This is a genomic window from Nocardia cyriacigeorgica, from assembly GCF_010858045.1.
Taxonomy (GTDB): domain Bacteria; phylum Actinomycetota; class Actinomycetes; order Mycobacteriales; family Mycobacteriaceae; genus Nocardia; species Nocardia cyriacigeorgica_E.
This window is the reverse complement of record NZ_JAAGVC010000037.1, coordinates 1-51,600: the sequence shown is the minus strand read 5'-3', so window position 1 is coordinate 51,600 and position 51,600 is coordinate 1. Positions and strand designations below refer to the sequence as shown.

Genomic DNA, 51,600 nt, shown 5'->3' with positions numbered 1-51,600 from the left:
ACACTATTCGAGCCGGGTCACGCGGGGCCCGGCTCGAATAGTGTCGATCCCGGTGGTCGTCGACGATCCATGACGGCCAGGTGCTGCCCATCGAGAGGACATCCCATGACCGATCTGGTGCTGGTCGAACGGCGTGATGCGATCACCGTGCTGACCGTCAACCGTCCGGAAGCCCGCAATGCCATCGATCTGGCCACGGCGCAGGCCATCGAGGCGGCCGTGGACGCGTTCGAAGCCGATGTGCAGGCCCGGGTGCTGGTCCTCACCGGTGCGGGCGGCACATTCAGCGCCGGAATGGATCTGGTCGCCGCCTCGCGCGGCGAGATGCCGATGACGCCGCATCGCGGGCCGCTCGGGATCGCGGCGAAACCGCCCGCCAAGCCGATGATCTCGGCCGTGGAGGGCTATGCCCTGGCCGGCGGGTTCGAGCTGGCCCTGTCCGGCGACATGATCGTCGCCGCCCGCGACGCGCAGTTCGGGATCCCCGAGGTCAAGCGCGGGCTGGTCGCGGCCGGCGGTGGCGTACTGCGCCTGACGCAGCGACTACCGCGCAGCACCGCGGCCGAATTGGCCTTGACGGGCGGGCGGATCGGCGCCGAGCGGCTGTATCAGCTCGGCCTGGTCAATCGGGTCACCGAGCCGGGTGGTGCGCTCGAGACCGCCCTCGAACTCGCCGCCGAGATCGCCGCGGCGGCGCCGCTGGCGGTCGCGGCGAGCAAGCGGATCATCGACGAATCGCCGGACTGGAGCAGCGCCGAGGCCTTTGCCAAACAGGGCGAGGTCGCCTTGCCCGCACTGTTCTCCAAGGATGCCGCCGAGGGGGCGCTGGCCTTCGCGCAGAAGCGCGAGCCGCAGTGGCAGGGACGCTGACCATCTGGCCGCCGCGGCCGTCGCCTCGCAGGGGGAGGCGACGGCCGCGTGCTAACCGAGCCGATCGAGCAGTACTCGGGCGCAGCCGGCCGGGTCGTCGTAGAAGGGCGTATGCCCGCTGCCGCGCAGGGTGATGTGCTCGGCTTCCGGCAGCACGGCCCTGGCCCGGCGCGCCTGTGTGGCGTAGGTGAGCAGGATGTCGCGGTTGCCCCACGCGATGGTGACCGGGAGGCCGGCCAGGGCGCCGGGGTCGGGTAGGCGGAAGTCGGCGAAGGAGGCGAGGGCGTCGTCGAAGCCGGGGGCGTCCATGGCGCCGAGGGCGGTGGCGACGGCGGTCTCGGTATCCAGTGCCCACGGCTTGCCGATGACCAAGCTCAGGAAGGCGGTCCGCCCGGCCGCGGTGCCGAGTACCTTCCGCAGTGCGGGGCGCAAACGGTTGCCGATGGCCTTCGACTTACCCAGCGACTGCTGGCACCAGATCCGGCCGGGGGTATCCCAGAAACCGATCGGCGAATAGGCCGTCACCGAGCGGGCCAGCCCGCGCGCGCCGAGGGTGAGCGAGATGCCGCCGCCCATCGAATTTCCCGCCAGGTGCGGACGCTCGATGCCCTCGGCGGCGAGGAAATCGGCAAGGGCGTCGGCGAGCGTGCCGACGGTGGTGTGCGGCAACGGCGCCGATTCGCCGAAACCCGGCAGATCCACCGCGATCACCTCGAAGGATTCGGCCAGCGCCGGAATGATCGGCTCCCACACCTGCCTGCGGCTGCCGACGCCGTGCACAAGCACCAGCGGTTCGCCGGTGCCGAATCGGTCATGGCGCAGGGTGCTCATCGTGGGACTCCGATCGCTCGTGAGCCGTCAGATTAACAGCAGGCAGGCGACGTCAGTTGCCGTTCCTGCGGGTGGGCAGGCGGCCCGGCGAGCGGTACGATAAATGGTATGGCAACGCGTAAGGTCACCCTGTCGCTGGACGAATCCGCCTGGTCGTTCGCCGAGCAGGCCGCCGCCCGCGCGGGAATGTCACCGTCGGCCTGGATCTCCAAGGCCGCGCGCCGCGAAGCCGTGCGCACCGGCGTCGGGCCCATTCCCGAGCCCGCCGAGATAGCAGCTCAGGCGGCCAGAGACGCGGCCGAGATGGCCGCCGCGGAGGAGGCGATGCGTGCGCAGGGGTGAACTCTGGCTGTATCACCCGCACGGATCGGCACCGCACCGCACCGTCGTGCTCATCAGCAGCGACGGCATCAACGAATCCCCGCGCCCCTGGCTGATCGCCGCCGAACTGCTCGAGCAGGATCCGCAGGACATCCTCGCCGTCCCGCTCGGCTCGCTCGGCTGGGTGCACGCGGGCAATATCGGCCGGATCTATCGCGGCTGGCTGGCCGAACGGGTGGACGAGGCCGACGCCGAGACGATGGATCGCCTCGATACCGCGCTGCGCGCCGCGATGGATCTCTGAGTACCTGTGGAATACCCCGAAAACGCCGTTTCGGGTTGCGGACTCCGTATCGCTACGACTACACACGGGCGTGGATCCGCGCCGTTACGCGATGCGGACCGCCGGCCCGGCGCCCTCGCCGGCCCGGCTGCTACACCCCTGAGAGAGGAATTCGGTGCGGATCAAGCTGATTGCCACGGCGCTCATCGCCCTGCCGCTGCTGGCTGCGTGCGGCAGCAGCGATGCCGAGGCGGCCACCGTCACGGAGGCGGACCTGTCCAAATCCATGCAGGACAAGGGCATGCAGGACAAGGCGCTCGCCGATTGCGTGGCGAAGGTCTTTGTCGCCGAGGGCATCTCCCAAGACGGATTGCGCACGCTGCTGTCCGGCGAGCACGACCCACAGTCGCCGGACGCGGAGAACTTCGGCATGAGCAAGGAAGACGCCGACAAGACCCGCTCGGCGCAGGCCAAGATCGTCACCGAATGCGTGAAGCTGCCGAGCTGACCCGATGAGCGGCGCGCGGATCAGATCGCGATGACGATCTCGATCCGCGCCCGCGACCCGGCCACCAGATCCTCGGCGACGCGGACCGGCTTCTTCACCGGCAACACATACGTGCCCCTGGACTTGTCGGGGAACAGCGACGTCGACCATCGGCTGCCACCGATCGTGACCCGGACCCGCACCGAGCCGAACCCGCCCGAGCGGTGCCCGTAGATCTCCTCGATCTCATCGGCGATGTCCTCGGGCAGATCGACGAAATGCCACGCGCCCTGCCCGTGGTGCTCCCACACCCGCGCCGTAAACGTGTACCGCTCGCCAGTCACGACGCGACCATAGCCCGGGGCACCGACAGGTGTGCGTTTCGATCGCGCTGCGCGTAACCGGTGATCTCGGCGGCGCGTTGGGTGATCGTTGGCCGATGACATCCGCGACATCTGTTTCCGACGCTGAGCTGGACGCGACCTTCGCGCCGATTTTCGACCGGATCGCCGCGGGCGCGGTCGAGCGGGAGATCGACCGGCGGTTGCCGCACGAGGAAATCGGCTGGCTGAAAGCGGCAGGTTTCGGCGCGCTGCGGGCCCCGGTGGAGGCCGGTGGCTTCGGCGTGACCGTCCGCCAGCTGTTCCGGCTGCTCATCGATCTCGCCGCCGCCGAATCCAATCTGCCGCAGGCGCTGCGGGTGCATTTCTCCTTCGTCGAGGATCAGTTGCTCGCCGAACCCGGCCCGACCCGCGACGCCTGGTTGCGCGCGGTCGGGGCGGGCACGCTGGTCGGCAATGCCATCACCGAGCCGGGTGTGGGCGCCGTCGACCGCTACCGGACCACGCTCACCCCTCGGGGTGACCATTGGCTGCTCAACGGCGTCAAGTACTACAGCACCGGCTCGCTCTACGCCGATCACATCCTGGTGGCCGCCGACCGCGACGGCGAGCGGGTGGGGGTGCTGGTCGACGCCGACGCCGACGGGGTCCGGCAGCACGACGACTGGGACGGCTTCGGGCAACGACTCACTGCCAGCGGCACCACCGAATTCACCGACGTCGTGGTGACCGAAGAACGCATCCTCGGCCCCGGCTACGGTGCGCCCGGCCCCACCTACGCGACCTCGTATCTGCAACTGGTCCAGCTCGCCGTGCTCGCAGGCATCGCCGCGCGCGCCGAACGCGATGCCAGGGCCTGGGTCGTCGAACGCACCCGCACCTACACCCATGCCGCCGCCGATCTGCCGCGCGCCGATCCGCTGGTGCAGCAGGTGATCGGGCGGCTGTCGGCGGCCGCGTTCGGGGCTCGGGCCAGTGTGCTGGCGGTGGCCGATGTGCTCGACGTGGTGCTCGCCAGCGGAGCGACCGACGAGAAATCGCTGGCGGCAGCCGAACTGGCGGCTGCGCAGGCGCAGCTCGGCGTGATCGATACCGTGCTCGCGGCGACCACCCAGCTGTTCGAGGTGGGTGGGGCGTCGGTGGTCTCGGAGCGGCTGCGGCTGGACCGGCATTGGCGTAATGCCCGCACCATCTCGGTGCACAATCCGGCGATTTTCAAGGCACGGGCCATCGGCGATCACCTGCTCAACGGCACCGACCTGCCGTTCGCGTGGAGCGCGGGTGCGCGCGGCGAGGCGGTGGCCCGATGAGCAGGCGGATCCGTTTCAATGCCTTCGATATGAACTGCGTCGCCCATCAGTCGCCCGGGCTGTGGCGCCATCCCGACGATCAATCGCACCGCTACAAGGACCTGTCCTACTGGACCGAGCTGGCGAAACTGTTGGAGCGCGGGCGGTTCGACGGCATCTTCATCGCCGACGTGCTCGGCACCTACGACGTCTACGGCGGCGACGACACCGCCGCGCTGCGCCAGGCCGCGCAGATCCCGCTGGCCGATCCGCTGCTGCTGGTGTCGGCGATGGCCGCGGTCACCGAGCATCTCGGCTTCGGCATCACCACCGGCACCGGATTCGAGCATCCGTATCCATTCGCGCGCAGGCTGTCCACTCTCGATCACCTCACCAAGGGGCGGCTCGGCTGGAATGTGGTGACCGGCTATCTGCCTTCGGCGGCCCGGAATTTCGGCGCCGACGATCAGCTCGATCACGATGAGCGCTACAACCAGGCCGACGAATACCTCGAGGTGCTCTACAAGCTGTGGGAGGGTTCCTGGGAGGACGACGCCGTGGTCCGCGACCGCGAACGCGGCATCTATGTCGACCCGGCCAAGGTGCACCACATCGGGCACCGTGGCAAGCATTTCACCGTGCCGGGTGTGCATCTGTCGGAGCCGTCGCCGCAGCGCACCCCCGTCATCTATCAGGCGGGCGCATCACCACGCGGGGTGCGGTTCGCGGCCGAGAACGCCGAGGCGATCTTCATCGCGGGACCGTCGAAACGGGTGCTCGCGCAGACGGTCTCGCGGGTGCGCGACGCACTCGAGGCTGCGGGCCGGGATCGGTACGCCGCCCGCATCTACGCCCTCGCCACCATCATCACCGATGCGACCGACGCCGCCGCCCAACGCAAACACGAGGAGTACCTGTCCTACGCCAGCGTGGAGGGCGGGCTGGTGTTCATGTCCGGCTGGATGGGTATCGACCTGTCCGAATACGACCTCGACGACCCGATCGGCGAAGTCGAGAGCAACGCGATCCAGTCCGCGGTGGCGGCCTTCCAGGAATTCGACGATGACGGACGTGAATGGACGGTCCGCGATATCGGCCGGTGGGCGGGTATCGGCGGTATGGGCCCGGTCTTCGTCGGTTCCGGCGAAACCGTCGCCGACCGCTTGCAGGAATGGGTCGACGACACCGATCTGGACGGCTTCAACCTCGCCTACGCGATCACTCCCGGCAGCTTCGAAGACATTGTCCGGCACGTGGTTCCGGTGCTGACCGAGCGCGGTGTCTATGCCACCGAATATCAACCGGGCACGCTGCGCAATGCGCTCTTCGGCGCCGGTGATCGGCTTCCTGAGGAACATCGTGGAGCGCGCTACCGGCTGGGTGGTCCTGGATCGACGGCCCTGCCGGACGAGGCCGTCCGTCGAGTCGCGGCAGCTCCGTCGGTGTAGATCGGACGGACCGGAGAGCGGTTGATCCGGACCACCGGGCAGTCGAACCGGGGTGCCGGCCGAATCGGCACGCGCGGCCTGCGGCCCGGCGCCAGACCCTGCGCCGCCCCGTTCAGAACGAGCCGAGAAATATCCCGGCCACCGCCTCCAGCCCGAGGCGGTCGATGGTGTCGAAGCGAGCGGGTACCGGGCTGTCCAGATCGAGGACCCCGACCAGCTCACCCTCCCGCACCAGCGGGATCACGATTTCCGAGCGGGTGTCGGCGTCGCAGGCGATATGGCCGGGGAAGGCGTGCACGTCGGGGACGAGCTGGGTGACGCGGGTGGTGGCGGCGGTGCCACAGACCCCGCGGCCGAGGGCGATCCGCACGCAGGCGGGCTTGCCCTGGAACGGCCCCACCACCAGCTCGTGCCCGTCGAAGAAATAGAAGCCCGCCCAATTGAGATCGGCCAGGGTGTGGAACAACAGCGCGGACAGGTTCGCGGCATTGGCGATCCGGTCGGATTCGCCGGCGACCAGTGCCCGCGCCTGTTCGGCGAGCCCGCGGTACTGCTCGGTGCGGTCCCCGCTCAGTTCGGTGACGGTGAACGACATGCCGCCATGGTATGCGTCATCGTCATACGGTCTCCCTATTGATTCTGCGTGATCGCAATACTGCCGGAAGAGATTGGCCACCAGCACCATTCACCCATGACAACGCAGCATTCCGCTTCCCGCTCCACCCGTTCGGCCGCGGTGATCGGCGCCGGCCAGACCGGCGTCACTGCGGCCCTCGGCCTGCTCGACGCAGGCTTCGACGTCACCCTCTACAGCGATCGCGATCAGCGTGCGCTCCGCGACGATGTGCCCGCCACCGGTACCGCCCTCGAATTCGGTGAGACCCAGCAGGCCGAGGCCGCGCTCGGACTGGACAGCTACACCGGGCGCGCGCCGAGGCACACCGGGCTCAGCGCGCGCATCGTCGGGCCGGACAAGGCCGAGCTCATCGCCTTCGACGGACAGTTCGACGGCTATGTGGGCGTCGCGGTCGACACCAGGCTCAAAGCCGACGAGCGGCTCAGCACCTTCCGTGAGCGCGGCGGCGCCTTCCTCGTCGAACCGGTCACACCCGAAACGCTGGACACCATCGCGGCCGCCAATGACCTGACCCTCGTCGCGACCGGCAAGGCCGGACTGTCCGAGCTGTTCGCCATCGATCCGCAGCGCACCGTCTACGACAAGCCACAACGTTCCCTGCTGACCGTCACCGTCACCGGGCTCGGCCATGATCAGGGCGTGTTCGCCCACCGCGGCCCGGCCGGCGGAGCGCACAGCGGCTTCTCCATCATCGCCGACCAGGGCGAAGGCTGGTGGGGCCCGTATCTGCACAAGGACGCGGGCCCGAGCTGGGCGTTCCTCGGCTGGGCCCGCCCGGGCAGCGAATGGGAATCGCGTTTCGCCGCAGCCGATTCCGCCGAGTCCGCGCTGCGCATCGTCAAGGACCTCTACCGCGATTTCGCCGAATGGGATCTGCCGGAAGTGCTCGCCACCGAGGTGATCGCCGAGGACCCGCATTCCTGGCTGAAGGGCGCGGTGCGGCCGGTGGTCCGGGCCGGAGTCGGGCATACGGCCAACGGGCATGTGGTCGCCGCGCTCGGTGACACCGCGGTCGCCTACGACCCGATCGCCGGGCAGGGCGCCCAGAGCGGCTTGATCCAGGCCCAGCGGCTGATCGCGGCGGCCGCCGTGCACGACGGCCCGTTCGACGCGGCGTGGCTGCAAGCGCAGTACGACAGCTTCCTCGCCGCCCGCAGCGACGCCGCGAACAAGGTGACCAGGCTGTTCCTCAGCGACCCCGCGCTCGGGGAGATCGCCGAACCGTTCTTCGCGGCCGCGGCCGTCGAACCGCGGTTCGCGTCGGCGCTGGTGGGTCTGCTGCACCGGCCGCAGCCCTTGCTCGCCATCGATTCGGCTGCCGACGCCGCCGCCTACATCACGCAGGTCACCGGGGTCGACGCCGCCGAGCTGCTCGGCCGGTTCGCACCGGCGGGCCGGTTCGAGCGGTCGTCGTTCGCGCCCGCGCTGGCAGTGGGCTGACCCGGCGATCCGATCGCACAGATTCAAACCCTCGTCCGGCCACCGGCCCGGTGCTGAAGTGGATGGTGCGCCGACCGTCCGCCCGGCACCGGCCCGGCGGCCCGACGAACCCGACCTTGGAGCAACTATGACCACCGAGCAGATCGCCGACCGGATCCGGTTCGCCTATTGGGTGCCCAATGTGAGTGGTGGCCTGGTGACCAGCGATATCGAGCAGCGCACCAGCTGGGATTTCGAGTACAACAAGAAACTGGCGCAGACCGCGGAGAACAATGGTTTCGAGTACGCGCTCTCGCAGGTGCGCTATACCGCCTCCTACGGCGCGGAATTCCAGCACGAGTCCACCTCGTTCAGCTTGGCCCTGCTCGGCGCCACTGAGCGGCTGAAGGTGATCGCGGCGGTGCATCCCGGACTGTGGCATCCGGCGGTGCTGGCGAAGTTCGGCGCGACCGCGGATCATCTGTCCAACGGCCGATTCGCCATCAACGTGGTGTCCGGTTGGTTCGCCGGTGAATTCACCGCGCTCGGTGAACCATGGCTCGAACACGACGAAAGATACCGGCGCAGCGCAGAATTCCTCGAGGTGATCCGCAAGATCTGGACCGAGGACAATGTGAACTACGGCGGCGATTTCTACCGCATCCGTGATTTCACGCTGAAGCCGAAACCACTCAACACCCCGGAACGCCCCAATCCCGAACTGTTCCAAGGCGGTAACTCGACCGCGGCCCGCCGCAATGGTGGCCGCTACGCCGACTGGTACTTCTCCAACGGCAAGGATTTCGACGGCGTCACCGAACAACTGGACGATCTGCGCGCGGTCGCCCGCGAGCACCAGCGGGAGGTGAAGTTCGGCCTCAACGGGTTCATCATCGCCCGCGACACCGAGAAAGAAGCCCGCGATACCCTCCGCGAAATCATCGAGAAGGCGAACAAACCCGCGGTGCAGGGTTTCCGCGATGCGGTCCAGCAGGCCGGCGCCGCCACCCGCGACGGCAAGGGAATGTGGGCCGATTCCACCTTCGAGGATCTCGTGCAATACAACGACGGATTCCGCACCCAGCTGATCGGCACACCCGAGCAGGTAGCCGAACGGATCGTGGCCTACCGGGATCTCGGCGTCGACCTCATCCTCGGCGGATTCCTGCACTTCCAGGAGGAGATCGAATACTTCGGGGCCAAGGTGCTGCCGCTGGTACGGGAACTGGAGGCGGCGCGCACGCCCGTCGCGGCCGGACGATGACCGCCGTCGGCGCCGCCCGCATCACCTCGGCCGCGCATGCCCGCGCGGTGGCCATCCGGCTCGCGCACGAGTTCGCCGGCGGCGCGGCGGCGCGGGATCGGGAACGCGAGTTGCCCTATGCGCAAATAGATCAGCTGTCCTCCTCTGGACTGCTCGCCATCACCGTGCCCGCCGAGTTCGGTGGCGCGCAGTTGCCGCCGAGCGTGGTAGCCGACGTGCTGCGCGTACTCGCCGCGGCCGATCCGAATATCGCGCAGATCCCGCACAGCCACTTCGTGTACCTGAACCTGCTGCGGTTGGCCGGTTCGCCGCAGCAGCGGAGCCGGTATTTCGGTGCGGTGCTGGACGGCGCCCGGATCGCGAATGCGCAGTCCGAGCGCACGGGTTCGACGGTCGCTGATATCTCGACCACGGTCCGCCCGGCGGCTTCCGGGTATCGCATCGACGGCACGAAGTTCTACTGCACCGGGTCACTGTTCGCCGACATCCTCGCGGTGCTCACCAGGCTCGACGACCCGGAGAGCCGGACCGGCCTGCCGCCGGGGGAGTACGTCGCCTTCCTGCCGGCCGACACCGACGGAGTACGGATCATCGACGACTGGCACGGCATCGGCCAGCGCACCACCGGCAGCGGCACCGTCGAATTCGACGGGGTGCTGGTCTCCGGCGATCAGCTGGTCGCCCGGGCGGCAGCGGTCGGCGCGCCCAGTGGCTACGGCGCGTTCGCGCAGCTGCTTCACGCGGCGATCGATACCGGTATCGCCCGCGGAGCGCTCGACGCGGCAACGGAATTCGTGCGCACCAAGTCGAGGCCGTGGTTCGAGGCAGCGGTGGACCGGGCCGTGGACGATCCACTGCTGGTCCAGCGTTTCGGGGAACTGGCGGTCGCCGTGCGGTCGGCGGAGGCCACGTTGGCGGCTGCTGCGGCAACCGTCGACGCCGCCACGGCAGAGGGTCCACAGCGCACCGCCGATCTGCCGCAGGACAACCGGGCTCGACCGCAGGCGGCGGGCGCTCGGCCACGGCACGACCCGCCCGGTGCCACGACGCCGGACAGCGTTGCCGAAGCCTCGATCGCGGTCGCCACCGCGAAGGTCGTCGCCGATCGCGCGGCGAACGACGTCTCCGCCGCGCTGTTCGAGGTCTCCGGGACCCGCAGCGCCGCAGCCGAAGCCAACCTGCACCACTTCTGGCGCAATGCCCGCACGCATACCCTGCACGATCCGGTCCGGTGGAAGTACCAGCACATCGGGCGGTCGGTGCTGCACGGCACCCCGCCACCGCTGCACGGTGTGATCTGAGAAGTGAGGAGACGAAAATGGCAGTGACGGTGGTCGTCGGCAATCCGAAACCGGCCTCGCGCACCCTGGCCGCGGCGAGGCTGCTCGCCGAAACCCTGCGACCGGAATCCGAACCGGCCGTGGTGGATCTGGTGTCGTTCGGACCCGCCCTGCTGTCGTGGGGCGATCCACAGGTCGGCGCGGCGGTACGGACGGTGGCCGCCTCCGAACTGGTGGTATTCGCCAGCCCCACCTTCAAGGCCACCTACACCGGCCTGCTGAAGCTGTTTCTCGAACAATTCGACGGCGGCACCGGATTGGCCGGGGTGGTCGCCGTACCGCTGATGCTCGGCGCCGGACCGGCACACGCCCTCGCGCCGGACTTGCTGCTCAAGCCCGTGCTGGTGGAATTGGGGGCGACGGCCCTGCCCGGGCTCTATCTGTCGGATCAGACCTTCCGCGAAGACGGCGTCATCGCCGGGTACGCCGAGCGGTGGCGCCCGGCGGTCGCGGCGCTGGCCGGAACAGGAGTGGCCAACCATGGATGAACTGTTCTCCGCACCCGCCGACGGCGCCGGACTGCGCCGCGCGTTCGCGAATTTCCCCAGCGGTGTCGTCGCGGTCTGCGCGCAGCTCGACGGGGTGCCGCACGGTTTGGCGGTGGCGACCTTCGTGCCCGTCTCGCTCGATCCGCCGCTGGTGTCGTTCTGCGTGCAGAACACCTCGACCACCTGGCCGCGCCTGACCGGCGCCGATCAGCTCGGGCTCAGCCTGCTCGGTACCGAACAGCAGGATGCCGCCCGCGCACTCGGCAGCCGGTCCGCCGACCGCTTCCAGGGGCTGGAACTGCATCACGGCAGTGGTGACGCGGTGTTCATCGACGGTGCCTCGGCCTGGATCGAAGGGACCGTGCAGGCGCAGGTCCCTGCGGGTGATCACCAGGTCGTCATCCTCGGCGTCGACCGCATCGCCACCCATCCGCACCGCGAACCGCTCATCTTCCACGGCTCCCGCTTCCGGCTGTTGCGCGCCGGCTGAGCCGCGACGCGCTGTCGTCCACCGGACGCGACACGCGCGGGCGTCCGGTTTCGGTCGTGGGGGTTGCGGTGTCCCGCTGGGTAACCCATCGTGGAAGACGCTGGGTCAGGGCTTTTGTTCTACAGTCCAGTCGTACCCGAACGACGAGCGAAGGGGGCCGAAGTGGCGCGAACTGTGCGGATCGATCCGGATGCGGTGAACACCTACAAGGTGGTCGCGGATCAGGTGGCAGGTGAGCTCGCGGGTGCGGCGGCCCAATTGGAGCCTGGCACCGATATCTCTCGTATCGCCGCGGGCGTCGGGCTGCTCGGCGCCGATTTCGCGACCGAGTTCGTCGCGGCCGTCGCCGACGACCACACCGCGTTGACCACCGCCGCGACGCTGGTCACCGCCTACGGGCAGACGGTGCAGGGGCAGGCCGCCGCGGCCGCCGACCTGGACGCCACCGCCGCCACCGCACTCGGCCGGGCGGGTGAGCAGGCATGAAACCGATCTCCGATCCGCCCATGGTCACGGTGCTGGCCGAACCGCTGCGGCGCTTGCGTTCCGGGCTCGGCTCGGGCGCACCCGCGCCCGATCAGCAGGTGCTCGGCGCCTTGACCACCGCCTCGGCCACCGCCGACGCCACCGAATCCACCCAGACCCGTGGTCTGCACGCGCTGGAATCGTCGTGGTCGGGCCAGGCCGCCGACACCGCGGTTCCCGTCATCCGCACCACTCGCAGTGAGATCGGCGCGGTGGCCGACCGGGGGCCGCAGTACGCGGCGCTGCTGTCGGACGCGCACGGCACCAGCAGCCGCGCCGCCCGCGAGGTCGACGTCATCATCGACGATTTCCGGCGGGACGCCCGCGCCATCCTGGACACCGCCACCTCCGCCCCGGAAACCGACGCCGTGATCGACCGTGCCGCCCAAGCCATCCGGGAGGCACTCGGCGTGGTGAACACCGCCCAGGGCGAAATGGACGGCCATCGGCAGCGGTTGCGCGATATGGGTCCGATGACGATGACCACCCCGCAGGGTGTGCTCACCACCCCCGGCACCACCATCCCCGGAACCACCACAACCGTGCCGGGCACCGTGCCGGGCCAGCCGATGGACCCGGCGCTGGTGATGCAGTTGCAGTTGCAGCAGCAGCTCGTGGCGGCGGGTGTGCAGCTCGGCACCACCGCCATCGATGCCGGGGTGGAACTCGGCACGAAGATCATCGACCGGATCGCCGATGTGGGTCTGAAAGTGGTCGACACGGTCGGCGCCCAGGCAGGCACCGCGATCGAGCGGGCCCTCAACCCGGACAAGGCCGACGACGCCGAGACCGGCCCCGCCTCGACCGCACCCGCCGGTACTCCGGGGAGCCCGGTCCCGCCGAAGGCATTCGACTTCGGTGGCGGGCCCGCGCCGAAACCGGAGACGGCCCCGTCGGCCCCCGGCGCCGCGATGGCGGCCCCGCCCCCGGCGCCGCCGCGTTCGATTCCCGCCGAGCCCAAGCCGTCCGACGACGGCGGCGCGGGCGGTGGCCCGTTCGCCGCACCGCCGCCGCCTCCGGGTGGGCACCACGGCGGCATGGTCGTTCCGCCCGGCGCCGGCCAGGGCGGCGGCGATCAGGAACGCAAGCCGCGGCCGGGGCAGCTCGGCGTGACCGTTCCGGCGGCCCTGCCGACCATGGTCACCGCACCCGCGATCGGCGCCGACGACGACCGATGAGCGACAACCCGTTCGACCCCGGGCTGCCGATGGTGCGGGTACCGCCGCGCAAACGCGGGCGCAGGCGCAGGCCGCCACCTGCGGCCGCCGCGCCGGCGGACGGGCCCGGGCAACGGGAAGGCAGCTGGGACGACTGGCTCGAAACCCCCACCGGCCCACTGGAACCGCCCGCGGTCGCCGAGCAACCCGCCGCCGACGACCTCGAACAGTGGCAGCAGGAGCCGGAATACGACGCCCCCGAGGAGACCGTCGCCGCCTACCGCGACCACGAGCCGTCGCTGCTGCCGCCGCTGATCGATCGCAGCGGAAAGATCGGTGGCGGCCGACGTCAACCCCGGGCGAAGCGCTCGACCAGCGATGACGGCGGCAGCGGCGGCCGCGCGCTGAGCATCCTGATGGGTGTGGGGCTGGCCATCGGGATCGCAGCTGTCGCCGTCGTCATCTCGACCTCGACCGACGGCGACGACAAGCGCACCGTGACCGCCGACGTCCGCGGACAAGCACCCGACTCGGCCGAGCAGCCCAACGGCGGCAACCAGCTGCCGACCGCCACGGCCACGCCCACGTCGGCACCGCCCGAATCGCCCGCCGAATCGCCGCCCTACGCCGCCGACGGCTGCGTGCAGCAGCTCGACGGCACCGGCGGAGCCGTGGTCTCCGGAACGCCGACCGGCGGAACGGGTTCCGGTGCCGACGCGATCTTCGGCTTCGAACACGCCTACTACGTCGCCCGCGACGGCCACCGCGCCCGCAATTTCGTCACCGCCGACGCCGCGGTCTCCGATGCCGCGGGCATCGACCGCGGCATCGCCCAGGTCCCGCTCGGCACCCGCTACTGCGTCACCATCACCCCGCTCGCCGATTCGGCTCCCGAGCGCTTCCTCGTCGACCTTGTCCAGCAGTACCCCGGCGAGCCCCCCGACACCTTCCACCAGATCATCACCGTCGCCACCCTGGACGGCCACACCCGCATCACCCGCATCGAAAAGGCGCCGAGCTGAGGCGATCCGGCGCTAGATCAGCAGCGACGACGGCGCGCGCCCGACCATGTCCCGCGCGGTCCGCGCGAGGTGCGCCTGATCCGCGAACTCCGCGTGCGCGGCCGCATCGGCCACCGACCCGGCGGGCAGCACGCCGATGGCGGTGCGCAGCCGTCGCCACCGGCGCAGCCGCGCCAGCGGAACACCGACCTGCTCGTGGACCAGGCGACGTAACCTCGGCGCGGACAGTCCGACGGTCCGTGCCAGGTCGGCCAGGGTGGACGCCGCCATCAGCTGCTCGAGCGCCAGGGCCACCCGTGGATCGAGGTGGTCGCCCCGCCCCGTGCGCAGCAGGAGCTCCCGGCGCACCGCTTCGAGGTCGGGGACGCCGTCGAGGTCGTCGTGGATCGCCAGCGCAGCACGGAGCCTGCGCTTGTCCAGCGCCGACAGCGCGATCGGGCCGACACCGCGCGGCAGCAGCGGGATGTCGACGAAGACGCCGATGTAGCCGCCGGAGATGCGGCTGGAATGCGGCCACTGCGGCGGGATCAGGACCGCGGGCGGGGTGAGCCGACCGGTGCGCGCCACCTCCGCCGGACCATCGCCGAGCGGAAGCAGAAGTTTCCAGGCCGGATGTTCATGCCGGCCGACCGCCGCGGTTCCGGTATCGGCGAACACGGCCGCCGATTCGTCGCAGGCGAACACGACGCGGCGATCGTTTCGTTCAAGCCGCCACAGGCCGTCCGGCGACATGCTCACCTCATGCACGCTATCGCAGCGACTCTGCTCGGACTGTTCCTCATCGGTTGCGGCCTCGCACACCTGCTGGCCCCCGCATACTTCGCGCGCCTGGTGCCGTCCTGGTTGCCAGGGCCGAAACAGCTTGTCGCCGTGTCGGGCATCGCCGAGATCGTGATCGGCGCGATGGTCATCGTGCCCGCCTGGCGCGCCGTCGGCGGTTGGCTCGCCGCTGCCATGCTCGCGGTCTACCTGCTGCTCTGGCTCGACCGCCTGCGCACCGCGACCGGTGCCCGCCGAGCCGAAGCCGCCGGCGTCGCCGTCAACGCCATGTACCTCGTGTGGGGCGGATATGTCGCGCTGGGAGCCGGGTGAGCGCCGTGCGGCAAATCAGAGACAGTGCCGAGGCTGAGTACCCGACAGCGACTGGAGGAAGAACACGATCGGATTGATCTTGCCCACGCAGGAGGGTGGCATCTCGGCGGAGCCGGTGCTCACCGGCCGCACCGGATCGGCGGCGGCGATACCGGAACCGGCCAGCTGCGCGGGGACGAGGAGGGCGGCCGTCACGGTGACGGCGGCGACTGTCTTACGCATGGGGTCTCTCTTTCACTCAGCTGTGCCCCCGGGTGAGAAAACTATCCCGCCGCGGCCGCGACGCCCAGACGTCACTTTCCCGGGCGCCGACGTGCGGGCGGAGGAGGCGTCCAGGCGCGAACCGAAACAGCGCGCGGGTGCACCCCCGAGCGCGACGGGGATCGACCCACGCGACCCTATCGATCAAGAGCCGTGACGCCGCACGTGACGGCGTCCCCGCGGCCGAGGCGAACGCCGACAGTATTCCGCACCGGACGACGTAGTGACGGCGGTGAATGAGCCCCACGCGGGCCCACCAGAATTGACCAGCGCAGCGCCCGGTCTGATAAGCTCGCGAACGCGTAGGCCGATGTAGTTCAATGGTAGAACTTCTGCTTCCCAAGCAGACAGCGCGGGTTCGATTCCCGTCATCGGCTCAAAGAGAAGGCCCCGAGTGATCAGTCACTCGGGGCCTTTGCTTGTGCGGAGGAAGCTCGCCGAACGATGACGGCCGCAGGGGCTTGTTTATGACTGACTGGTCATTCATTATAGGGCTATGCCGAAAGTAGTCGATCGTGCCGCACGCAGGCAGGAAATCCTTGATGCCGCCGCGAAGGTGTTTGCCCGCAAGGGGTTCGCGGCCTCGCGCATAGACGACGTCGCGGCCGAGGCGGGGATCGCCAAGGGCACCATCTACCTGTATTTCGACAGCAGGGATGCACTGCTCAGCGGCGTCTTCGGTAGCTACATGGCCGAGACCGAGCAGGTACTGGCCCACCTCGGTGAGGGGCCCGCGCTGCAACGGCTCGCCCGACTCGTGCGTGGCGCGATGGAGATGCTGGACTCCCATCCCGATCACGTGCGGGTTCTGCTGGATGTGTGGGCCGCGAATCCGCCCATCGATCTGGTCGGCGTCTATCGCGACTATCGCGCCGCCATCTCAGGACTGCTGGCCGAGGCCGCCGAGCAGGGGGAACTACGGGAGGGTGTCGGCGCGCGGCACGCGGCGGTCATTGTCGCGGCGATCGAAGGATGTCTGGTGCAGGCCCTGGTCGACCCCGACTTATCGCTACGCGATCTGGTCGACCCGGTGCTCCAGATCTGCGTGGAAGGAATCCGGCGATGAATCTCATCGATCGGTTGATCGCGCCGGGCGCCACCCGGGCGGAGGTCGGTCTCGGCTTCGGTTCCGCGGTCTGCGGGGCGGCAACAGGATTCGCGCTGGCGGCAACGGCCGGGTGGTCCTGGCTCGCGGTCGCGGTGGTCACCGTCATCGCCTTCGACCTGTTCGGTGGCGCGGTGGTGAATGGGCTGACCTCGGCCAAGCGCTGGTATCACCGCCCTGGCCGGACGTGGGTCCATCACCTGGGCTTCGTCGCAGCGCATCTGCAACCGTTCATCCTGGCGGCGGTGGCACCCGGTTTCGGGTGGGCCGCAGCGGTCGTCATCTACACGGTGGCTATGGCCGGTGCCGTCATCGTGACCGGGACGCCGGAGGCACTGCGCCGCCCGATCGCCTTCGCGGCCACCGCGTTCGGGGTGGTCGTGGTGACCAGCCTGATCGCCGTCCCGCAGGAACTGCTCTGGTTCGCGCCGGTATTGCTGATCAAGCTGCTGTTGGCGCATCTGCTTCCCCTGGACGCCGGGGGTGCTGACCTGCGCGAATCGTGGAGGAGCGGCGCGGCGGCATGAGGATCGTTATCCTGCGAAAGCAGTGGCAGGCACCGCGTTCTCGATCCACTGTTCGAGCCGGATCGCCCCGCACGCACCGGAAGTAAGGAACACCCAGCACATGAGCACCACCACGCACGCATTCACCGACGACGCGCTGGGCGAGATGGACGCGGTGGCATTGGCCGCCGCGATCCGCGACGGGCAGGTGGGGCGGGCCGAGGTGATCGAGGCCGCGATCGAACGAGCGCAGCGAGTGAACCCGCAGCTCAACGCGATTCAGGCGGAATGCTTCGCGCGGGCGCGGGCCGCACAGCCGGCCTCGGGGGTGTTCTCCGGGGTACCCGCCTTCGTCAAGGACAACACCGATATCGCCGGGCTGCCCACCTGCCACGGTTCGGCCGCCTTCGATCCGCATCCGGCCGCACGTACCAGCGGGCCCGGCGCGCAGTTCCTGCATCCGGGGTTCGTGGCGCTCGGCAAGTCGACGCTGCCGGAGTTCGGGCTCACGGCGAGCACCGAATACGCCGACCGTCCGCCGACACGCAACCCGTGGAACACCGACTACTCGGCGGGCGCGTCCTCGGGCGGATCCGCGGCGCTGGTCGCGGCCGGTGTGGTGCCGATCGCGCACGCCAATGACGGCGGCGGCTCGACCCGCATCCCGGCCGCCGCCAACGGCCTGGTCGGCTTGAAACCCACCCGCAACCGGCTGCTGGACCAGCCCGGCGCCAGGCAGCTACCGGTGCACCTGGTGGCCGAGGGCGTGCTGACCCGCTCGGTGCGCGATACCGCGCATTATCTGGCGGCCGCCGAACGCTTCCACACCAACACCAAACTTCCACCCATCGGCCTGGTGGAGGGCCCGAGCGAGCGGCGGTTGCGCATCGGCGTGATCCGCCACGACGTGCGCGGCCGGGCCGTGCATGAAGAGACCGGCGCGATCCTCGACTCGGCGGCGGCCGTCTTCGCCGGTCTCGGCCATGAGCTGGTCGAAACCCGGCTCCAGGTCGACGAGCAGTTCATCGAGGATTTCAAGCTGTACTGGGCGGCGGTGGCGGCTTTGCTGTCGACCTCGTTCCGGATCGCGCAGCGCAAACATTTCGATCCGAGTTTGCGCGATCCGTTCACCAAGGGCCTGTCGGCGCTGGCCACGAGCCGGCCGCTGAGCGTCATGCGCGCGGTGCGAAGGCTCCGCACCGCACCCGCGATCTACGACGCCCACTTCACCGACGTCGACGTGCTGCTCACCCCGGTGCTCTCGCATCCGGCGCCGCTGCTCGGCGATCATTCCCCGAACCTGCCGTTCGACGAGCTGTTCGCCAAGCTCGTCGACTACGTCGGGTTCACCCCGCTCAACAATGTCGGCGGCGGGCCCGCGGTATCGCTGCCACACGGGCGCATGTCGGCGAACCTGCCCGGCTCGATCCAGCTGTCGGCCCGGCACGGCGCCGAACGTACGCTGCTCGATCTGGCCTACCAGTTCGAGGCCGCGAGCCCATTCCCGCGGATCACCGATGTGCAGAGCGCCGGCGAAAGGGTCGCCGGCTAGCCGCTCCGGGCGAGTCGGCGCCGACCGAAGCGCACGACAGGACCTCGCGGCATCAGGAGAAGCCGCGGGCCGGGTGTGGTTCTACGCCTCGGCTCGAGGTGGTACCCGGCTCGGTCCCGCGCGGAACCGACGCCTCGTCCTGGCCGAACTACTTCTGCGCCCACACCCCGAGCTCATTCCCGCTCGGATCGGTGAAGTGGAATCGCCGACCGCCCGGGAATTCGTACGGCCCGTTGACGACGGTCCCGCCCGCGGCCTCGACCGCCCGCACCGAGCCGTCCAGATCGTCGGAGTACAGCAGCACCAGCGGCCCGCCGTGACGTACCTGCTCGGCCAGCGCCAGCCCGCCGACCTCGGCGTTTTCCGCTCCGGCCGGGTTTCGGAAGCCGGCGTATGCGGGTCCGTAGTCGTTGAACTGCCACCCGAACGCCTCGGTATAGAAGCGTTTGGCCGCGGGCAGATCGGTGACGGCGATTTCGATGTAGTCGATGGCGTGATGACGGTGGCTGCCTGCGTCGGAATCGGACATGGGCCGATGATGCCGCAGGGGTCCGACAACTTCCCGGTGACCGGGCCGCGATGGCCTGCCATTACGCTCGTGCGCGTGCTGCTTTCCGATCGTGACATCCGCGCGGAGATCGCCGGTGGGCGTCTCGGGCTCGAGCCGTTCCAGGAAAACCTGATCCAGCCGTCGAGCATCGACGTGCGTCTGGACGGGATGTTCCGGGTGTTCAACAACACCCGATACACCCATATCGACCCGGCTCAGCGGCAGGACGAGCTGACCAGTCTGGTCGAGCCCGCGCCCGGTGAGCCGTTCGTGCTGCATCCGGGTGAGTTCGTGCTCGGCTCCACGCTGGAGGTGTGCACCCTGCCCGACGATCTGGCGGGCCGCCTGGAGGGTAAGTCGAGTCTGGGCCGGCTCGGCCTGCTCACCCATTCCACCGCGGGGTTCATCGATCCCGGGTTCAGCGGCCACATCACGTTGGAGCTGTCGAATGTGGCGAACCTGCCGATCACCCTGTGGCCGGGCATGAAGATCGGTCAGCTGTGCCTGTTCCGGCTGACCAGCCCCGCCGAGAACCCCTACGGCAGCGCCGCCACCGGCTCCAAATACCAGGGTCAGCGGGGTCCGACGCCGTCGAAGGCGTACTTGAACTTCCCGCTGCCGAGCCTGGACCGGTAGCTCCCGGCGCGAACGGGCCGACGACGGCACCGGCACCACCTTCCGGTATCGATCAGGACCGGCGCCCGCGCCGATCCTGTGCCCCCCGCCCGGCCCGGCGCACAGCTTCCTCGTCTATGCGCCGGGACCGAGCGCGACCGACCGCTCTAGTCGGGCCGATCCGCACCCACCGCAAGCGCGGCTGTGACGATCGTCGACAGCGGCGGCAGTCGTCGGCCTCGCTCCGGAGGCTCGACCCAGTAGCAGCCTTCTCTGGTCCAGCGACCGAGGCCGGTGGGCAGCATGACGGCACTGCCGACAGCGGGTATGCCGATGTCGAGGCGGTTGAGCACCTCCATGAGCTGCGCGCCTGGCCTGCTGTCCGGGGTGGCCAGGAAGCTCCAACGGATCTGCCTGGCCAGCATGGGAACTCGCACGCCCTGCTGTGCCAGTGCCGCACGGACCTTCTCCGCCCGCCAGGTGGGTAGGTGAATCACGCAGGCCCTCGCGGTGATCGGTAGCATCACGAACCCGCCGCGTTCGGTGACCACCAGCCCGAATTCGTGCCGGTAGAAGGCCGCCCAATCGTCGATCGTCCTCAGTTTTTCCACGTTCATCGCGTAGCCCCCTGGCCCGCTGACGCCGGGCCGGTCGGAGTCGGATTCGCCACCGATTCCAGGCTCGCGGTAATGCCCGGCGCGCCACAAGCGCCGACCCGCCGGCGTTCCACTGCCCTTGCGCTGCCAGTTATTCGAGTCGAAAAGGCATGTGGCAGCGCTCACAATTTGCTCGTAACCTGTGGGGGACGTTTCGTTCGAAGGGAAGACAACGTGGTCCGGCAGTGGTCAGGGAAGGAGACCCGGGCGCTGCGCGACGCCATGCGGATGAGTATCCGGGAGTTTGCCGCCCATTTGGGGGTGCACCAGCGCCTGGTATCCAAATGGGAAGCGGGCGGCAGCCGGGTTCATCCGCGCCCGGTGAACCAGGCCGCGCTCGATACCTCCCTGGCCAGGTCCGACGATGTGGTGCGGGCACGGTTCGCGGAGCTGATCAGTCAGCCCGCCACACCGCGATTCGACGCGCGAGCCGGCGACTCGGCGCACAGCAGTTATTCCAGCGACGCGGAACTCTTGGACCTCATAGACGCCGGCGCGGTGAGAGGCGATGCGTTAGCAGCGATTTCGGAGAGGGATCTGATAATGGCGGCTGCCCACGAGGCCAGTGAACACGCGAGCCGGGCCGAGAGCACCAATATCGGCGCGATGACATTGGAACAGCTCGACGCCGACGTCACCCGAATCGCCAACGACTACGTGCATATTCCGCCGGTCCCGATGGTGGTGGAGATGCTGCGGGTGCGGCGGCGGGTGTATCGCTTGCTGGAGGGGCAGCAGCGTCCCGCCGATACCAGTCATCTGTATCTGCTCGCGGGTAGCTTGTCCGGGTTGCTCGCCAACGCCAGTACCGATCTCGGCCATTACGATGCCGCCGCCGAACAGATCCGCGCCGCCAGGGCCTATGCCGAATTATGTGGGCACAACGGATTACGCGCGTGGACCCGGGGCATGCACGCGCTCATCGAGTACTGGTCGGAGCGTCCACGCCGAGCGGTCGAACTGGCCCAGAGCGGATTGGAATTCGCCGATTCGGCCACCGCGCGGGTGCGATTGAGCAATATCGAGGCCAGGATCTGGTCCAAGATCGGCAGTGCCGCCGATACCGAGCGCTGCCTGCGCGCGGCCACCGACGCCCGCGACGGCTCCGGTTCGGACACCCTGCACGATGGCATCGGCGGCGTCTTCGGATTCCCGGACGCGAAGGCGCAGTACTACGCGGGCGCCACCTACATCCATCTCGGCATGGCCGAGCCCGCCCTCGCGGCGACCGAGCAGGCGATCGAGCTGTACTCCACCGGCCCGGCATGGCAGCGCTCCTACGGCGCCGAGGCCCTGGCCCGGGTGGATTCGGCGGCCGCGCACCTGATCAACGGCAGCCTCGACGGCGCGAGCGAGGCCCTGCATCCGGTGCTCGGCCTCGCCGAGGACAAACGCATCGCCCAACTGGAGGAACGGCTCACCGGCGTCCGCCGCCGCCTCGCCGCGCCCACCTTCGACGGCGCCACCGAAGCCGCCGCGCTGGACGAGCGCATCGAGGAGTTCTGCGGGAGCACCGCCGCCAACGGGCTCGCGGCAGGGTCGGCGGGCTGAGCTCCGCTATTTCGGTTCGGCGGGAGCCATTCCTGAGCACAACCACCGGCCGTCGACCCGCTCCATCGTCACGGTGAACGACTGGCGCTCGTTCCGTGGCGCCGGTTCGAAGGCTTTCGTCACGGTGTAGTCGGCATGGACGCTCACCTCGGCTCGCTTACCGTTCCCGGTGAGATAGACGCACTCGTTGGCGGAGCTCGTCGACGACATCTGCATCGTGACCATCAGGTTGCTCAGGTCGGGGAAGGTGTTGTCGAAATCGCTCTTGAACGTTCCGGTCGAGCCGGCGTCGACCGACCGCTTGTACGACTCGAGATCGCGGTAGTCGTAGGTGGTCATGATGGCGGTGAAATCGCACGCCGCCTGCCGGGCCGCCGCGCGGGAATCCTGCGCTGACGGCCGCGCGGTCGTCGTCGGCCGGGCCTGCTCGACCGGGTCCGAGTCGCTGATCGTCACGCCGATCGCGACTCCGACGCCGCCGATCACCAGCGCGGCCACCAGCACGGCGACGCCGATCAACGCGATACGGCGACCGGGCCCACGGCCGGGTGGTGGTCCAGGTGGTAGCGGCGCGCCGAAGGCGGGGTTCGGCATCGGCGCCCCCGGCGGTGGCTGAGCCCCCGGCCCGAACCCACTCCGCCAGCCGTGATCCGGGCCCATCGGCCCACTCTGCCAGCCGCCCCCGCTGTTGCTGCTGTCCAACGCCCGGTCTCCTCCACCCACAGTTACGCCGGTCACCCTACGCGACGGCGAGGCGGGGACCCGGAGCGAGAATTGCCGAGGATGGCACCATGGAGCGGTGAGCACTGGTCATCATCCGCATCGCCCGCCGCGTGTTCTGGAGCAATCCACGAAGCTGCAGGACGTCGTCTACGAGATCCGTGGACCGGTACTCGCGCATGCGGCACGGCTGGAGGCCGAGGGGCATCGCATCCTCAAGCTCAACATCGGCAACCCGGCGCCGTTCGGGTTCGAGGCCCCCGATGTGATCATGCGCGACATCATCGCCGCGCTGCCCTATGCGCAGGGCTACTCCGAATCCAAGGGGATCCTGTCGGCCCGGCGCGCCATCGTCACCCGCTATGAGCTGGTGCCCGGTTTCCCCGAGCTCGACGTGGACAGCGTCTACCTGGGCAATGGTGTGTCCGAGCTGATCACCATCACCATGCAGGCGCTGCTGAACAACGGCGACGAGGTGCTCATCCCCGCCCCGGACTATCCGCTGTGGACCGCGATGACCAGCCTGGCGGGCGGCACGCCGGTGCATTACCTGTGCGACGAGTCCAACGGCTGGCAGCCCGATATCGCCGACATCGAATCGAAGATCACCGACAAGACCAAGGCGCTGCTGGTGATCAACCCGAACAATCCCACCGGCGCGGTGTACTCCACCGAGGTGTTGCAGCAGCTGGTCGACCTGGCGCGCAAACATCAGCTGTTGCTGCTCGCCGATGAGATCTACGACAAGATCCTCTACGACGACGCCAAGCACATCTCGCTGGCGACGCTGGCACCGGACCTGCTCTGCCTGACGTTCAACGGCCTGTCCAAGGCCTACCGGGTGGCGGGCTACCGGTCGGGTTGGCTGGCGATCACCGGTCCGAAGGAGCACGCGGCCGGCTTCATCGAGGGCATCGACCTACTGGCCTCGTCCCGGTTGTGCCCGAATGTGCCCGCGCAGCACGCCATCCAGGTGGCGCTCGGCGGCCACCAGAGCATCGAAGATCTGATCCTGCCCGGCGGCAGGCTGCTGGAGCAGCGCGATGTGGCCTGGGAGCGGTTGAACATGATTCCCGGCGTCTCGTGCGTGAAGCCGAAGGGCGCGCTGTACGCGTTCCCGCGGCTGGACCCGAATGTCTACGAGATCCACGACGACGCCAAGCTCATCCTCGACCTGCTGTTGCAGGAGAAGATCCTGATGGTCCAGGGCACCGGGTTCAACTGGCCCAACCACGACCACCTACGGATCGTCACCTTGCCGTGGGCCCGTGACCTGGCCGTCGCCATCGAACGCTTCGGCAACTTCCTGTCCAGCTACCGCCAGTAGCGCATTGCCGTCAACGGGACCAGCCCCTGCTTCCTGCGGTGAAAACAGACTTCATGTTCGTCTAATCGCGGTTTTTGGAGACTTACTAGCGCAAAACAAGTTGTTTTGTGTACAGTAGGCATCGGCGCTTTCGAGCGCCCGGTCGGGTTGTCTACCCCCCCTGGACAAGCCGACCTTGTGGGTCAGGCTGCCTACCCCCCTGGGCGCCACCCTGCGGCCGGCGGAGACATCCCCCTGCTCTCCGCCGGCCGGTCCGCCTCTCCGCGTTTTTTGGCCAGACTTAGACGCGGGGTTCTTTGCGTTGGCGGCCGGCGGTATTGCATAAAGGCGAGTTAGCCCGTACCCGGTGAGTTACCCGGATCTTGCGAGATCAGTTGGTGCGGTGGGGAGAAAGACCAGCTGGGCCGATTGGGGTTGGGGCGGTTGGTCGGGTCCGTGCTTGGTGGGTATCTGGATCCTGTGGGGCGGTGAAGGGTCTCTTTGGTGGGGGAATCTGGGCTCGGTGGTTGTCTCGACCGCTTCCGGTGCTCTTGAAAATCACGTCCATTAAGCTCGGCGCGTGAGCGACCACCATCACCATCACGATCACTCCGGGCCGATTGCCATCGGGGCTACCGCTGCGCGGGTCGTTGTCGGGTTACTAGCGGTCATCGGGGTGGTCGTGGTGATCGCCACCATCGCGTTGTGGCCCAGTGAGCAGCAGGTGGATATTCCGCTGCCGATGCAGAACGCCGGGGGCGGGGCGGTGCAGACCGAGGCGGGGACCGTGGTGTTGCAGGACATGGGGGCCTGCGGCAGTCCGTCGCTCGGCAAGGTGTTCGCGGACAAACCGGATCCGCCCGCCACCAACGCCTACACCTGCCAACGCAGCCTGATCGCCATCGAATCCGGGCCGCACGAGGGCAATCACACGCTGCTCGAGATCGCGCCGGGGCCGGGGCAGCCGGAATTGAAAGCGGGCGACCACATTCGCATCGTCCGGCAGACCGCGCCCGACGGAACCCCGCTCTACTCCTTCGACGACTACGCGCGCGGCCTGCCGCTGACGCTGATCGCCCTGGCCTTCGTGGTGGTGATCATCGTGGTCGCGCGCTGGCGCGGACTGCGCGCACTCCTCGGGCTCGGATTCGCCTTCGGCGTGCTGGTGATGTTCATGCTGCCCGCCCTGCTGGACGGCAAGCCGGCCATCCCGGTCGCGCTGGTCGCGGGCTCGCTGATCCTGTACGCGGTGCTCTACCTCGCGCATGGCGTGAACCTGCGGACCAGTTCGGCCCTACTCGGCACACTGACCTCGATGGTGCTCGCGGCGGTGCTATCCTGGATCGCCATCGGCGTCACCGACCTGACCGGGCTGTCGGAGGAGCAGAACACCAACGTCGCCACCTACCTCGAACACGTCAGCATCACCGGGCTGCTGCTGGCGGGCTTCATCATCGGTTCGCTCGGTGTGCTCAACGACGTCACCATCACCCAGGCCTCGGCCGCCTTCGAACTGGCGGCGCTGGACGAGGGTGCCTCACGCCGCGAGATCTTCGCCGCCGCCATGCGGGTGGGTCGCGACCACATCGCCAGCACCGTCTACACCCTGGTGCTCGCCTACGCCGGTGGTGCGCTGCCGCTGCTGCTGTTGTTCAGCGTCGCGGGCCGGGAGATCCGTGACGTACTGGTCGGCGACGCCGTGGCCATCGAGATCGCGCGATCGGCCGTCGGCGGTATCGCGCTCGCGCTGTCGGTGCCGCTGACCACCGGTATCGCGGTGCTGCTCGCGCGGCCGTTCGGATCGGGGAAACCCGCACCGAAGGTGACCAACCGCCCGCGCCACGCGAAGGCCTGAGTTCGGTCGCGGTGGTGTTCGCGCGGGCTGTTCGGATCCGGTGTCTGCATCTCGGGTGACCGACCGTCCGGCGCACGGACCTGCCCGCCCATTGGTCGGCCCATGTGCGGTGCTGCTCACGCCGACCGCGCGGACCGGAATCCGGCTCGGCAGGTGACCAACCACCGCGGCACGCGAACGACGAGCCGCTCGGCGTCGGAAGCCGGCTCAGCCCGGCGGCGGCGGAGGGAACAGCGGCGGGATCGTCGGAACGATGATCGGCGGCAGCCCGGGAACCACCACGATGGTGTTGGGGCCGACGGTGGTGGGCGCGGGCTCGTCCGGCCGCTGACGCTGCGGCGGTGGCTCGGCGATGGCTTCCTCGGCCTCGGTGGTGGTGGGCACCGCGGTCTGCGGGAGCGGCGCGCTCGCCTTTGACGGTGTGGTCGGCAGTGGTGAGGTGTTGCCCTCGCTGGTGTGGGAATCGCGTTCCAGCACCTGCGGGCCGTAGCCGAGCCCGAGACCGATGGCGGCCACCACCGCCAGCGCGCTCACCGTCAACGCGGCACCGCTGATCTCGCGGCGCCCGCGCCTGCGTTCGGCGGGCGCCGACAGCCACGACGGGGCCAGCTCGTCGTCGGCGAAGGCCGGGTCAGGGGCAGGGTGCGCAGCCGTCGTCGCGACCGGACGCGGTGCGCGCACGGCTCGGGCCAGCAGTGCGGCGCCGCGGGCAGCGACCGTCTCCGGATCTTCCGGCACCACGACCGGCAGCCCTAGCGAATGCTCCAAAACCCGCGCTACCAGCGGAATCCGGGCGCCACCGCCGACCACCAGCACGCCGTTGACGGGCATACCGGAGCGCATCACCACCTCGCGCGCCATCCGCGCGGACGATTCCACCGCGAGCGTGATCAGCGCTTCGAAATTCTCCTGCGCCAGCAACACCAGGCCCTGCTCGCTGGGCAACGCCACCGCGGTATTGCTCGACAGCTGTTCCTTGGCCTGCCTGCACAACGCGTCCAGCTGCGCCAAACCGGACGGATCGTGCGGGTGCGCGATGCGGCCGGAGGCGATCTGTTGTTCGCGGATCAGTGAGTCGATGTAGTCGCCGCTGATATCGCTGGTGCGTTCGGTGTGCCGGACCTGCCTGGTCTCGACGTCGACGATGCTCACCGACAGCCCCGAGCTGCCGAGGTCGTAGACGACGAGCATGGATGCGCCGCGGATATCGCCGCTGCGCTCGGCGAATTCGACGATCGCGTTGAGTTCGGGAACCAGCTCGTAGTTGGTGACCTGCTGTTTGGCCATGGCCGCGCGGAGCGCCCTCGCCTGCTGGTCGGTGCGGTAGGCGATGGCCGCTGCGGCGATATCGGCGGACGCCTCCAGCGTCACCCCGACGGCCTGGGCGGCGAGTTCGGCCGGGTCCTGCTCGGCTACCGGGACGGTCTGGAGGTCGAAGGACCGCGCGGCCAGATGCTCGTGCTGGTACCCGGCGTGGGGGCGGGCCAGCCGAACGGCGCAGGCCCCCACCGCAACTCCCAGTACCGAACCCATCAGCTGCTCATCTTCCCGCTCCACGACATGTGAGCCCGCATCGTTTGCACGCGGCGGCTCGTCCCCGAACCCTACCGACCGAGATCTGTGGAGTTCGCGGCAGTGCTGGCCGTTTACCTGATGGCCCCCGCCTCGACTGGCAACTCTACGGTGTGCCGAGCCCCGCGTACACCCATCCGGCCTCCCGCCAGGTGGCCGGTAGGAGACAGTTGCGGCCGTCGATGATGGACCGTGCCCGCACCACCGGATCCAGGTCGTGCGGCCGCAGCGCGGTGAATTCGGACCATTCGGTCAGCACAAGCACCACGTCCGCGCGATCGCAGGCCTCGGCCACCGAGGTGGCGTAGTTCAAGGTCGGGAACACCCGGCGCGAATTCTCCAGCGCCTTCGGGTCGTACACGGTGACAACGGCGCCGTGTAGCTGCATCATTCCGGCGACGTTGAGCGCGGGCGAATCGCGCACATCGTCGGATTCGGGTTTGAAGGCCGCGCCGAGCACCGCGACATTCGCACCCAGCAGCGATCCACCGCAGGCCTTGGTTGCCATATCCACCATCTTGGTGCGGCGGCGCATATTGATGTTGTCGACCTCGCGCAGGAAGGTCAGCGCGTGGTCGGCGCCGAGTTCACCGGCGCGCGCCATGAAGGCCCGGATGTCCTTGGGCAGACATCCGCCGCCGAATCCGAGGCCCGCGTTGAGGAAGCGACGGCCGATGCGGGCGTCGTAGCCGAGGGCATCGGCCAGCACGGTGACGTCGGCGCCGGTGGCCTCGCACACCTCCGAGACCGCGTTGATAAACGAGATCTTGGTGGCCAGAAAGGCGTTCGCCGACACCTTCACCAGCTCAGCGGTGGCCAAATCGGTCAGCAGGAACGGGATGTCGGCGGCGATGAGGTCGGCGTAGATCTCGCGCAACAGTTGTTCCACCCATGCCGATTCGGCGCGGTCGCGGTCGACACCGAGCACCAGCCGGTCCGGGCGCAGCGTGTCCTGCACCGCGAAGCCCTCGCGCAGGAACTCCGGATTCCATGCCACTTCGACATCGGTCGAGGTCAAAGCCCTGGCGCGGGCGCCGAGTTCGGCGGCGGTGCCGACCGGGACCGTCGACTTGCCGACGATCACCGACGGTCGCTCGAGCATCGGCGCGAGCGCGTCGATCACCGCGTGCACGTATTTCAGGTCGGCGGCGTATTCGCCCTTCTTCTGTGGCGTGCCGACGCCGAGGAAGTGCACATCGGCATGCGCGGCCGCCTCCTCGTAGGAGGTGGTGAAGCGCAGCCGTCCGGCGTCCAGGTTGCGGCGCAGCACCGCCTCCAGACCCGGCTCGTAGAACGGCACCACACCGTCGGAGAGCTTTGCGACCTTGCCCGGATCGACATCCACCCCGATCACGTCGTGCCCGAGTTCGGCCATACACGCGGCGTGCGTGGCCCCCAGGTACCCGGTTCCGAAGACTGTGCATCGCATGATCGATTGGTAAGCCGCGCCGGTGGCTACTCCGCCACACCGAGGCAAGAGTCCGGGCAACAATAGATGTACAGGGAGTGGAAACTTCCCTGACCTGCGGGTTCGCCCGCCGCGGTGGTCTGGATGCGCGAAGCCGCCTTGCCAGGGCGATATCCCGTCAGTCCGCCAGGGAAGTCGGTGGTTCCGATGCGTGTGCCGTGTGCAGTACGCCGACCAGCTCCGAGGAACCGCTCAGCCGGGTCTCGCCGATCCGGTCCACCGCTATCGCGGGTGTCCACGAATTGAGCACCACCGCGCCACCGAAGCCGGGCAGGTCGGTCGGGCGGATCGCCTGCGTCCGCTGCGGTATCCCGGCCGCGTGCAGCCGGCGGCGCACGATGCCCATCATGGTGCCGGTGAGCACCGCCGCCTCCGGCCAGACGACCGTTTCCCCATCCCAGAACGCCAGATTCCAGATCGAGGCCTCGGACAAGCGGCCCTGCCGGTCGACGAAGGCGGCGTCGTCGAACCCCGCCGCCCGAGCGCGGCGCAGGTAGTAGGTCTTGGCGCCCTCACCGACATGCTTGATCTCTGGCATGAACCGTTCGTGTTCGTAGATCGCGAGCGAGAGGGGGCCGCGCGGTCCGTTCGCGGGCGCCGCGGTCCGGATGAGCGTGTGCAGCGACGGTTCGGCGGAGGTGCCGGTGAATTCCCCGGTGGAGTCGAACACCGTGAGCACCAGCGACAGATCGGGCGGTGAGCCGGCGACCGCGGTCCGCAGATCGGCGAGGACCCGTTCGGGTGCGAGGTCGGCGCCGAACAGCGTCCGCGAGGCTCCGGCCAATCGGTCCAGGTGCAGGTCGAGCCCGCGCACGGCGCTGTCGCGTATCTGCATCGCGGTGAAATGCGCGAAGCCGGCGAAGGCGTGGGATACCAGTGTGTCCGGATCGGCGGGCTGCCCGTCGATCAATGCCAGTGCGGGAAATGTGCTCATGCGGCGACGGTAAGCCTTGATACCGGTGTCAAGGTCAAGCCCGAACGGGGAAAGCGCGCCCGCCCGCTCGGCGCGGCCATGCATCACCGCTGGTGGACGGCGTGGATAGGATCGGCCGATGCGACGGATCGGCGGGACTGTGCTCGTCATCTGCGCGGTGCTCGCGATCGTCACGGCGGCACTGTGGCCGGTATATGTGCGGCCGCAGACCGAGGGCCCCGCGCCTGCCGACGCGATTCTGATTCTCGGTGGCGCCCACGACGGACGTGAGGAATTGGGGTTGACCCTCGCCCGGGACGGTTACGCGCCGCGGGTGCTGGTATCCAATCCCTACGAACACAGCGCGTTGGTCAACCGGATCTGCCACGGCGGGTACAGCTTCGAGGTGGAATGCTTCGACCCCGACCCGCGCACGACTCGCGGCGAGGGCCGCTACCTGGCGCGCCGTGCGCGCGAGGAGGGCTGGACGCGCGTGATCGTGGTGACGTTCACACCGCATATCTCCCGCGCCCGCTACATTCTCGGCAAATGCTGGTCCGGGGAACTGCTTTTCGTGGATCCGGAGCCGCGGCTTTCGGTGGCGCGCTGGGCTTACGACTATCTCTATCAGTCCGCCGGTTACGTCAAGGCGGCGTTCGAGAACTGCTAGATGCGCAGTCGAACGCCGCGCTGCCCGGCGGCGGATTCCGGGCAGCGCGGGCTCTCACGGTCTGGTCAGACGCGCGTAGCGGTTCAGATGATAGGCGCTGGAACCGAATTCGTTCTCGATCGCGGTGAGCCGCTTGAAATAGTGCCCGATGGCCAGTTCCTCGGTCATGCCCATCGCGCCGTGCAATTGCACCGACTGCTGACCGATGAAACGTGCGGCCCGGGCAATGGTCACCTTCGTCGCCGAAATGGCGCGCGCCCGCTCCGACGGTGAGCCCGACAGCGCGAAGGCAGCCAAATAGGCGGCGGCCGTGGCCTGTTCGAGTTCCATGTACATATCCACCATGCGGTGCTGCAATACCTGGAACTGGCCGATCGGCTGGCCGAACTGCTGCCGCTGTTTGCTGTATTCCACCGTGTCGGCGACGACCTTGCGCATCAGCCCGACCGATTCGGCGGCCACCGCGGCGATCGCTTCCTCCAGGGTCGCCTCGATGATCGCGGTCGCTTCGCCCTCGGCGCCGAGCAAGGCCGTGGCAGGCAGGCGGAAGCCGGTGAAGGTGAGGTCGGCGGCCTGCCGGTCGTCGATCGTGCGATAGCTGTGCACCTCGAGTCCCGTGGACGGTGCCGACGCGTCGAATTCGGTCAGGAACAGCGAAACACCGTCACGATCGCGCCGGTCTCCGCCGGTGCGGGCGCTGACGATCAGATGCGTCGCCAGCGGGGCGCTGGTGACCACGATCTTGGAACCGTCGAGCACCCATTCGTCGCCGTCCCTGCGGGCGGTGAGCGAGATATCGTGCGCGGATTCCCCTGCCGACGGCTCGAGCGCCGCGAACGCGGTGCGGGCACTACCGGCGACGATGTCCCGCAGCACCGCGTCGGCCCGCTCACCGCCCGCTCGCGACAGCAATCCGCCACCGACCACGACGGTGTCGACGAACGGCTCGACCACCAGGGCATGCCCCAATTCCTCGGCGATGACCATCAATTCGGTGGGACCGCCGCCCATGCCGTCGACCCGCTCCGCCAGGGTGGCGCCGAGAATGCCCAGCTCTTCGGCGAATCCGCGCCAGATCTCGGGCTGCCAGCCGGCCACGGATTTGGCCGCGCTGCGACTTTTCTCCAGCTCGTACCGCGCGGTCAGGAACCCCGCGACGGAATCGCGCAGCAACTGCTGTTCATCGGTGAGTGAGAAGTCCATCAGAGCCCCAATGCTGCCTTGGCGAGAATGTTCCGCTGAATTTCGTTGCTGCCCGCGTAGATCGAACCCGCGCGGTCGTTGAAATAACGCAGCGGCGCGACGGCCTGCCACTGCGGTCCGCTGTGATAACCATCGGCCGGTGGCGTGAACTCGGCAATCGGGCCACCAGGTTTGGTGGCATGCGGCTGGTAGGCCCGTCCGCGCGGTCCGGCTGCCAGCAACGCCAGTTCGGTGAGCTGCTGGCTCAGTTCGGTGGCGAGGATCTTCAGCATAGACGAGGCCGGTCCGGGGTCGCGGCCCTGCGACAGCGCCGAGATCGTCCGGTATTCGAGGATTTCCAGCACATCGGCGCGGATGCGGGCATCGGCCAGTCGCGCGGCGAATCCGGCATCGTCGATCAGTGGTTCCCCGTCCGGACCGGGCTGCTCGGCCGCCGCCTCCGCCAGATCCTTGGCCATGACCTGTAGCGCGGGCGCGGCCGCGCCGCCGCGTTCGTGCACGAGCACGTACTTGGCCACCGACCAGCCCTCATCGACGCGGCCGAGCACATTGCTCTTCGGCACCCGCACATTGTCGAAGAAGACCTGATTCTGCACCTGCTCGCCCGAGGTCATCACCAGTGGCCTGACCTCGATGCCCGGCGAGGTCATATCGATCAGCAGGAAGGTGATGCCCTGCTGCTTCTTGCCGGTGCGCGAGGTGCGGACCAGGCAGAAGATCCAGTTCGCCTCGGTGGCGTGGGTGGTCCAGATCTTGCTGCCGTTGCAGATGAAGTCCTCGCCGTCCTCGACCGCGCTCATGGTCAGCGATGCGAGATCGGATCCGGCCTCGGGTTCGGAGTAGCCCTGGCAGAAGAACACCTCGCCGGTGAGGATGCCGTTGAGGAAGAACTGCTTCTGCTCGGGGGTGCCGAAGGCGATGATGCCCGGCGCCACCATCCGGATGCCCATCGGCGACAGCGGCGGCGCACCGGCCAGTGCCAGTTCCCGGTTGAAGATGTAGTGCTGGGTGAGGGTCCAGTCGCAGCCGCCGTACTCCACCGGCCAGGTGGGCGCGGCCCAGCCGCGCTCGTGCAGAATCTGCTGCCACCGCATGCTGGCCTCATGGTCGGGATAAACGCTCGTTGCCAACCGCCCCGCCGCCCGAAGCTCCGGCGTCAACTTCTCCCGCAGGAACTCCCGCACCTCGTCCCGAAAGGCCGAATCGGCCTCCGACCAGTCGAAATCCATCCATACTCCCGAGGGCTGTGCATAGTCGCCGCAGCGCCCGCGTTCCGGGCACCCATGAGAGAAGTTATCCGCAATTCTCGCATGGAGTCAAACTGAAGGCATATGCCATCAAGTTTTGCTCGGCGCGGCAACCCCAACCGTGGCCTAGATATCAGAAGTAGTTCTGACATACTGAGGGTATGGGTACATCTGCGACATGGTCGGAGTTCCTACGGGACCCGAACCGGGTGATCGAGGCGATGGAGAAGAACGGTGACGTGACACTCGTTCGCCGATCCGCGCCGCCCGTGCGACTCAGCGATGCCGCGGAGTCCGATGCCAACCAGCAGACTCTGAGCGCGCTGACCCAATTGCTGGCGATTGCTCTCGACGATGAGCTGCTCGGCAAGGTGGTCGATCGGCTGACCATCGCATTTCCGTGGATCGAATTGCTGCCCGAAGATCAGCGGCCGGCTTTTGTCGCCGACTTCCTCGACAACGCGCGCGGCGGTCTCGCCGTCGGTCGGCTGGCCCGGCTGACCACTGTCCTCGCCGCGTGGCGCGACACTGCGGAGGCATACGCTGATCCTCGGATTCACGTGGACGGCTCCGATCTTCACTACCTTGATGAGCCTGTGCCGGTGCCGAATCCCGGGGCCGACGAGTGAGCAAGGAGCGGGGCGTCCCGCGACCGCTGAAGCGAGCCGAGTACGAGATCATCTTTATCACCAGTGAGGCGCAAAAAGGCTGGATCGACTGCCTGGCCGCGGCTCGTAATGCCATGGTCGACGCATGGTATGTGCTAACCCGAGAGCCGCAACGAATCTCGGCGAGGTTGTACACGCTCAAAGGCGGATTCCGGTACGGCACACATCAGGGGCGGCCCTACGAGCGATACCAATACAAGTTCAGCGACGGCGGCAGGCTCTGGTACTTCGTCGAACACGCGCCGAAGGGCAGCAAGACCGCAGGGCGTGTCCTCTTGGAGCGTTGCATGCCCGGCCATCCGAAGGAGACCGAGTAGGGTCCGGCGATCCCTCTGGCCCTGCGGATTTCGCGGGCCGCTGACATGATTCGACCCGGGCCGCCGTGCGGGACCCGGGTCGAATCATGGTTGTTCGGATGTGGTGGTTCAGCTCTTGCGGCCAGGAGCCTTCGCGCCGGACTTGAATCCGAGACCACCCGGCTTGGCGGTGGGCAGCGGGGCATCCGATGCGCCGTTGCCGTTCGCCGGCGTCTCCGCCTCGGTGGATTCCGATGCGGCGGTGGCCGGAGCCGATTCCGCGGCAGCCGATGCGGATTCCGCCGGAGCCGAACCCGATTCGGACGAAGCCGGAGTCTGCTCGGTCGAAGCCGAGTCGGCCGGAGCCGGGCTCGCGGCCGGAGTCTTGGCGCCGGGCGCCTTCGGTCCCGGGCGCTTGAACCCGGACTTCATGGCAAGACCCTTCGCCGCCACGGTCGGCATGGATTCGGCAGGCGCCGAAGCGGATTCGGTCGCGGCCTGCGCCGGAGCCGAGTCAGCCGAGGCCGGGGCCGATTCCGTCGCAGCCTCTTCGGCCGGAGCCGATTCCGCCGGAGCGGCCGCGGGAGCCTTGGCGCCGGGCGCCTTCGGTCCGGGGCGTTTGAACCCGGACTTCATGGCAAGACCCTTGGCGGCGACCGTCGGCTTGGTCTCGGTGGGAGCCGGTGCCGTCTCGGTGCCCGCCTCCGGTGCCTCGGCAGCCGGAGCAGCGGCTTCGGCCGGAGCCGCGGCCTTCGCTCCCGGAGCCTTGGCCGCGCCCTTCATCGCGAGCCCCTTGCCGCCGGGCGCCTTGGCCGCGCCCTTCATGCCCAGACCCTTGACCGGCGGAGCGGCCGGAGTCTCGGCAGCGGCCTCGGCCGGAGCCTCGGCCTTGGCGCCGGGCGCCTTCGCCGCGCCCTTCATGGCCAGCCCCTTGCCGCCGGGTGCCTTCGCGGCGCCCTTCATGCCCAGGCCCTTGGCCGGGGCCGGAGCAGCGGCCTCCGTCTCGGCGGCCGGAGCGGCAGCCTTCGCACCGGGTGCCTTGGCCGCGCCCTTCATGCCGAGACCCTTACCGGGTGCCTTGGCCGGGCCCTTCATGGCCAGGCCACCACCGGTCGGAGCGGCCTTCGCCGCAGCCGGAGCGGCCTCGGCGACCGGCTCGGGCTCGGGCTCGGGTTCCGGCTCGGGTTCGGCCTTCGGTTCCTGGATGACGGTCAGGTTCTCGGTCAACTTGGCCGGCTCGACCCGCTCGATCGCATCCAGCATCAGCTGGGCTACGTCGACGACCTCGACACCTTCACCCTTGCCGTCTTCCTGGCGCGCGGTCACACCGTCGGTGAGCATGACGCGGCAGAACGGGCAGCCGGTGGCGATCTTGGCCGGGTTGGTGGTCAGCGCCTCGTCCACGCGGTCGATATTGATGCGCTTGCCGAGCTGCTCTTCCATCCACATGCGGGCACCACCGGCGCCACAGCACATGGACCGTTCGCCGTGGCGCGGCATCTCGACCAGATTCGAGCCCGAGGCCTCCATCAGCTCACGCGGAGCGTTGTAGACCTTGTTGTGCCGGCCCAGGTAGCAGGGGTCGTGGTAGGTGACGTTCTGCGACACCGACGCCACCGGCACCAGCTGCTTCTGCCGCACCAGCCGGTTGAGCAGCTGGGTGTGGTGCACCACCTCGTAGGTACCACCCACCTGCGGGTACTCGTTGTTGAGCGCGTTGAAGCAGTGCGCACAGGTGACGACGATCTTCTTCTTTTTCTGCTCGACACCCTCGAACACCGAGTCCAGCAGTTCGATGTTCTGCTGCGCCAGCTGCTGGAACAGGAACTCGTTACCCGCGCGGCGCGCCGAGTCACCGGTGCAGGTCTCTTCCTGACCCAGCACCATGAACTTCACGCCAGCGGTGGCCAGCAGCTCGGCCACGGCCTTGGTGGTCTTCTTGGCGCGGTCCTCGTAGGCACCGGCGCAACCGACCCAGAACAGGTATTCGTAGCCGTCGAAGCTGTCGGCGTCCTTACCGAAGACCGGGATGTCGAAGTCCAGCTCGTTGATCCAGTTGAGCCGATCCTTGGCGTTCTGACCCCACGGGTTGCCCTTGTTCTCCAGGTTCTTGAACAGACCGGCGAGCTCGGACGGAAACTCCGACTCGATCAGCACCTGGTAGCGGCGCATATCGATGATGTGGTCGACGTGCTCGATATCGACCGGGCACTGCTCGACGCACGCACCACAGGTGGTGCAGGACCACAGCACCTCGGGATCGATGATGCCGCTGACTTCCTCGCCGCCGACCAGCGGACGCTCGGCCTCCGCGCGCGCGGCCTCGGAGATCTTGGCCAGCTTGGCCTCGTCCGGCTTGCCGTCGGCGTCGACCAGGCCGACCTCGTCGCCGCCCATGTCCTTGCGGCCACCGGCCAGCAGGTACGGCGCCTTCGCGTAACCGTGGTCGCGCAGCGACATGATCAGCAGCTTCGGCGACAGCGGCTTACCGGTGTTCCAGGCCGGGCACTGCGACTGGCAGCGACCACATTCGGTGCAGGTGGTGAAGTCCAGCCAGCCCTTCCAGGAGAAGTCCTCGATCCGGCCGGCACCGAGGGTGTCGGTATCGGGGTCGACGTTCTCCATGTCCAGGGCCTTGCCGTTGGACATCATCGGCTTGGCGGTGCCGAGGGCCACGCCGCCGTCGTCTTCACGCTTGAAGTAGATGTTCGGGAAGGCCGAGAAGCGGTGCCAGGCAACACCCCACGTGATGTTGCGGCCGACCACGAACAGCCAGACCATGCCGGACATCAGCTTGATGAAAGCGAAGATCGAGATCAGCGTGACGTTGGCGGGGATCACCTTGGCCAGCTGTCCCGTGACCGGGTCGGTCCAGCTGGAATGGCCGTGCAGCGACAGCACGCCCGCCTTGACCAGCACCATGCCGATGCCCTCGCTGAGCACGACCCACTCGACGAAGTAGGCAGGGCCGAACTTCGACCCGCTGAAACGGGAGAGTCGCGCGGGCAGGCGCGGGTGATTGAGCTGGCGGATGACCATCAGCGTCACGATGCCGACGACGGTGCCGACGCCGAGAATCTCATCGCCCAGGTGGAACCACCAGGTTTCCCCGATGAACGGCCAGGACCAGGTGGGCTTGAAGGTCTGCCCGTAGGCCATGAACCAGAACTGCGCACCCGCGAGGAAGCCGATCATGACCAGCCAGTGCGCCCAGCCGACGGTGCGGAATTTGTTCATGCGCGTGTGCGCGATGAACTCCACCAGCATCTGCTTGAAGCGCGGGAAGAACGGCCGCCACCGATCGGGAGCGGACTGACCGATCATGATCGTCCGCACCATTGTTCCGGCGCCGCCAAAGAACGACACCCAACAGAGAAGGCTGAGCGCCGCTCCAAGGGTGCCCAGCGTCACGGTCAGGGCATTCATGTCGCGACCTTTCTTTAGAGGCAACACGAGCTGTCGAGGCTGTGCGCCTCGGGATGGCTCGTATCCTAACTGCCAGTAAGTTACCCGCCGGTAACTTGTGGTGTCCAGCGTAGGATCTGCGATCGGGTGGTGCCCCATCTTCCTGGGGGTTGACCGCGGATTCTGCTGTGATCAAGCTCACACAAGACAGGTCCGCCTTTATGCGACTCGAGCTGTTCAACACCGTAAAGGGCATGCACAACCCCGCATGAGATAAGGACAGGCTTACCCGTTTGCGGTCGTTCCTATACGTAATGAATCTCGCATCTGGACTTTCGTTCGACTAGGCTCACGGCGTTCTGTTCTGTGTGCCTGTGTTCACAATGCTCGGAGGGGATTTCGGAGTTGCCGGCCGAAATGATTGAGCTCGCACGTGGGCGTCATCGGTGCACGGACAACCTGATGATGGATTGGAAACTGAATGAAACTCCGCAAGACCACCGCGATTGCCGCGATGGTGACCGGCGCGATGGCCATGGGGTTCGGCACGGCTCACGCTGAACCGGCGGCCGAGGCGGCGCAGCCCATCAGCTATTCCGTCAAGCTGGTCGACAAGACCGTCGTGGCCACTGTTAAGGGAGGAACCTTCTCTCTAACCGAGAAGGAGATGGTCACCAAGGAAGGCAAGCCCATCGCTGAGCCGTCCGAGGCCGGCTCCGAGGCGGAGGCTCCAAAGGTCAAGGTTGTCGACATCAAGGACGACAAGGGCAATACGGTTGTTTCGTTCCCTCTGGAGTTCACTGCTGCCGAAACGGTGATCCCGGTGAAGTCCGAGATCAAGGAGGACGACAAGGTCCTCGAAATCACCCCGGAGAAGCCTGCGGACTTCGTTGCGGGACAGCAGCCGTTGGTTGCGAAGCCTGTGGCATCGCCTATCGAGAACCAGCGTGCCCAGAACGAGTTCGCTAGTAACTTCGGCATCGCCACTGCGATCGGCGGGTTCGTCGGAACCGCGATCGGCGCGGTCATCGGTTGCGTGATCACTATTCCGGCCGGCTGCCTCCCGGGCCTGGTCACCGGCGCTGGCGTCGGCGGAATCCTCGGAACCATTGCGGTTGGCGGCCCCGCCCTGATCGCTGCGGGTATCGAGCTCATCAACACGATGCAGGCCGAGCCTGGCACGACCAAGTGGTCCGACGAGAACATGAAGGGTCAGAAGTAACTGCCATCAGGCAGTTCAGGCTCGAGCAATTGGCCCGTCCCGAAAGGGGCGGGCTGGTTTGCGTTTCGGGCCGTTGAAGGTCGAGAAGCCGGGCGGGGGCCGCGTGCCGGATACCCCGCTCCCGGCCCATTGAGCATCCGAGAAGCCGAGGGGTAACCCCGGGTTCATCTCTAGTTGGTTCGCGTCCCTGCGGGCCGATCAGGCGGCAATGAGTCGCAGTTCCGCATGAGCGGGCGGCGCGGGGGGGCGGTGAGCACGCGGCGCGGTAGCAGGATCGCGCAGCGGCGGGGTGTGAGTTCCGGCGCCGCTGGGCATCCAGCACCCGGCTGTCGAACCCGACTGGTACGGCGAATGCCGGTATACCGCAGTGATTACCGGCGGCGAGCATTGCGTCCTTCGCTGAATCCGTCGCGGGCTCCCCGTACAACGAAAGAGGCCGGCAGCACGTACGCTGCCGGCCTCTCGACGTCTCTGCCGAGCGTAGTACCTAGTTGGTGCGGATCCGCAGGCCCGGGTTGTCCGAGAGCACCACGCTGACGGGCTGCGCGAACAACTGCGGGGTGTTGCCGGTGAGGGCGCCGATCAGGTTGGGGATCTCGCAGACCGGGAAGTCGGCCACCGAGGAGGCGCTCGAAATACCGAGGGCCAGACGGCCGGTCACGATCGGGCCGCCGCTGTCGCCGGGCAGGGCGCAGATATTGGCCGAGAAGCTCTGGGTGAGCTGGCGGTCACCGACCTGCACGGTCTGATCGACGGCATTGACCACACCGCAGCTGAAGCCGGTACGGGAACCGGACTTGCAGACCGGGGCGCCGACGACGGGCGTCGCGACACCGTCGACCAGGATCGGAGCGGCGCCGGGCACGCGAACAGCGTTGTTGGCGAAGCGATCCCGGGCCTGATCGGCGATGCGGACGATGGAGTAGTCCTGGTTGCCGAGCACGGACTTGCTGAAGGTGCCGAGCTTGCCACCGAGCTTGTCGCCGGGCAGCAGCTCGTGCACGGCGGCGGCGTTACCGCCGCCGGCGCTGGCGATGTCGGGGTTGCAGTGGCCCGCGGTGACGTTGACGGTGGCACCGTCCCGGTCGACGCCGTTGAAGCCGAACGAGCAGCGCAGCGAGGTGCGCCCGGCGACCGAGGCGTAGCCGTCGCCACCGGCCAGTGAAGCGCCGGTGACCTCGGCGATCGGATCGGCCGACGGCAGCGCCTCACCGGCGACCGGCGGGGCCATCACGATGACGCGGGCCGGGTCGACGAAGCTCGGCATCGGCAGGCCGGGCTTGTCCACCCGCACCGCGATGCTGTTGTTGACGGTGTCGATGACGACGCCGCGCACCAGCGAGGCCACCGGCTCCGGCTGTTCGTCGAGCCAGCGTTCGAACGCGCTCTTCTCACCACGCAGCGCGGACTGGCTCTTGGCCACGTTGCGCACCTCGAATCCGGCGGATTCGGCGGCCGCGCGAGCCTCGTCGATGCCGGAGCCCGGCGCGAGGGCGACGACGGCCTTGCCCGCGTCGTCGAGCCACGCACCGCCGAACACCTGCGGGAACTGCCGCTGCGCGGTGGCCGCGAACGCGGCGACCTGCTGGGCGAGGTCGGCGCGGCGCAGGTATTCGTCGGCCGAGATCTTCAGATCGCGGGAGACCGCGGTGATGAGCTCGGCGGGCAGCCCGGGTTCGGTGTCGGGCTGGGCTGACGCGACCGCTGCGGTGGGGCCGAACAGCAGGATCGCGGCCGAGGCGGCGATCGCGGCTTTTCGCATCCCAGTCCGTTGCGGAGCTGTCCGGGGCGACCGGAAATGACCTATGCGTGGCAGGAGCATGACCAGACTATATGGGCTCCAGCCTCCGATGCCTACTTGTTCGGCCGACCGGTTTGCTCGAATCCGGACAGATCAGGCGGGGTACGGGGCCGCATACGGCGCCGAGTTGTAGGTCGCCACTGATCTTGCGCCGATGACCTTGTCGGGCGCCACGAAAACCGCCGACCGCCACGAGTACAGAGTCGCCGCGCCCGCGATACCGCACCGTCGGTGCTACCCGAGCCGGCAGCCCGGCGAAAACGCGGACCGGGCCGCCCGCACGCCGACATTCAGCGCTCGGACGGCCCGGGACCGTGTTCGTAAAGCCTTGCGGCTCAGCCCGCGTTCGGGCGGGTGCGCACGGTGATCCCGCTGCCGACCCCACCACCGGCGGAGGCGTTGATGTCGGCCAGGATCGGCCGGATCGGGATGCCGAGGGTCGCGGTGCCGCCGTACTGGGCCAGCGCGATATTGGCTTCGTCGCAGCTGGGCGCCTCGGCGGCGTTGGAGCCGCTGGTGATGCCGAGGGCAAGGGTGCCCGAGACGATCGCGCCGCCGCTGTCGCCGCCGAGGGTGCAGGCGGTGCTGGCGAAGCCGCGCACGGTCTTGGACTCACCGTCGGCGGTGAACAGCTGCGTCTCCACCCGATCGGCCACCACGAAGCCGCAGGTGAAGGTGGACGACTGGCCCGACTTGCAGACCGGGGCGCCGATCACCGGATCGGCGATGCCGGTGACGGTGAGGGTGGTGCCGTTGGCGCCGCGCACCGACGGCTGGTCCATGCCGGCCCGCACCGCGCGGTCGTTCAGCTTGATGACTGAGTAATCCAGGCCGCTCTGACCACCGAGGTTGGCCCGCACGAAGGTGCCGAGCTCCGGGCTGGCCGGAATGTCACGCACGTTGGGCATGTAGACCCCGGCCTGCTGATCGCCCTTGCCCAGATTCGGATTACAGTGTCCGGCACTGATATTGAGCGCGTTACCAGCGGCGTCGACGCTGTTGAAGCCGAACGAGCAGACATCGACCCCGCGCAGCGCGGTGTCCTTCAGCGAGCCGGGGGCGCTGATGTAGGTGTCGCCGCCCATCGGGCGACGCTCGACCGGGCCGCCACCACCCGGCGAGAGGATGACCTTGACGTTGGCGATCAGCGTCGGCAGGTTCAGCATGTGGCCCACCGGGGTGTTGGCGACGCTGAGCACGAGCTGGCTGTTGAGGAAGTCGATGGCCACCGAGTTGATCGCGCTCGACAGCTCGTTCGGCAGCGTGCCGATCCACTGATTCAGCTGGGTCAGCGAGGTTTCCAGGTTGTCCGCCGAGACCGGGGCCAGGCGGGTCTGGTAGCCGTCGGCCGCCGCGATCTTGGCGGCGTCCGGCGAGGTGACGGCGACGACCGGCTTGCCGTCGGTGCCGATCCAGGCGCCGGCGAACGCGTCCGGGCGTTCGGCGCGGAATTCGCGGGCGTAGCTGCTCAGCTGCTGGGCCCGTGCCGAACGGTCGAGATACTCGGTCGGGGTCATCTTCAGGTCGCGCGAGATGGCCTGGACCAGCTCGGCCGGTAGCTCACCGGGTTTCAGCTGCGGGGCCTCGGCCACGGCGGGGCTGGTGCCGAACATGGGGGCGAGGAGAACGGTCGAGGCGATGGCAGCTTTGACCGCGGCGCGACGCGCCACCGACTTGCGCATGAAGTCCCTTCGTCGGCACAGATGTGCCAGGTAATCCGTGGCCACGGGCAGAATCCGTTGGCGCACAGCCTACGTGGAGCTATGAACCGGTGGTGCGCGGGATACCGCTGTGACCGGTCAGCGGATCACTTTATGCCACACATCACACCCGTCGCCACTTGGTCGGCGATTATCGGCGAGTGCCGGGGATTTCCAGCGCGGGCGGCAGCGGCAGCTGCGGCATCGGCTGGAACGGACGGGTGGTCGTCGTCGTCCGGCTCGGGCTGGTCGACGAACTGCCGGTGCTGATGGGCGGCTCCGAGGTGGGCGGGGGCGGCGGTTCGCTCGGCGGCGGCTCGGGCGCGGGCTCCGGTTCGGTCGTCGGCGCTGCCGTCACCGGCGGCTCCTCGGTGACCGGCGGGGCCACGGTGGTCGGTGGCGGTGCGACCGGAAGCGGGCCGGGTGGCGGTGCGGGCGGGGTGGGGCTCGCCGTCACCTGTTCGGATTTGGCATCGGGTATCGGCGGAATGGGGGTGCTGTCGTCCTCGCGGAAGAGCACCGCGACGCCGATGCCACCGAGGATCAGACCCACGAGCGCCGCCACCGCGATCAGCACGGGCGTGCGGCTGTTGGCGGCCGGTTTCTCGGCTGTCGCGGCCGGTTCGGCGGGTGTGGCCTCGGGGGCGACCGCGGCCATCTCGGCCGCCATCTCGGTGGCGGGCGGCTCGGCGATCGGGATCGCGGCCGAATACGCCTGCGCCGTCGGCTCCGGAGCCGGGACCGCGGGAATCACGTCGGTGTCGAGGGTCGAGTTCTCGGCAGTCGCCGGATCCGGCGGGGTGTTGCCCGCGGGCGTGGCCAGCACCGCGGTCAGTGCCGTGGCGGCCGCACCGTAGGCGTACACCCGGGCCGGGGTGTCGGCGCCCGCGTCGGCGGGCAGTTCGCTCGCCGCGGGCAGTTCGGCCTCGCTGACCAGCACCACCGAACGCAGACCCAGATAGTCGAGAGCATCGCGCAGGGCGGTGACCTGCTGCTGCGGCCAGTCGCCCGGATGGGTGGCGTAGAACTCCGCGGCGCCGTTCAAATGGTCGGCGGTGAGATTGATCAGGCAGAACAGGGCAGTGGCCACCAGGTCTTCGGCCCGGTAGGCGGGTCCGTCGTCGACCGAGATCCCGGCCGGGTCGCCGACGGCTTCGGCGAATCCGGTGATGGTGTGGGTGTGCCCGGCCGGCGCGGTGCCGCCGAGTTCGGCGTCGCCCTCGTCGGACATGTGCAGTACCGGCTCACGGACGATGTACTCCGGCTCGCCGTCGTTGGTTACGATCGCCGCGGTGCACTCCTCGGCGGCGATACGCAGGCCCACCCCAGTGGCCATCCTCATGTCCTCGCTTCGGCGTCCTGCTCGATCCGGATCGTTCCGCGCGACGGCCACACCAATAGCGGGCCGTGTCCCATTGCGCTGAGCATCGACAATAACTCTGCGCGGGACCCGGCACCGATCCGGCGCCGTATCCGGGACACATGGTGCTCGACGGTTTTGGCGGAGATGTAGAGCCTCGACCCGATCTCGCGGTAGGTGAGGCCGAGCAGCAGCAGCTCGGCGACCTGCTGCTCACGGTCGGTCAACGGGGTGGGCGGCGCGGGGTTCGGCTGCGGCGGCGGCTCGGTGGGGACGGTCGTGTGCATGTGGTGGCCGGCCAGCGCCCGGCGATCGACGATCGCGCCGGGATCGGCACCACTCGCCACGGCCGCCGAATAGAGGCGCACCGCCTCGACGCCGCCGGCGCGACCGGCGGCCGAGACGAGGAAGTCGGCCAATCGCGGATCGCGTACCCCGGAGTCGGCGAACAGCATCGCGGTGTCCGGGCGCAGCAGGCCCGCGTCGAGCCGAGTGATGAGCAGCCGCCGCTGTACCGTGACGAATCGCTGGACGCCGAGCTGGGCGCGCAGCGGATCGACGGCGGCCGCGAGCAGCAGATCGGCGTCGGTCACCAGGGCGGTCGCCCTGGCCCGGTCGACGAGATCCTGGGCGGAGGCGAAATCGATATCGAACACCTCGGCCAGCTCACTCGCATCGAGTCCGGTGCCCGCGCTCGCGACGGCCAGGGTGTCGAGCAGCTCCGGTGCGAGACCCGCGAGCAGGTTCGTGGCCCAGCCGGCGACGGCGAGGTCCACCGCGCCGACCGCGGCCTCGCGGCGGGCCGCGCAGGCAGCGCGCAGGGCGGCGACGATGCCGGCCCGAATCCCGCCGGTGCGGGCATGGATGTATTCGGCGAGCGGGCGCGGCACGAGCAGCCCGAGTTCCCGCGCGAACGACATCAGCTCCGGCAGGCCGAGCGTGCGCAGTTCGATCACCCGACCGTGCCCGGCCAGTGTTTCGGTGAGGGCGCGCAGGTCGGGGTCGTGCGGGCGTGGCTGCGCCGCGACGACGACGGTGTGGCGGCGGGCGCCGACCACCGCGCTCAACATCTGCATGTCATCGGTGGTGAGCAGGTGGATGTCGTCGATGAGCACGGCGCGCCGGGCCGCGGCCTCGTGCTCGGTGTCGGCGAGCAGACGTTTCGGCAAGGTCGCCAGATCGTCGAACACCTTGACGTTGTGCGAGGTCAGCAGGTCGCGGGCGGCGCCGAGCAGCGCGGATTTCCCGGTGCCTGCGCGGCCACGGACCAGGTAGACCGGTGGTGGGCCGTCGCGGCGGTTCAGTTCGCGCAACATCGCCTGCGCGAACGGCATGGACTCGAATCGGTGGCCGGGCCCTGGGTCGGCGGCGCCACGGCGCTCGGTCGACCTGAACCCGGCCGGCGGCTGTGCGCGGGTGGCGGCGGTGTCATCGATCGCGCCGGACCGCGCGGCGGTAAGGGCGGCTACGTTCGCCGCCGGTGGATCGGTGGCCGGTGGTGAACCGTTGCGTCTCGGTCGATTCGTGTTGTTCGCGATCTCGGCTGTCATCTGAACCCCCGTTCGAGCCTAGGCGTAGTGCGCACGGCGTTCGAGTGTTTGCGTCCTCCCATCGACGATTTCGATCTCGGCATCGCCGCTGTTAACGCCCCGCCGGGCGTCAGACCAGCAGCGATCCGTACCCCATCGCGCGCAGCATGGCCAGCAGCTCCGAGCGCGAACCAGCGCCGAGGCGCCTGCGGATCCTGGCGACGTGATGTTCGACGGTCTTGGCCGAGATGTAGAGCCGGGCGCCGATCTCCCGATAGGTCAGGCCGAGCAGCACCAATTCGGCGACCTCGCTCTCCCGGTCGCTGAGCAGCCCGTCGTCGCCGGTGTCGGCGCTGGTGGCGGCACGTCGTGGCGGGGTGATCGGGGCGAGCGCCGACGGACGGGCATCGGCGCGCACGGTGCGCGCCAACTTGAGCAGCGAGGTGGCGGTGGCCGAATCGGGCGCGGCCAGCGCGGCGTCTCCGGCCAAGCGGGCCGCGTCCCAGCTCAGCCCGATCGCACCGAGCGCGGCCACCGCGGCCTCCACCCGGTCGGCGCGCACCTCGCCGCGCAGCACCAGCACCCAGGTGCGGCCTGCGTCGGCGAGGGCGCCCGCGTGCCGGTCGCCCGACTCGGCGGCGGCCTTGAGCGCATGAGCGTGCGGCAGCAGTTCGTCCGGGCGCTCGCGAGCGATGGCGGCCTGCACGCCGTACCAGTGGAACAGGTTGGCCCAGGCCGGCGGATGGCCGAGCCGGTCGAGCAGTGTGTTGGCGCCCTCGACGAGCGCGGTCATCCGGTGTTCGTCGTCGCAGCGGATGCTCGCCAGCCATAGCTCGCCGATCGGGAGCAGCGTGAGCAGATCCGCCTCCACCTCGTCCAGCAGCGGTTGGGCCGCCTGCCAGGCCTGAGTCAGCGCGGCCTGATCACCGCTGCGCCGGGCCAGACCGACCGTTGCGGCATGGCCGAGCAGCGCGTCGCGGACGTCGAGGCGATCCCAGTCGACGGCGGCGAGGGCGGTGGTGGCGCCGGTTTCGTCACCGCAGGCCAGGGCCGTCCAGGCCGAGAGCACCGGCAACTGGGCGCCGCTCGCGTTCGCCCGGCGCAGCGTCTGGGCGGCGCGGGCCGGATCCCCGGTGCTCAGGCAGAGCAGGGTCGCGGCCGCGGTGGGAGTGCACGGCGCGAAGCGGGTGGTGGTGGAGTGGGTGGCGCGCACCAGGGTGGCGATCGCGTTCGCGGTATCGCCCGGACGTCCGTGCAGGGAATGGCCGAGCGCCTCGGCGACGAGCCGGATGGGGGTGTTCGCTTCGGTCGGGGGCCAGCGGCCCGCGCCTGTCGCCATGGCCGCGGCCGTCTCGGCGTCACCGGAGAGGTAGAGGACCGCTGCGCCTTCGGCCCACTCGGCGCCCGCGCGCTCGGGACCGAGCCAGGCGTAGAGGCGCGCGGCGCGATCGGTCAGGCCGCGCCGAGTCAGGATGCAGGCACAGAGGCGCACGGCGGCAGCGAGATTCGCGACGGGGGCGTCGTCGCGGGCGAGCAACGGTTCGGCCAGCCGCAGCGCGGTGTCGTAATCGCCGTCGTGGGCGGCGGCGTGGGCCCAGCGCACCGCAATGGCGTCGCGGTTCGCGCCGGCCTGTGCGGCCGCGGCGTAATAGCGGACGGCGTCGTTGCCGTTGTTCTCGGCTGCGGTGCAGAGGAATTCGGCCAGGCGCGCGTCGCGTACGCCGGATTCGGCGAGCAAGACGGCGGTGTGATCGCGCAGTAGCCCGGCCTCCAGGCGGGCCGTGAGCAGATCGCGCTGAATCGTCAGGAAGCGTCGTTCGCCGAGTAGCGCGCGCAGCGGCCGCACGGCAGGCGCGAGCAGCAGATCGGCGTCGGTGATGAGGGCGGTGGCCCTGGCGCGGTCGATCAGATCGCGGGCGGTGCCGGCATCGACGCCGAGGACCTCGGTGAGTTCGCCTGCGTCCAAACCGCTTCCGGTGGTGGCGACGGCCAGCGTGTCGAGCAGGGCCGGATCGATATCGGTGAGGACCGTCCTCGCCCAGCCGTCGACCGCGGCGTCGACGGCGTCGATGCCCGCATCGAGGCGGCCCTTACTGGCCGCCGCCAACGCCGCCACCACACCGCCGCGGATCCCGTCGGTCTGCTTGTGGATGTGCGCGGCCACGGCACGCGGCACCGACAGACCGAGTTCTCTGGCGAACGGGGCGATCTCGGCGACACCGAGTGGGCGCAGCTCGACGACTCGACCGCGCCGCAGGGCCGCGTCGAACAGGGCCCGCAGCCGCGGATCGTGATGGCGGGGGCGGCCCGCCGCGACGACGGTGCATGCGCCGGAATCGATGGCGGCGCGCAGCGATTCGAGCTCGGCGTGGTCGAGCACGTCGACGTTGTCGACCACCAGGGCCGCGCCGGCCGGGGCACCATCGTCACCCGGAGTGTCGAAGACCTTGACGCCCCGCTCGCGCAGTTTGGCGCGCACCGCCTCGAGCAGCGTCGACTTACCCGTGCCGGAACGTCCCCGGATCAGATGCACAACGGGCGCTTCGGAATCCAGTTCCCGGAACAGCTCCCGGGCGCAGGGCAGCGTATCGAAGGCCGCGGCCGGTACCGGTTCAGCCACCGGAACCGCCGAGTATCTCGCCCGGCGCGCGCAGCACGGTGCCCACGGTGCCGCCGACACCCTCGACGGTCTCACCGAGCGTGTCGGTCAGGCCGTCGGTGGGTAGCTTCGGCGTCTGCGCCGGCGGCTGCTGCGGTGCCGGTGCCGGTGGTTGCGGTGCCGGCCCGGGCGGAGGTGATTGCGGTCCAGGCGGCGGGGCTTGCGGCGCGGGCGCGGGGGCTTGGGGTGCGGGCTGTGGCGCTTGGCCCGGCCCGGGGGCAGCGGGCGATGGCGCCGAACCGGCCGGACCGGCGGGGGCACCCTCGCGTTGTGAGTTGACGACGGTGACCGCCCCCGGCGTCGAGGGGTTCGCTTGACCGGCACCATCTTTCGATGTCCCGGCATCGGCGACGGTGCCTGCGGTGCCGCCGGTGGCCGCCGATCCAGCTCCGGCGGTGGTCGGCCCACCGGCCGTCCCGGGCGTGCCTGCCGTCGACGACGAGGTGTGCTCAGGGGCGGCAGGATGCTGGGTGCCCGTCCCGGCGCCCGTGCTGACCGCGACGGTGCCGGTGGCGAGCAGCCCGAGGGCGGCCGCGGCGGCCGCGACGATGGCGATCCGGCGCCGGCGAGTTCGGGCGGCTCCCGGCTTGCGGGTGTCGACCGGGAGGGGGAGCGGGGTCGGTGCCGACACGGGGCGTACCGACTCGGTGGCCGGCTCGTCTGACTCGTCGGGCAGGTGGCCGATCGCGGCGAACGAGACGGTTTCGACTGCCGTGTCGGCGAGATCGGCCGCGAAGGCCGACGCGCCGAGAGCACTGGTGTGCGCCGGCTCGGCGGCCGAGACCACCGGAAGGCCGAACTCGGAGGAGATCAGTTCGGCGAGCAGCCCGATCGCGCCGCCACCGCCGGTCAGCAGAACCTGGTGGACGTCACCGATATCGATGCCGGCGCGATGCACCGCGTCACGGATCAGGTGCATGGAATCGCGCAGCGGAGCGCGGAGTAGATCTTCGAGTTCGTCGCGGACCAGCCGGACCGTGGCGCCGTCGGGGCCGGTCGTGACCACGGTCGCGGTATGTGTGGAAAGCTCTTCTTTCGCAATTCGGCAGCGTTCCCGGAGGGCCGTCAATTCGCGTTCGACGGCGGGGTCGAAGGGGTCGGCATCAATTCCGGTGGGAGCGTTTGCCAGCACATAGCGCATGGTCAGCAGATCGAATTCGGCGCCGGCGATATCGGTCGAATGCGCCGGAGCGCCGAGCAACTCGATTCGATCACCCGTGCGCACCACCGAGACCGTCAGGCCGGTCGCGCCGAGATCGTAGACGAGTACGGCGCCGTCGCCGGTGGTCCGGCCCGCGGCGCACGACCAGCGCACTGCCGCAACGGGTTCCGGTATCAACGCGACATCGGCCGCGCCCGCGTCGTCGAGTGCGGTGCGCAGCACGGACACGGTGTGCGCGGTCCAGTGCGCCGGATGGCAGGCGACCACCGTCGCGCCGGGGTCGGCCGACTCCTCGACGAGACGCGTGATTGCCGTCGCTACCAGGTCGGATGCGGTATGTGAGGTGCCGTCGTCGGCGAGCATGGGCACCGGGTCGCCGACTCGCGACACGAAACCGTCGATCCGCACACCGGGCGCGTGCCTGCCGCCGTCGATGGCCTCGGTGCCGAAGAGCGCGGGCGCGCCGGGAACTAGGCGGAGCACGGTCGGATGGGTCAGCACCGAGGCGCTGTCGATGCCGGGTTCGCCGTCCCGGCTTGCCAGTACGGCAACCGAATTCGCCGACCCGACGGTAATGCCGAGCGCCAGACGCTGTGTCATGCCGAAGATCCCCATTCGAACCGAGTGCCGCTGCCGATGCCGAGATTGTTTGATCAGGAAACGAATCGGGACGCTGCCCGACTCAACCCGCATGTCGGTTGCTGCGTGTCCGCTGTTACCGGCTCGGGGCGATACGGGGAATTTCCCCTAACCGATCGAATGCCCCTAATGGGTGCCGGGCCGCGAATGTGGGGCTTTGCCCCGTTCCGGAGTAACGACTCGCGTCCCTAGCGTGAAATGCATTCCAACGACCGCGGATCTTGGTCCGCTGAGCCCAGGAGAAGATTCTCGATGACACCCAACGCGATTCTCGAGTTCATCCTCGACCTGCTGCGCGACCCGGAAGCCGCGGCCGGCTACTGCCTCAACCCCTGCCAGGCCCTCGCCTCCGCCGGGCTGCCGGACGTCACGCCAGAAGACATCACCGCCGTAGCCCCGATGGTCGCGGAATCGGCCCTGGTCAGCGGCGGCTCCCAGCTGACGGCGATCATCGCCGCCGGCGCCCAGGCCGCCGCAGGCGCCGCCATCGGCGCCGTGGGCGCGGTAGGTGCCGGAGCGGCCGCCAACGCAGGCCTGAACCTCGGCGCCGACCTCGGCCTGAACCTCGGCGGCTCCGCCGACACCGACCTCGACATCGATCTGGGTGGTGGTGCGAACACCGGCATCGACATCGATCTGGGCGGTGGCGCGAACACCGGCATCGACCTCGACCTGGGCTCCGGCATCGACCTCGGCGGCGGCGCGCACACCGGCATCGACCTCGGCGCGATAGTCGACGGCGCCATCGACACCGGCATCGACCTCGGCGGGGATCTGACGGGCGGGATCGGCGGTGTGATCGATACGGGCCTGGACCTGGGCGGTGACCTCGCGGCCGGCATCGGCGGTGCGATCGATACGGGCCTGGAGCTCGGTGGTGACCTGGCCGGCGGGATCGGTGGTGCGATCGATACCGACCTCGACGCGGTGCTGGACGGCGCGATCGACACCGGGCTCGACCTCGGAGCCGGCGTGGGCGGCGTAGCCGATGGCGCGATCGACGCAGGCCTCGAACTGGGTGGTGACCTGGCCGCCGGCATCGGCGGGGCTGTGGATACCGACCTCGGTGGGACCGTCGGTGGCGCGATCGACACCGGTCTGGACGTTGGTGGTGAGCTGGGCGCGGACCTCGGCGGCGCCATCGGCGGTGGGCTGGACCTCGGGGGTGACCTCGGTGCGGGTGTCGGCGGTGCTGTGGATACCGGTGCGGAACTGGGTGGTGACCTCGGCGCGGGCGTGGGTGGCGCGATTGATGGCGCGATCGACACCGGTCTGGATCTTGGTGGTGAGCTGGGCGCGGACCTCGGCGGCGCCATCGGCGGCGGGCTGGACCTCGGCGCGGGTGTCGGCGGTGCTGTGGATACCGGGCTGGAGCTCGGGGGTGACCTCGGCGCGGGCGTGGGTGGCGCGATTGATGGCGCGCTCGATATCGGTGCGGAACTCGGCGGCGACCTCGGGGCAGGCATCGGCGGTGCTGTGGATACCGACCTCGGTGGGGCCGTCGGTGGCGCGATCGACACCGGTCTTGACCTTGGTGGCGAGCTGGGCGCCGACCTCGACGGTGCGATCGACACCGGGCTGGACCTCGGCGGTTCCGTCGGCAGCGGGCTCGAACTGGGCCTCGGCGGCTCGTCGGACGCAGGCCTGGAACTGGGTGGTGAGCTGGGTGCGGGACTCGGCGGCGCGATCGATTCCGGTCTGGACCTCGCTGGCGACCTCGGTGCGGGTGTCGGCGGCGCGATCGATTCCGGTCTGGAGCTTGGCGGCGACCTCGGTGCAGGCATCGGTGGGGCTGTGGATACCGATCTCGACGGGACGGTCGGCGGTGCCATCGATTCCGGTCTGGAGCTCGGTGGTGAGCTGGGGGCGGGTGTCGGTGGTGCTGTGGATTCCGGTCTGGAGCTCGGGGGTGACCTCGGTGCGGGTGTGGGTGGCGCGATTGATGGCGCGCTCGAGGCTGGTGTGGGGCTCGGCGGTGACATCGGTGCGGGGATCGAGGCCGGTGCGGGTGGCGTCGTCGGCGGCGGTGCCGAGCTGGGGGCGGGCCTGGCAGGGGTTGAGGCAGTAGCCGGCCGCGGCTTCCGGGTCGCGCAGCAGGTCGAGGA

46 protein-coding genes, 1 tRNA gene and 2 pseudogenes are annotated in these 51,600 nt (G+C 69.0%); 29 read left to right on the top strand and 20 right to left on the bottom strand.

Features of this window, described 5'->3' with window-relative positions:
• Window positions 1–105 precede the first annotated feature (105 nt).
• On the top strand, window positions 106–870 hold the full coding sequence (locus GV790_RS23495; protein ID WP_163816129.1) for a crotonase/enoyl-CoA hydratase family protein: 765 nt from the start codon (window positions 106–108) through the stop codon (window positions 868–870).
• A 51-nt stretch (window positions 871–921) separates the two neighbouring features.
• On the opposite strand, the gene GV790_RS23490 is transcribed toward GV790_RS23495, so the two are convergent.
• On the bottom strand, window positions 922–1,701 hold the full coding sequence (locus GV790_RS23490) for an alpha/beta fold hydrolase (protein ID WP_163816127.1): 780 nt from the start codon (window positions 1,699–1,701) through the stop codon (window positions 922–924).
• A gap of 108 nt (window positions 1,702–1,809) precedes the next feature.
• Between GV790_RS23490 and GV790_RS23485 the strand changes: the two genes are divergently transcribed.
• From GV790_RS23485 to GV790_RS23475, 3 genes are all read left to right on the top strand, one after another.
• Window positions 1,810–2,043 (top strand): hypothetical protein, encoded by a 234-nt coding sequence (locus GV790_RS23485; protein ID WP_163816125.1) that lies wholly within the window; start codon window positions 1,810–1,812, stop codon window positions 2,041–2,043.
• The gene (locus tag GV790_RS23480; protein ID WP_163816123.1) at window positions 2,030–2,326 is read left to right on the top strand and encodes a hypothetical protein; all 297 of its coding nucleotides are present in this window, start codon (window positions 2,030–2,032) and stop codon (window positions 2,324–2,326) included. The genes GV790_RS23485 and GV790_RS23480 overlap by 14 nt, the downstream gene beginning before the upstream one ends.
• Before the next feature lie 154 nt (window positions 2,327–2,480).
• Complete coding sequence (locus GV790_RS23475) at window positions 2,481–2,813, top strand: hypothetical protein (protein ID WP_163816121.1); 333 nt, start codon at window positions 2,481–2,483, stop codon at window positions 2,811–2,813.
• A gap of 20 nt (window positions 2,814–2,833) precedes the next feature.
• Here the strand turns inward: GV790_RS23475 and GV790_RS23470 are convergent, their stop codons facing one another.
• Complete coding sequence (locus tag GV790_RS23470) at window positions 2,834–3,136, bottom strand: DUF1905 domain-containing protein (RefSeq protein ID WP_309139032.1); 303 nt, start codon at window positions 3,134–3,136, stop codon at window positions 2,834–2,836.
• A 95-nt stretch (window positions 3,137–3,231) separates the two neighbouring features.
• On the opposite strand from GV790_RS23470, the gene GV790_RS23465 reads away from it, so the two are divergent.
• The gene (locus GV790_RS23465) at window positions 3,232–4,443 is read left to right on the top strand and encodes an acyl-CoA dehydrogenase family protein (protein WP_163816118.1); all 1,212 of its coding nucleotides are present in this window, start codon (window positions 3,232–3,234) and stop codon (window positions 4,441–4,443) included.
• Entirely contained in the window at window positions 4,440–5,870 is a 1,431-nt protein-coding gene (locus tag GV790_RS23460; protein ID WP_163816116.1) for an LLM class flavin-dependent oxidoreductase, read from the top strand. Before GV790_RS23465 ends, GV790_RS23460 begins: the two co-directional genes overlap by 4 nt.
• Window positions 5,871–5,982: 112 nt before the next feature.
• Here the strand turns inward: GV790_RS23460 and GV790_RS23455 are convergent, their stop codons facing one another.
• Window positions 5,983–6,465, bottom strand: a complete 483-nt coding sequence (locus GV790_RS23455) for a GAF domain-containing protein (RefSeq protein ID WP_163816114.1) — start codon at window positions 6,463–6,465, stop codon at window positions 5,983–5,985.
• Window positions 6,466–6,561: 96 nt separating this feature from the next.
• Between GV790_RS23455 and GV790_RS23450 the strand changes: the two genes are divergently transcribed.
• The 8 genes from GV790_RS23450 (at window position 6,562) to GV790_RS23415 (ending at window position 14,212) form a co-directional block, all read left to right on the top strand.
• The gene (locus GV790_RS23450; protein WP_163816112.1) at window positions 6,562–7,947 is read left to right on the top strand and encodes a styrene monooxygenase/indole monooxygenase family protein; all 1,386 of its coding nucleotides are present in this window, start codon (window positions 6,562–6,564) and stop codon (window positions 7,945–7,947) included.
• Between the two features lie 127 nt (window positions 7,948–8,074).
• Complete coding sequence (gene sfnG, locus GV790_RS23445) at window positions 8,075–9,190, top strand: dimethylsulfone monooxygenase SfnG (protein ID WP_163816110.1); 1,116 nt, start codon at window positions 8,075–8,077, stop codon at window positions 9,188–9,190.
• Window positions 9,187–10,491, top strand: coding sequence for an acyl-CoA dehydrogenase family protein (locus GV790_RS23440; RefSeq protein ID WP_163816108.1), 1,305 nt, complete (start codon window positions 9,187–9,189; stop codon window positions 10,489–10,491). Before sfnG ends, GV790_RS23440 begins: the two co-directional genes overlap by 4 nt.
• 17 nt (window positions 10,492–10,508) lie before the next feature.
• A complete protein-coding gene (locus GV790_RS23435; RefSeq protein ID WP_163816105.1) occupies window positions 10,509–11,018 on the top strand; it encodes an NAD(P)H-dependent oxidoreductase in 510 nt (169 codons plus the stop codon).
• Window positions 11,011–11,508, top strand: coding sequence for a flavin reductase family protein (locus tag GV790_RS23430; RefSeq protein WP_163816103.1), 498 nt, complete (start codon window positions 11,011–11,013; stop codon window positions 11,506–11,508). The genes GV790_RS23435 and GV790_RS23430 overlap by 8 nt, the downstream gene beginning before the upstream one ends.
• A gap of 162 nt (window positions 11,509–11,670) precedes the next feature.
• Complete coding sequence (locus GV790_RS23425; RefSeq protein WP_163816100.1) at window positions 11,671–11,994, top strand: hypothetical protein; 324 nt, start codon at window positions 11,671–11,673, stop codon at window positions 11,992–11,994.
• Window positions 11,991–13,211 carry a hypothetical protein gene (locus tag GV790_RS23420; protein WP_163816098.1) on the top strand — a complete coding sequence of 407 codons (1,221 nt, stop codon included), beginning with the start codon at window positions 11,991–11,993 and terminating at the stop codon, window positions 13,209–13,211. Before GV790_RS23425 ends, GV790_RS23420 begins: the two co-directional genes overlap by 4 nt.
• Entirely contained in the window at window positions 13,208–14,212 is a 1,005-nt protein-coding gene (locus GV790_RS23415; protein WP_163816096.1) for a hypothetical protein, read from the top strand. Before GV790_RS23420 ends, GV790_RS23415 begins: the two co-directional genes overlap by 4 nt.
• Before the next feature lie 12 nt (window positions 14,213–14,224).
• Here GV790_RS23415 and GV790_RS23410 read toward each other — a convergent pair whose 3' ends face one another.
• Window positions 14,225–14,944 (bottom strand): helix-turn-helix domain-containing protein, encoded by a 720-nt coding sequence (locus tag GV790_RS23410; RefSeq protein ID WP_163816140.1) that lies wholly within the window; start codon window positions 14,942–14,944, stop codon window positions 14,225–14,227.
• A gap of 9 nt (window positions 14,945–14,953) precedes the next feature.
• On the opposite strand from GV790_RS23410, the gene GV790_RS23405 reads away from it, so the two are divergent.
• The gene (locus GV790_RS23405) at window positions 14,954–15,304 is read left to right on the top strand and encodes a hypothetical protein (RefSeq protein WP_163816094.1); all 351 of its coding nucleotides are present in this window, start codon (window positions 14,954–14,956) and stop codon (window positions 15,302–15,304) included.
• 15 nt (window positions 15,305–15,319) lie between these two features.
• On the opposite strand, the gene GV790_RS23400 is transcribed toward GV790_RS23405, so the two are convergent.
• The gene (locus tag GV790_RS23400) at window positions 15,320–15,526 is read right to left on the bottom strand and encodes a hypothetical protein (protein ID WP_163816092.1); all 207 of its coding nucleotides are present in this window, start codon (window positions 15,524–15,526) and stop codon (window positions 15,320–15,322) included.
• 345 nt (window positions 15,527–15,871) lie between these two features.
• On the opposite strand from GV790_RS23400, the gene GV790_RS23395 reads away from it, so the two are divergent.
• The 4 genes from GV790_RS23395 to GV790_RS23380 all read left to right on the top strand — a co-directional run bounded on the left by GV790_RS23395 (window position 15,872) and on the right by GV790_RS23380 (window position 18,728).
• Window positions 15,872–15,942, top strand: a tRNA-Gly gene (locus GV790_RS23395).
• 119 nt (window positions 15,943–16,061) lie between these two features.
• Window positions 16,062–16,631: a TetR/AcrR family transcriptional regulator gene (locus GV790_RS23390; RefSeq protein WP_163816090.1), complete on the top strand. Its 570-nt coding sequence runs from the start codon at window positions 16,062–16,064 to the stop codon at window positions 16,629–16,631.
• Window positions 16,628–17,197, top strand: coding sequence for a hypothetical protein (locus tag GV790_RS23385; protein ID WP_163816088.1), 570 nt, complete (start codon window positions 16,628–16,630; stop codon window positions 17,195–17,197). The genes GV790_RS23390 and GV790_RS23385 overlap by 4 nt, the downstream gene beginning before the upstream one ends.
• A 100-nt stretch (window positions 17,198–17,297) precedes the next feature.
• Window positions 17,298–18,728: an amidase gene (locus GV790_RS23380; protein WP_163816086.1), complete on the top strand. Its 1,431-nt coding sequence runs from the start codon at window positions 17,298–17,300 to the stop codon at window positions 18,726–18,728.
• Between the two features lie 148 nt (window positions 18,729–18,876).
• Here GV790_RS23380 and GV790_RS23375 read toward each other — a convergent pair whose 3' ends face one another.
• Window positions 18,877–19,257 (bottom strand): VOC family protein, encoded by a 381-nt coding sequence (locus tag GV790_RS23375; RefSeq protein ID WP_163816084.1) that lies wholly within the window; start codon window positions 19,255–19,257, stop codon window positions 18,877–18,879.
• A 75-nt stretch (window positions 19,258–19,332) separates the two neighbouring features.
• Between GV790_RS23375 and dcd the strand changes: the two genes are divergently transcribed.
• Entirely contained in the window at window positions 19,333–19,914 is a 582-nt protein-coding gene (gene dcd / locus GV790_RS23370) for a dCTP deaminase (RefSeq protein WP_036541157.1), read from the top strand.
• A 146-nt stretch (window positions 19,915–20,060) separates the two neighbouring features.
• Here the strand turns inward: dcd and GV790_RS23365 are convergent, their stop codons facing one another.
• The gene (locus tag GV790_RS23365) at window positions 20,061–20,510 is read right to left on the bottom strand and encodes a hypothetical protein (protein WP_163816082.1); all 450 of its coding nucleotides are present in this window, start codon (window positions 20,508–20,510) and stop codon (window positions 20,061–20,063) included.
• 72 nt (window positions 20,511–20,582) lie between these two features.
• Between GV790_RS23365 and GV790_RS31930 the strand changes: the two are divergent.
• Window positions 20,583–20,843, top strand: a pseudogene (locus GV790_RS31930) (helix-turn-helix domain-containing protein); the annotation flags it as partial.
• A gap of 249 nt (window positions 20,844–21,092) precedes the next feature.
• Entirely contained in the window at window positions 21,093–22,100 is a 1,008-nt protein-coding gene (locus tag GV790_RS23360) for an XRE family transcriptional regulator (protein WP_256673483.1), read from the top strand.
• Window positions 22,101–22,106: 6 nt separating this feature from the next.
• Here the strand turns inward: GV790_RS23360 and GV790_RS23355 are convergent, their stop codons facing one another.
• Window positions 22,107–22,802, bottom strand: a complete 696-nt coding sequence (locus GV790_RS23355; protein WP_163816078.1) for a hypothetical protein — start codon at window positions 22,800–22,802, stop codon at window positions 22,107–22,109.
• Between the two features lie 97 nt (window positions 22,803–22,899).
• On the opposite strand from GV790_RS23355, the gene GV790_RS23350 reads away from it, so the two are divergent.
• Together GV790_RS23350 and GV790_RS23345 are read left to right on the top strand one after the other, a co-directional pair.
• Window positions 22,900–24,147 carry a pyridoxal phosphate-dependent aminotransferase gene (locus tag GV790_RS23350; RefSeq protein ID WP_163816077.1) on the top strand — a complete coding sequence of 416 codons (1,248 nt, stop codon included), beginning with the start codon at window positions 22,900–22,902 and terminating at the stop codon, window positions 24,145–24,147.
• A 559-nt stretch (window positions 24,148–24,706) separates the two neighbouring features.
• Window positions 24,707–25,981, top strand: coding sequence for a YibE/F family protein (locus GV790_RS23345; RefSeq protein WP_163816074.1), 1,275 nt, complete (start codon window positions 24,707–24,709; stop codon window positions 25,979–25,981).
• Window positions 25,982–26,188: 207 nt separating this feature from the next.
• On the opposite strand, the gene GV790_RS23340 is transcribed toward GV790_RS23345, so the two are convergent.
• The 3 genes from GV790_RS23340 to GV790_RS23330 form a co-directional block, all read right to left on the bottom strand.
• Window positions 26,189–27,514 (bottom strand): Hsp70 family protein, encoded by a 1,326-nt coding sequence (locus tag GV790_RS23340; protein ID WP_175585986.1) that lies wholly within the window; start codon window positions 27,512–27,514, stop codon window positions 26,189–26,191.
• 145 nt (window positions 27,515–27,659) lie between these two features.
• Window positions 27,660–28,982 (bottom strand): UDP-glucose dehydrogenase family protein, encoded by a 1,323-nt coding sequence (locus tag GV790_RS23335; RefSeq protein WP_163816072.1) that lies wholly within the window; start codon window positions 28,980–28,982, stop codon window positions 27,660–27,662.
• Window positions 28,983–29,139: 157 nt separating this feature from the next.
• A complete protein-coding gene (locus GV790_RS23330; RefSeq protein WP_163816070.1) occupies window positions 29,140–29,955 on the bottom strand; it encodes an aminotransferase class IV family protein in 816 nt (271 codons plus the stop codon).
• A 118-nt stretch (window positions 29,956–30,073) separates the two neighbouring features.
• Between GV790_RS23330 and GV790_RS23325 the strand changes: the two genes are divergently transcribed.
• The gene (locus GV790_RS23325; protein WP_163816068.1) at window positions 30,074–30,604 is read left to right on the top strand and encodes a YdcF family protein; all 531 of its coding nucleotides are present in this window, start codon (window positions 30,074–30,076) and stop codon (window positions 30,602–30,604) included.
• 54 nt (window positions 30,605–30,658) lie between these two features.
• Here the strand turns inward: GV790_RS23325 and GV790_RS23320 are convergent, their stop codons facing one another.
• Both GV790_RS23320 and GV790_RS23315 read right to left on the bottom strand, forming a co-directional pair.
• On the bottom strand, window positions 30,659–31,807 hold the full coding sequence (locus GV790_RS23320; protein WP_163816066.1) for an acyl-CoA dehydrogenase family protein: 1,149 nt from the start codon (window positions 31,805–31,807) through the stop codon (window positions 30,659–30,661).
• Window positions 31,807–33,036, bottom strand: a complete 1,230-nt coding sequence (locus GV790_RS23315) for an acyl-CoA dehydrogenase family protein (protein WP_163816064.1) — start codon at window positions 33,034–33,036, stop codon at window positions 31,807–31,809. The genes GV790_RS23320 and GV790_RS23315 overlap by 1 nt, the downstream gene beginning before the upstream one ends.
• Before the next feature lie 227 nt (window positions 33,037–33,263).
• On the opposite strand from GV790_RS23315, the gene GV790_RS23310 reads away from it, so the two are divergent.
• Window positions 33,264–33,683 carry a hypothetical protein gene (locus GV790_RS23310; protein ID WP_163816062.1) on the top strand — a complete coding sequence of 140 codons (420 nt, stop codon included), beginning with the start codon at window positions 33,264–33,266 and terminating at the stop codon, window positions 33,681–33,683.
• The gene (locus GV790_RS23305) at window positions 33,680–34,039 is read left to right on the top strand and encodes a hypothetical protein (RefSeq protein ID WP_175585985.1); all 360 of its coding nucleotides are present in this window, start codon (window positions 33,680–33,682) and stop codon (window positions 34,037–34,039) included. The genes GV790_RS23310 and GV790_RS23305 overlap by 4 nt, the downstream gene beginning before the upstream one ends.
• Before the next feature lie 108 nt (window positions 34,040–34,147).
• Here the strand turns inward: GV790_RS23305 and GV790_RS23300 are convergent, their stop codons facing one another.
• The gene (locus GV790_RS23300) at window positions 34,148–37,444 is read right to left on the bottom strand and encodes a (Fe-S)-binding protein (RefSeq protein ID WP_163816060.1); all 3,297 of its coding nucleotides are present in this window, start codon (window positions 37,442–37,444) and stop codon (window positions 34,148–34,150) included.
• Between the two features lie 460 nt (window positions 37,445–37,904).
• Here GV790_RS23300 and GV790_RS23295 point away from each other — a divergent pair, with 460 nt between their 5' ends.
• Window positions 37,905–38,645, top strand: coding sequence for a hypothetical protein (locus GV790_RS23295; RefSeq protein WP_163816058.1), 741 nt, complete (start codon window positions 37,905–37,907; stop codon window positions 38,643–38,645).
• Between the two features lie 487 nt (window positions 38,646–39,132).
• On the opposite strand, the gene GV790_RS23290 is transcribed toward GV790_RS23295, so the two are convergent.
• The 6 genes and pseudogenes from GV790_RS23290 to GV790_RS23265 all read right to left on the bottom strand — a co-directional run bounded on the left by GV790_RS23290 (window position 39,133) and on the right by GV790_RS23265 (window position 49,456).
• Entirely contained in the window at window positions 39,133–40,407 is a 1,275-nt protein-coding gene (locus GV790_RS23290) for a S1 family peptidase (protein WP_163816056.1), read from the bottom strand.
• 374 nt (window positions 40,408–40,781) lie between these two features.
• A complete protein-coding gene (locus tag GV790_RS23285) occupies window positions 40,782–42,128 on the bottom strand; it encodes a S1 family peptidase (RefSeq protein WP_163816133.1) in 1,347 nt (448 codons plus the stop codon).
• 169 nt (window positions 42,129–42,297) lie between these two features.
• Window positions 42,298–43,482, bottom strand: a complete 1,185-nt coding sequence (locus tag GV790_RS23280; RefSeq protein WP_256673482.1) for a hypothetical protein — start codon at window positions 43,480–43,482, stop codon at window positions 42,298–42,300.
• 2 nt (window positions 43,483–43,484) lie between these two features.
• Window positions 43,485–43,742 (bottom strand): annotated as a pseudogene (locus GV790_RS31925) (helix-turn-helix domain-containing protein); the annotation flags it as partial.
• Window positions 43,743–45,165: 1,423 nt separating this feature from the next.
• A complete protein-coding gene (locus tag GV790_RS23270) occupies window positions 45,166–47,655 on the bottom strand; it encodes a LuxR C-terminal-related transcriptional regulator (RefSeq protein WP_163816052.1) in 2,490 nt (829 codons plus the stop codon).
• A complete protein-coding gene (locus GV790_RS23265; protein WP_163816050.1) occupies window positions 47,648–49,456 on the bottom strand; it encodes an Hsp70 family protein in 1,809 nt (602 codons plus the stop codon). The genes GV790_RS23270 and GV790_RS23265 overlap by 8 nt, the downstream gene beginning before the upstream one ends.
• A 237-nt stretch (window positions 49,457–49,693) precedes the next feature.
• Here GV790_RS23265 and GV790_RS31920 point away from each other — a divergent pair.
• Window positions 49,694–51,600: IniB N-terminal domain-containing protein (locus GV790_RS31920; protein WP_375139418.1), on the top strand; the 1,907-nt coding region annotated here is incomplete at its 3' end.

Bases quoted from the DNA above. Each gene is read 5' to 3' on its own strand.
- GV790_RS23490 (WP_163816127.1), bottom strand. From the start codon at position 1,701: ATGAGCACCCTGCGCCATGACCGATTCGGCACCGGCGAACCGCTGGTG.
- GV790_RS23485 (WP_163816125.1), top strand. From the start codon at position 1,810: ATGGCAACGCGTAAGGTCACCCTGTCGCTGGACGAATCCGCCTGGTCG.
- GV790_RS23465 (WP_163816118.1), top strand. From the start codon at position 3,232: ATGACATCCGCGACATCTGTTTCCGACGCTGAGCTGGACGCGACCTTC.
- GV790_RS23410 (WP_163816140.1), bottom strand. From the start codon at position 14,944: ATGTCGCCGGACGGCCTGTGGCGGCTTGAACGAAACGATCGCCGCGTC.
- GV790_RS23300 (WP_163816060.1), bottom strand. From the start codon at position 37,444: ATGAATGCCCTGACCGTGACGCTGGGCACCCTTGGAGCGGCGCTCAGC.
- GV790_RS23405 (WP_163816094.1), top strand. From the start codon at position 14,954: ATGCACGCTATCGCAGCGACTCTGCTCGGACTGTTCCTCATCGGTTGC.
- GV790_RS23430 (WP_163816103.1), top strand. From the start codon at position 11,011: ATGGATGAACTGTTCTCCGCACCCGCCGACGGCGCCGGACTGCGCCGC.
- GV790_RS23325 (WP_163816068.1), top strand. From the start codon at position 30,074: ATGCGACGGATCGGCGGGACTGTGCTCGTCATCTGCGCGGTGCTCGCG.
- GV790_RS23280 (WP_256673482.1), bottom strand. From the start codon at position 43,482: ATGGCCACTGGGGTGGGCCTGCGTATCGCCGCCGAGGAGTGCACCGCG.
- GV790_RS23330 (WP_163816070.1), bottom strand. From the start codon at position 29,955: ATGAGCACATTTCCCGCACTGGCATTGATCGACGGGCAGCCCGCCGAT.
- GV790_RS23385 (WP_163816088.1), top strand. From the start codon at position 16,628: ATGAATCTCATCGATCGGTTGATCGCGCCGGGCGCCACCCGGGCGGAG.
- GV790_RS23295 (WP_163816058.1), top strand. From the start codon at position 37,905: ATGAAACTCCGCAAGACCACCGCGATTGCCGCGATGGTGACCGGCGCG.
- GV790_RS23400 (WP_163816092.1), bottom strand. From the start codon at position 15,526: ATGCGTAAGACAGTCGCCGCCGTCACCGTGACGGCCGCCCTCCTCGTC.
- GV790_RS23340 (WP_175585986.1), bottom strand. From the start codon at position 27,514: ATGGGTTCGGTACTGGGAGTTGCGGTGGGGGCCTGCGCCGTTCGGCTG.
- GV790_RS23285 (WP_163816133.1), bottom strand. From the start codon at position 42,128: ATGCGCAAGTCGGTGGCGCGTCGCGCCGCGGTCAAAGCTGCCATCGCC.
- GV790_RS23265 (WP_163816050.1), bottom strand. From the start codon at position 49,456: ATGACACAGCGTCTGGCGCTCGGCATTACCGTCGGGTCGGCGAATTCG.
- GV790_RS23335 (WP_163816072.1), bottom strand. From the start codon at position 28,982: ATGCGATGCACAGTCTTCGGAACCGGGTACCTGGGGGCCACGCACGCC.
- sfnG (WP_163816110.1), top strand. From the start codon at position 8,075: ATGACCACCGAGCAGATCGCCGACCGGATCCGGTTCGCCTATTGGGTG.
- GV790_RS23365 (WP_163816082.1), bottom strand. From the start codon at position 20,510: ATGAACGTGGAAAAACTGAGGACGATCGACGATTGGGCGGCCTTCTAC.
- GV790_RS23435 (WP_163816105.1), top strand. From the start codon at position 10,509: ATGGCAGTGACGGTGGTCGTCGGCAATCCGAAACCGGCCTCGCGCACC.
- GV790_RS23495 (WP_163816129.1), top strand. From the start codon at position 106: ATGACCGATCTGGTGCTGGTCGAACGGCGTGATGCGATCACCGTGCTG.
- GV790_RS23420 (WP_163816098.1), top strand. From the start codon at position 11,991: ATGAAACCGATCTCCGATCCGCCCATGGTCACGGTGCTGGCCGAACCG.
- GV790_RS23320 (WP_163816066.1), bottom strand. From the start codon at position 31,807: ATGGACTTCTCACTCACCGATGAACAGCAGTTGCTGCGCGATTCCGTC.
- GV790_RS23415 (WP_163816096.1), top strand. From the start codon at position 13,208: ATGAGCGACAACCCGTTCGACCCCGGGCTGCCGATGGTGCGGGTACCG.
- GV790_RS23315 (WP_163816064.1), bottom strand. From the start codon at position 33,036: ATGGATTTCGACTGGTCGGAGGCCGATTCGGCCTTTCGGGACGAGGTG.
- GV790_RS23440 (WP_163816108.1), top strand. From the start codon at position 9,187: ATGACCGCCGTCGGCGCCGCCCGCATCACCTCGGCCGCGCATGCCCGC.
- GV790_RS23460 (WP_163816116.1), top strand. From the start codon at position 4,440: ATGAGCAGGCGGATCCGTTTCAATGCCTTCGATATGAACTGCGTCGCC.
- GV790_RS23390 (WP_163816090.1), top strand. From the start codon at position 16,062: ATGCCGAAAGTAGTCGATCGTGCCGCACGCAGGCAGGAAATCCTTGAT.
- GV790_RS23450 (WP_163816112.1), top strand. From the start codon at position 6,562: ATGACAACGCAGCATTCCGCTTCCCGCTCCACCCGTTCGGCCGCGGTG.
- GV790_RS23290 (WP_163816056.1), bottom strand. From the start codon at position 40,407: ATGCGAAAAGCCGCGATCGCCGCCTCGGCCGCGATCCTGCTGTTCGGC.
- GV790_RS23375 (WP_163816084.1), bottom strand. From the start codon at position 19,257: ATGTCCGATTCCGACGCAGGCAGCCACCGTCATCACGCCATCGACTAC.
- GV790_RS23360 (WP_256673483.1), top strand. From the start codon at position 21,093: ATGGCGGCTGCCCACGAGGCCAGTGAACACGCGAGCCGGGCCGAGAGC.
- GV790_RS23455 (WP_163816114.1), bottom strand. From the start codon at position 6,465: ATGTCGTTCACCGTCACCGAACTGAGCGGGGACCGCACCGAGCAGTAC.
- GV790_RS23380 (WP_163816086.1), top strand. From the start codon at position 17,298: ATGAGCACCACCACGCACGCATTCACCGACGACGCGCTGGGCGAGATG.